Raw genomic sequence first — 57671 nt, 5'->3', positions numbered from 1 at the left:
ACCACCGCGCGCAGCAGCTCCATCACGGCGAGCCCGGTCTCGGCGTCGAGCTGGCCGGTGGGCTCGTCGGCGATCAGGAGCGCGGGCCGGTTGGCGAGTGCCCGGGCGATGGCGACGCGCTGCTGCTGCCCGCCGGAGAGCTCTCCGGGCCGCTGCTCGGCGTGGTCGGCGAGCCCGACCAGGGCGAGGAGCAGCTCCACGCGCGCGTCGCGCTCGCTCGGGTCGGCCTTGCGCAGCCGCAGCGGGACGCCGACGTTCTCGGCGGCCGAGAGGATCGGGATCAGCCCGAAGGACTGGAAGACGAAGCCGATCCGGTCGCGGCGCAGCGCGAGCAGCCCCTCCTCCCCCAGGTCCGCCAGGTCGGTGGAGTCGACGGTGATCCTGCCGCCGTCCGGCCGGTCCAGCCCGCCGACCAGGTTGAGCAGCGTCGTCTTGCCCGATCCGGAGCGTCCCTTGAGGGCGACGAGCTCGCCGCGCGGCACCTCGAAGGACACCCCGCGCAGCGCGTGGACGGCGGCGGCGCCCTCGCCGTAACTGCGGCGCAGGTCCTCCACGCGCACCATCGGCCCGGTGCCCGGCTGCTCGGCCACGGCCGTGCCGTGACCGCTGGTGCTCTCGCTCATGCCCGCTCCCCCGTACGTCTGTTCCCCGGCCGCGCCAGTATGTGCAGCGGACACCGTGACCGGCAACGCCCACGGGCCGGAAAACGCCGACGGGCCGCGCCCCGGAGAGGGACGCGGCCCGTCGAAGGACCGGTGGGGGTCAGCGCACCTCGGTGATCTCCGGGCCGCGCTGGAGCTGGCCCATGCCGCCGGAGAAGCGCGAGCCCTCCTGCTCCTCCTGCTGGACGCCGTCGGGCATCATCTGCGCGTCGTCGGGGAGCTTCAGGACGATCGGGTCGCGCGGGGCCATCGGGCCCTCGCCGCGCACCACGACCGTGTCCTGGAAGATCTGCTCCAGGAGCCCGGCGGCCTGCGGCTGGACCGCGCCCTGGCCGGAGATGACACCGCGCAGGAACCAGCGCGGGCCGTCCACGCCCACGAAGCGGACCAGCTGGACGCCGTTGGTCCCGTCCGGGAGCTGGACCGGCACCTGGGCGCGCAGCTCCCAGCCCAGCGGACCCTCGACCTCGTCGATGATGCCGCCCTGCTGGGTGATGCCGGAGGCGATCTCCTCGCGGACCTCGCCCCAGATGCCCTCGTTCTTGGGGGCCGCGAAGGCCTGGAGCTGTACGGCGCTGTCGCGCAGCACGACGGTCGCCGCGACGATCGCGTCACCCGCGACCTCGACCCGCAGCTCCATGCCCTCGACCCCGGGGACGAACAGGCCGCCCAGGTCGACCCGGCCGTCGCCGGGCTCGGAGACCTCGGAGACGTCCCAGGGACCGTCCGGCCGGGGCGCCGGCGGCAGGTTCACCCTGCGCGGCTCGTCCCCGTCACCGGCGTGGTCGGCATCGGCGTAGTCGCCGTCTTCAGCATCGATGCCGTCGACGACCTGCTCGGCCTCGCCCGCCGTCTCGTCGGCGGATCCGCTCTTCTTGCGACGTCCGAACACGTCACTGTCCTTCCCGGTCGGATACGACCGCGTATCGATTCCCACCCTGTTCACTGCCGAAGGCCCTGCCCACGGCGGCATGACCGCCGGTGGAACCGAAGCCCCCCTCGGCCCGCGCCGAGCCGGGAAGCTCCGCCACCTCGTGGAAACGGACCTTCTCGACCTGCTGGACGACAAGTTGGGCAATCCGGTCGAATCGCTCGAACCGCACGGTCTCGCGCGGGTCGAGATTGACCACGATCACCTTGATCTCCCCACGGTACCCGGCATCCACCGTCCCCGGGGCATTCACCAGGGCGACACCGCAGCGTGCGGCCAGGCCCGACCTCGGGTGCACGAAGGCCGCGTACCCGTCGGGCAGGGCGATACTCACGCCGGTGGGCAGGACGGCCCGCTCCCCGGGGGCGAGTTCGGCGGCCTCGGTGGTGACGAGGTCGGCCCCCGCGTCGCCGGGGTGCCCGTACGCCGGAATCGGCACCTGCGGATCGACTCGGCGGATGAGGACGTCTACGGGGTTACGGCTCACGGGTTCACCTCGAAGGCGCGGGTGCGCCTGACCTGGTCGGGGTCGGACATGACGGCCTGGATCTCCTGCGGGCGGCCGTTCTCGATGAAGTGGTCGACCTTCACCTCGATGAAGAGGGCGTCGGCCCGGACCGCCACCGGCCCGCCGGGACCGCCTATCCGCCCGGTCGCCGTGGAGTAGATCTTCCGGCCCTCGACGGCCGTCACCTCGGCCTCCAGGAACAGCACGGTGTCCACCGGCACGGGCCGGACGAAGTCGGTCTCCAGCCGGCCGGTCACCGCGATGGTCTGGAGCAGCCAGTTCAGCGAGCCGAGCGTCTCGTCGAGCGCCGTGGCGAGCACCCCGCCGTGCGCGAGTCCGGGCGCGCCCTGGTGGGCGGGGCGCACGGTGAACTCGGCGGTGACGGCCACGCCCTCACCGGCCCGCGCCTGAAGGTGCAGTCCGTGGGGCTGTCCGTCGCCGCAGCCGAAGCAGTGCTCGTAGTGCGCGCCGAGCAGTTCGCCCGGGGCGGGCGCGTCGGGGTGCCGGACCGGCGGCTTCGCGTCGGCCGGGGGCGTCAGGGACGCAGATCTAGCAGTCACAGCCGCTGACCTTACCCGCGGTCCGGTGCGCCGGTCGCGCCGTGCCAAGCTTGCTGTCATGCAGCCGAACGCCCCTCAGTACACCGAACGCCTCACCGCCCCCCGCTCCTGGTGGCTGATCGCCGCTCTGGTCGGGGTGGCGTGCGCGCTGATGCTGCTCCCGCTGGGCGGGCTGCCGCTCCTGGCCGGCCTCATCGGCGGGACGGCGGCGGCCGCGGTTGTGGTGAGTTCGTACGGTTCGGTACGGATCCGGGTGGTGGCGGGCACGCTGGTGGCGGGCGACGCCCGCATCCCGGTGACCGCGCTCGGCGAGCCCGAGGTCCTGGACGCGGAGGAGGCCCGCGCCTGGCGGCTGCACAGGGCCGACCCGCGCGCCTTCATGCTGCTGCGCAGCTACATTCCGACGGCGGTACGGGTGGAGATCACCGATCCCGAGGACCCGACCCCGTACGCCTACCTCTCCACGAGGAACCCCGAAGCCCTCAAGGCGGCGCTGGACGGGGTGCGGGCGGGCCTCTGACGACCGCGCCCAGGGTCATGGGCGCCCCTACGGACAGGGCGCGTCAGCGCCCCAGCTCCTTGGGCGGCTCCCCGGGCCGCAGCGGGTCGGCGGGCTGCTCCAGAGGGGGGAGCGGGGGCAGCGCGTCCCACGGCACCTGGCGCTTGCGCAGGTCCGCCCGGACGTGCGCGGCCACCTTCTTCGTGTCGCGCCGGTTCATCACGGCGCCGACCGCGGCTCCGACCATGAACGGGGTGAGGTTCGGCAGGTTGCGGACCATGCGCTTCATGATCTGCTGGCGCAGCTCCCGCTTCATCTGCCCGCCGAGCGCCACGTTGAGGGTCGCCGGCTTGGTCATCTGCACACCGCGCTCCTCGGTCCAGGACGTCAGATACGCCATGGAGCGCTCTTTGAGATTGCCGGGCGGGCGCATCCCGTAGACCTCGTGGAGCTCGGCGATGAGCTTGAGTTCGATGGCGGCGACGCCGGTGACCTCGGCGGCCAGCTCGGCCGGCATGGCCGGCGGGACGGGGAGCATCGCGGCGGCGCCGACGCCCGCGCCCACCGTGGAGGTGGCGTTCGCCGCGCCCGCGATCAGTTTGTCCGCGATCTCCTCCGGGCCGAGACCGGGGAACTGCCGGCGCAGGGTCGCCAGGTCGCGCACGGGAACACGCGGGGCGATGTCGATGACGCGGTCGGCGAGGTGGCCGATTCCGGCCCAGGCGCTCGCGCCGCTCTTGCGGATCCCCTTCGTGAGGGCCGGTACGCCCTTGGTGGTGGCGGTGCGCAGGGCGCCCAGGCGTCGGGCCCCGGCCGCGGGCCCCGCCTGGCCGTCCCGCGCCGCTTCGAGCGAGGCCGGTCGGCCCCGCTCGTCCTCGTTGCCGTCTGTGGCAGAGCCCACCGCGGGGAGAGCGGGGGGCTCGGCGGGCGTCTGGACGCCCTCTGCCGGGCCTGTGCCGCTCTGGGACGCCTCGGGCGAACCCGGGGCACCCTTTCGCCGGAACGGTCGCTTCCGGGGCGGTTCGGCGCCTGCCCTGCCTTTCACGGGCTGCCCGATCAGTCGCAGTCGCGGCAGATCGGCTGACCGTTCTTCTCGCGGGCCAGCTGGCTGCGGTGGTGCACGAGGAAACAGCTCATGCAGGTGAACTCGTCGGCCTGCTTGGGCAGGACCCGGACGGCGAGTTCCTCGTTGGAGAGGTCCGCGCCGGGCAGTTCCATGCCCTCCGCGGCCTCGAAGTCGTCCACGTCGACGGCCGAGGCGGACTTGTCGTTCCGCCGGGCCTTCAGTTCTTCAAGACTGTCGGAATCGACGTCGTCGTCGGTCTTGCGTGGGGTGTCGTAGTCCGTTGCCATGTCGCTCTCCCCCTCTGGGTGGTTGCGGTGTCTCCAGCGCACGTAACGCGTGAGAGGCCGGACTTGTGCCCGACCCGAGGCGGAGATTTTGCCTCACATCAAGGTCTGTTACTCAATCGACACCCAGCCGCACTCCTCAAGAGTGATCGTCCTGGATGGCGATCCGGACCGTACACGGTCCGAATGTCGCACTTCACGGGCGTCACCCCGTGTACTTCCCGTGATCTCACCCCCCGGAAACCCGGACTTTTCCCGGTTTTACGGGGGAAGCCTTGATCACGGAGAGTAGATGGCCGGAAATTTGTCCCTGTGATTGATCACACACGGATAACTTCGGAACAGGTCCCGAAAATTCCGCTCAAAGCGAACTTCTCGACGGTGTCGAAAAGCATCTCAGGCAGGCAGGGTGACACGCATCACGAGCCCGCCTCCCTCACGGGGCTCCGCGATGATACGGCCTCCGTGGGCCCGCGCGACCGACCGGGCGATGGACAGGCCGAGTCCGACGCCCTTGTCGCTCCCGGTCCGCTCGGTCCGCAGCCGCCGGAACGGCTCGAAGAGGTTGTCGATCTCGTACGCGGGAACCACCGGCCCCGTGTTCGAGACCACCAGGACCGCCTGGCCGTCCTTGAGCTCGGTGGTGACCGAGACCCAGCCGTCGTCGGGCACGTTGTAGCGCACGGCGTTCTGCACCAGGTTCAGGGCGATCCGCTCCAGGAGCACGCCGTTGCCCTGGACCACCGCGGGCGCCCGCTCGCCGCGGATCTCCACCCCCTTGGCCTGGGCCTCGCCGCGGGCCTGGTCGAGGGCGCGGGTGGCGACCTCGGCCAGGTCGACCGGCTTGCGGTCGACGATCTCGTTCTCGCTGCGGGCGAGCAGCAGCAGACCTTCCACCAGCTGCTCGCTGCGCTCGTTGGTGGCCAGCAGCGTCTTGCCGAGCTGGTGGAGCTCCATGGGCGCACCGGGGTCGGAGAGGTGGACCTCCAGGAGCGTGCGGTTGATCGCCAGCGGGGTCCGCAGCTCGTGGGAGGCGTTGGCGACGAACCGCTGCTGGGCGGTGAAGGCCCGCTCCAGGCGGTCCAGCATGTCGTCGAAGGTGTCCGCGAGCTCCTTGAGCTCGTCGTCCGGGCCGTCCAGCTCGATCCGCCGGGTCAGGTCGGTCCCGGCGACGCGGCGGGCGGTGCGGGTGATCCGGCCCAGCGGCGACAGGACACGGCCGGCCATCGCGTAACCGAAGGCGAAGGCGATGACGCTGAGGCCGACCAGCGCCATCAGGGAGCGGGTCAGCAGGTCGTCCAGGGCGCGCTGGCGCTGCTGCGTCATACAGGCGCTGATGGCGTCGTTGAACTCCGTGATGTTGCCCGGTGTGGTCGGGAGCTGGCAGCTCCCGCTCGTCACCGTGACGTTCTGCCCGCCGACGATCTTGAACGGCTGGTTCCCGCCGGTGTGCAGCGCGGAGGCCGCCAGCAGATAGATGATCGACAGCAGCAGGATGCCCGCGATCATGAACATGCCGCCGTACAGCAGCGTCAGCCTTATGCGGATGGTCGGGCGCACCCAGGGGAAGGGCGGTTCGGCGCCCCGGGGGTCCCAGGTGGGCTTCGGTGGCGCCGTGGGTGGCGCCGGCGTCGTCGCCATCGCCGTCAGATCCGGTATCCCGAGCCGGGCACGGTGACGATGACGGGCGGCTCACCGAGCTTGCGGCGCAGGGTCATGACCGTCACGCGCACCACGTTGGTGAACGGGTCCGTGTTCTCGTCCCAGGCCTTCTCCAGGAGCTGCTCGGCCGAGACCACCGCGCCCTCGCTGCGCATCAGCACCTCCAGGACGGCGAACTCCTTCGGGGCCAGCTGGATCTCCTTGCCGTCGCGGAAGACCTCTCGGCGGTTGGGGTCGAGCTTGATCCCCGCGCGCTCCAGGATGGGCGGCAGCGGCACGGTCGTGCGCCGGCCCAGCGCCCGCACCCGGGCGGTCAGCTCGCTGAAGGCGAACGGCTTGGGCAGATAGTCGTCGGCGCCGATCTCCAGGCCCTCCACCCGGTCGCTGACGTCGCCGGAGGCGGTCAGCATCAGGACCCGGGTGGGCATGCCGAGCTCGACGATCCTGCGGCAGACGTCGTCCCCGTGGACCAGGGGCAGGTCCCGGTCGAGCACGACCACGTCGTAGTCGTTGACCCCGATGCGCTCCAGGGCCGCGGCGCCGTCGTACACGACGTCGACCGCCATGGCCTCCCGGCGCAGTCCGGTGGCCACCGCATCGGCGAGCAGCTGCTCGTCCTCGACGACGAGTACGCGCACGGCGCTTTTCCTTCCCTAGTGAGCCCTCGCGGGCCTGCTGATGCCCCGTGGCGCCGGTGGGCCCGCGCGGGCGTTCCTGGGCCCGTACGGGCCGTTCCGTGGGCACGGTGGCAGTGACTGTGCGCTTCCATCCTGCCCCTTACGGCCATAAACCGGCGGTAAGACGGTGCTGCGCCCCGGTGCCGCCCGACCAGCGGATTCCCGGGCCGCCCGGGAATTGCGGGGATTGCCGCGCGAGTTGAGGTTTCTCGTACACCGGGCCGGGGGAGGACGTCTGCACACCCGCGATCACGCCCTGTATGGGGTTTGCCACTGCCTGCTGCTCGTGATCGTGACCGTGTTCCACCGTCGGCACACCCCCGTGCCACCCGCCACCGACCCACGACGAGGGGGCGCACCATGGACGCATTCACCGCAGGACTCCTGCAGCGCATCAGGGCCACGGAGACGGACCTCACGCGGGCCCGCGAGACCGGCGACGACTTCCTCGCGGAGGTCGAGCAGGCCGAGCTGGACGATCTCCACCGCCTCGCCGCCGAGCACGGCGTCGAGGTCGCGGCCGCCGCGTACTGACGCGACACGGCGAGGACCCCCGGCACGGGGAGGACGGTGCCGGGGGTCTCCGCTTGCCCGGATCCGGGGGCCGGGCGGCGGCTCAGTCGTGCCAGGCGCCGTACTCCTCCAGGAGGGCCTGGAGGGGGCCGAAGAGCTCCGGGGTCGCGGCGATGGTCAGCTCCCCGGAGGCCGCCTCGCCCGGGCGTCCGCCGGTCACGGCGCCCGCCTCGCGCGCGATGAGGTCGCCCGCCGCCAGGTCCCAGGGGTTGAGGCCGCGCTCGTAGTACGCGTCCAGGCGTCCTGCGGCCACGTCGCACAGGTCGATCGCCGCCGAACCGCCGCGCCGGATGTCCCGGAACCGCGGGATCAGCCGCGCCACGACGGCCGCCTGGTGGGCCCGGACCGCCTGGACGTAGGCGAAGCCGGTGCCGAGCAGGGACTGCTCCGGCGGGGCCGGCGGACGGCAGCGCAGCCGCCGCTCCCCGCAGAACGCGCCGCCGCCGAGCACCGCGTGGTACGTCTCGCCGCGCATCGGGGCCTCGACGACGCCCGCGACCCGTACGCCGTCGCGCTCGGCGGCGATGGAGACCGCCCAAGTCGGCAGTCCGTACAGGTAGTTGACGGTGCCGTCCAGCGGGTCGATGACCCAGCGGACGCCGCTGGTGCCCTCGCTGGAGGCGCCCTCCTCACCGAGGAAGCCGTCGGCGGGGCGGCGCTCGGAGAGGAAGCCGGTGATCAGCTTCTCGGCGGCGATGTCCATCTCGGTGACGACGTCGATGGAGCTCGACTTGGTGGCGGCCACGCCCAGGTCGTCCGGGCGCCCGTCGCGCAGCAGCGCGCCGGCCCGGTGGGCGGCCTCCAGGGCCAGGGCGAGCAGCTCCCGGTTCTCCTCGTGCCCGGCCTGCCGGGTGTCGGACTCGGTCATGGTGGCTCCTTACGCGTACGGGCTGTCGGCGCCGGCCGCGGCGGGCCGGGGGGTGCGGGCCGGGCAGCAGCCGACCGGGCAGAGGTCGTGCGAGGGGCCCAGGGCGCCCAGGGCGCAGCGCTCGACGCGCTCGCCGCGCTCGGCCGCCGCCCGCTCCAGGACGAGTTCGCGCACGGCGGCGGCGAACCGGGGGTCGGCGCCGACGGTGGCCGAGCGCACCACGGGCAGTCCCAGCTCGGCGGCCTTGGCGGTGGCCTCCGTGTCCAGGTCGTACAGGACCTCCATGTGGTCCGAGACGAAGCCGATGGGCACCATCACGGCCGCGGGCGCGCCCTTGCCGTGCAGCGTCTCCAGGTGGTCGCAGATGTCCGGCTCCAGCCAGGGGATGTGCGGGGCGCCGGAGCGCGACTGGTAGACCAGCTCCCAGGGCCGCTCGGCCCCGGTCTCCTCGCGCACGGCGTCGGCGATGAGCCGGGCCACGTCCAGGTGCTCGCGCACATAGGCGCCGCCCTTCCCGTGCTCCTCGGCCGGGCCGGAGGTGTCGGCGGAGGCGTCGGGGATGGAGTGCGTGGTGAACGCGAGGTGGGCGCCGGCGCGGACCTCCGCGGGCAGCCGCTCCAGCGCGGCGAGGACGCCGTCGACCATCGGGCGCACGAAGCCGGGGTGGTTGAAGTAGTGCCGCAGCTTGTCCACGCGCGGCGGCTCGATGCCCTCGGCGGCGAGCGCCGCCAGCGCGTCCGCCAGGTTCTCCCGGTACTGGCGGCAGCCCGAGTACGACGCGTAGGCGCTGGTGGTGAGCACGGCGATACGGCGGTGGCCCGCCAGGGCCATCTCGCGCAGGGCGTCCGTCAGGTAGGGCGCCCAGTTCCGGTTGCCCCAGTGGACCGGGAGGTCCAGGCCGGCCTGCGCGAAGTCCTCGCGCAGGGCGTCCAGCAGGGCGCGGTTCTGGTCGTTGATGGGGCTGACCCCGCCGAACAGGAAGTAGTGCTGCCCCACCTCCTTGAGCCGCTCCTTGGGGATGCCCCGGCCGCGCGTCACGTTCTCCAGGAACGGGACCACGTCGTCCGGGCCCTCGGGGCCGCCGAAGGAGAGCAGCAGCAGGGCGTCGTACGGAGCCGCTTCGCCGGCCGCTCCAGGAGCTTGATCGCGCAGATCGGACATGGCACCGATCCTGCCATCCGCCACCGACAGGCGCGGAACCGGCCGGAGCGGGATGGTCGGGTTCGGTACGTGCGGGGCGGACGGGAAAAGCGGGTGCGCCGGGGCACCGGACACCGTAAGTTCAACACCGTAAGCTTTAGGTATTAAGTAAACGCCTCAGCCGTACGGCTGAGCCGGCAGCCGGAGCGCCCATGCCCAGTCCCTACCGCGCGATCTTCACCGCACCCGGCACCAAGCGGTTCTCCGCGGCCGGGCTGCTCGGCCGGATGCCGCTGTCCATGATGGGCATCGGCATCGTCACGATGGTCTCCCAGCTCACCGGCCGCTACGGCCTGGCCGGGGCACTGTCGGCGACGCTCGCCATGTCGGCCGCCGTGCTCGGCCCGTACATCTCGCGCCTGGTCGACCGGCACGGCCAGCGGCGGGTGCTGCGGCCCGCGACGCTCGCCGCGGTGGCCGCCGTGGCCGGGCTGCTCGTCTGCGCCCAGCAGGGCGCGCCCGACTGGTCGCTGTTCGTCTTCGCCGCGGGCGCGGGCTGTGTGCCGAGCGTGGGTTCGATGGTCCGCGCCCGCTGGGCCGACCTCTACCGGGGCGACGGGCAGAGCCTGCACGCGGCGTACTCGTGGGAGTCGATCGTCGACGAGCTCTGCTTCATCGTCGGGCCGATCCTCTCCATCGGGCTCTCCACCGCCTGGTTCCCGGAGGCGGGGCCGCTGATCGCGGCCGGCTTCCTGGTCGCCGGCGTCTTCTGGCTGACCGCCCAGCGCGCCACCGAGCCCGTGCCGCACCCGCGCGAGCACCACACCGGCGGCGCCGCCCTGCGCTCCCCCGGACTCCAGGTCCTGGTCGCCACGTTCGTCGCCACCGGCGCGATCTTCGGCGCGGTGGACGTGGTCACCGTGGCCTTCGCGGACGAGCGCGGCCACAAGGCGGCGGCCAGTCTGGTGCTCGCCGTCTACGCGCTGGGCTCCTGCCTCGCGGGAGCGGTCTTCGGGCTGCTGCGCCTCAAGGGGGCCCCTGCCACGAGGTGGCTGGTGGGCGTGTGTGCGATGGCGGTGAGTATGATCCCGCTCCAACTGGCCGGGAGCCTGCCGTTCCTGGCCGTGGCGCTCTTTGTCGCGGGCCTGTCCATCGCACCGACGATGGTGACGACGATGGCCCTCGTCGAACAGCATGTACCGCGCAGCAAGCTCACCGAGGGCATGACCTGGACGAGTACCGGGCTGGCGGTCGGTGTGGCGCTCGGGTCGTCGGCCGCCGGCTGGGTGGTGGACGCGGCGGGCGCGCGCTCGGGGTATCTGGTGCCCGTCGTGTCGGGAGCGCTCGCGGCCGCGGTGGCGTTCCTGGGGTACCGCCGGCTGCGCAGGCCGGCGCCGCAACGGGAGGGGCTCGGAGCAGATGAGCGGAGCGACCAGCAGCACATGGCGTAACTGGGCGGGGAACGTCACGGCCCGGCCGGTGCGGGAGGCCTCCCCCGCCTCGGCGGACGAACTGGCCGAGGTGGTGCGCCGGGCCGCCGAGGACGGTCTGAAGGTGAAGGCGGTCGGCACCGGCCACTCCTTCACCACGGCCGCCGCCACCGACGGCGTGCTCATACGCCCGGACCTGCTCACCGGGATCCGGCAGATCGACCGTACGGCCATGACGGTGACCGTCGAGGCGGGCACGCCCCTGAAGCGGCTGAACGCCGTCCTCACGCGCGAGGGCCTCTCGCTCACCAACATGGGCGACATCATGGAGCAGACGGTGGCCGGGGCCACCTCCACCGGCACCCACGGCACCGGCCGCGACTCGGCCTCGATCGCCGCGCAGATCACCGGCCTCGAACTGATCACGGCCGACGGCTCGTCGCTGACCTGCTCGGCGAAGGAGAACCCGGAGGTCTTCGCGGCGGCCCGGATCGGCCTCGGGGCGCTCGGCGTCGTCTCGGCGATCACCTTCGCCGTGGAGCCCGAGTTCCTGCTCACCGCGCGCGAGGAGCCGATGACCTTCGACAAGGTCACGTCGGAGTTCGACGCGCTGTACGCCGAGAACGAGCACTTCGAGTTCTACTGGTTCCCGCACACCGGCAACTGCAACACCAAGCGCAACAACCGCAGCGCGGGCCCCGCCGCCCCGCCCGGCCGGGTGAGCGGCTGGATCGAGGACGAGTTCATGTCGAACGGCCTCTTCCAGGTCGTCTGTTCGCTGGGCCGGGCCGTCCCCGCGACGATCCCCGCGATCGCCAAGGTTTCCAGCCGCGCCCTCTCCGCCCGTACGTACACCGACATTCCGTACAAGGTCTTCACAAGTCCCCGCCGGGTGCGGTTCGTCGAGATGGAGTACGCCCTGCCGCGCGAGGCCGTCGTGGAGGCGCTGCGCGAAGTGCGGGCGCTGGTCGACCGGTCGAGGCTGCGGGTGAGCTTCCCGGTGGAGGTGCGCACCGCCCCGGCCGACGACATCGCGCTCTCCACGGCGTCGGGGCGCGACACCGCGTACATCGCCGTGCACATGTACCGGGGCACGCCGTACCAGGCGTACTTCACCGCCGTGGAGCGGATCATGACCGCGCACGCGGGCCGTCCGCACTGGGGCAAGGTGCACAGCCGCGACGCCGAGTACTTCGCCGAGGTCTACCCCCGCTTCGGCGAGTTCACCGCCCTGCGCGACCGGCTCGACCCCGACCGGCTCTTCGGCAACGCCTATCTGCGCCGGGTGCTCGGGGACTGACGGGCCGGCGGAGACCTGCGCCCTACGACGACGGGACGGCGTCCGCGCCCGCTCCGCCGTCCGTGCCGGGCGGCGCGGGGTCCGGGGCCGGGGGCTTCCCGTCCGTGGGGGCGGAGGGTGACGACGGGGCCGGGGCCGGGGTGCTGCCCGACGAGGTGCCGCCCGAGGAGCCCGTACCTCCGGTGGAGGCGCCGCCGGACCCGGTGGAGGGGGTCGGGGAAGGGCTGGGGGACGTCGGGGCCGAGGTGCCCGGGCTGGGCGCGCTGCCGGTTCCCCCGCCGGGGTCCGGCGTGGCGGAGGTGCCCCCTTCGCCGCCGGTGCCGGGCGCGGGCGAGGCGGGACGCTCGGGGCGGGAGTCCTTGTCCGGCCCGGCCGCCCCGTCTCCGCTCCCCCGGACGACCGAGCCGACGGTGGTGCCGCCCCCGCCGCCGCCCAGCTCCGCGCCGGACGCCAGTTCGTACGCCGTGATGCCGCCCATCGCGACCGCGAAGACGACGGCCGCGCCGAGCGACGAGCGCTTCCAGCCGCGCAGCCGGGTGCCGTGCACGGTGGCCGCGCCGAACTCGCCCGCGCGGGTGCCCTCGTACGCGGGGCGGGCCGGATCGCGGCGGGCCCGGGGCAGGGACTGGGCGGTGACGTCGCGCAGTTGTTCCGCGGTACGCCGGAACAGGTGCTGGAAGACCGTGCCGCCGCAGGTGGCGACGACGCTCACCACGCCCGCGCCGACGATCGTCCCGTAGACACCGAGCCGGGAGGCGAGCACGGCCGCCGCGACGGCCGCGAGCGCGCTGCCCGCGACCTGGGGCACACTCAGATCGAGGCGCTTCTCGTCCAGTTTCGTCCCGGTATCCGGCTTCTCACCCATTAAAACCCTCTGTTCGCCCTTCTCCGTCCGCTTGTACGTAGGAGGGACCTATGGGCGAAGCGATTAGTTCCGTTTCTGGCGATTCTGTGAAGCACGCCACGTATGAAGTGCGTATTCGTCCGGCGCGCGGCGTCCAACTCCCGCCCCCAGGGAGAACTTCGGCGGCGCGGCGGTCCACCCCCGTGGCCCGAATGGAGTACTGTGGCGAGCCCTGGGCCTGGTCTCCCTCTCGGGTTTCCGGGCACTGCGGGAGGGGGCCGAAAGCGGCACTCGAACCGGCGGCGCCGCGGCACCGCACGGACGCCTGCTGTCCAGAGCGACCACTTCGGTCACTCTGCGTCGCGAACAGGTAACCGTGCCATAACGGCGTTCCAGGGCCCATGCCCGACACGCCGGGCAACTCGGCAAGGTTGTGGCAGGCTGCACCCGGGCAGGCCACACTCGACTAGCGGAAGCAGCGACGCAGGTGACGTCGGCAGGCACCACCCGGGAGGTCCCCATGCCCGAACTGCGTGTCGTGGCCGTCTCCAACGACGGCACACGACTGGTGCTCAAGGCTGCGGACAGCACGGAATACACGCTTCCGATCGATGAGCGGCTGCGCGCCGCCGTGCGCAACGACCGCGCCCGGCTCGGGCAGATCGAGATCGAGGTCGAGAGCCACCTCCGCCCGCGCGACATCCAGGCGCGTATACGGGCGGGTGCCTCGGCCGAGGAGGTCGCCCAGCTCGCCGGGATTCCCGTGGACCGGGTCCGGCGCTTCGAGGGCCCCGTGCTCGCGGAGCGTGCCTTCATGGCCGAGCGGGCGCGCAAGACCCCCGTGCGGCGTCCGGGCGAGAACACCGGCCCCCAGCTCGGCGAGGCCGTCCAGGAGCGGCTGCTGCTGCGCGGCGCCGACAAGGACAGTGTCCAGTGGGACTCCTGGCGCCGCGACGACGGCACCTGGGAGGTCCTGCTCGTCTACCGGGTGGCCACCGAGCCGCACGCCGCCAGCTGGACCTACGACCCGCCGCGCCGGCTCGTCCAGGCCGTCGACGACGAGGCCCGGTCGCTGATCGGCGAGACCGACGACACCCCCGAGCCGAGCTTCCCGTTCGTGCCCAGAATCGCCAGGCTGCCCCGGGACAGGCCGCTGGACCGCGCCCTGGACCGGCAGTTGGAGCGGCCCCTGGAGCGCCCGACCGCGCCCGTGGCGCCCGAGCCCGTGGCCGCCTCGGACGAGAGCGACTCGCTGACCAGCCTCCTGGAGGCCGTACCGAGCTTCCGCGGCGACATGGTGGTGCCCGAGCGGCCCGCCCCGCCCGTGGAACCCCCGGCGGGCGAACCGGAGGCGGAGCCCGAGATCGAGGAGCCGCCCGCACCGGCGGCGTCGGCGGGCGCCGGCGCGGCGTACGCGGACGTCCTGATGCCCCGTTCGGTCACCGGCCACCGCGACCGCCTCACCGGCACCACCGACCGCCAGGCCGAGGCGGACGGCGTCCGGCCCGGGCGGCGGGCAGCCGTGCCGAGCTGGGACGAGATCGTCTTCGGGACCCGGCGCAAGAAGCAGGAGTAGGAGCAGGGCGGCCCGTACGTCCGCCGCGTGCGTCCGCGTACGGCCGCGTACGGTGCGTATGACTGCGAAACCCGAGGGGCCCGCGTCCGGCGCGGGCCCCTCGGCGCGCTACTGCGGGTCGGGCCCGGTCGCCACCGGGCGCGACTCGTCCGAGGACCACTGCGACCAGGACCCCGCGTAGAGCGCGGCCGGAATGCCCGCGACCGCCAGGGCCAGCACCTCGTGCGCGCCGGAGACCCCCGAACCGCAGTACACCCCGACCTCGTTGCCCGAGGCCCCCAGGGACTTGAAGCGGTCGGCGAGGGCCTCGGGAGGCAGGAAGCACCCGTCGGGGCCCACGTTCTCGGTGGTCGGGGCGGAGACCGCGCCCGGGATGTGGCCGCCCACCCGGTCGATGGGCTCGACCTCGCCCCGGTACCGCTCCCCCGCCCGGGCGTCCAGCAGCAGCCCGGACCGCGCGAGCGCCGCCGCCCCGTCCGCGTCGAGCAGGCCGACCGCGCCGGGCTCGGGCACGAAGTCGCCCTCGGCGGGCGCCGGGACCTCGCTCGACAGGGGGCCGGTCCAGGCGGCGAGGCCGCCGTCGAGGACCCGGACGTCCTGGTGACCCGTCCAGCGCAGCAGCCACCAGGCGCGGGCTGCGGCCCAGCCCTGGCCGCCGTCGTAGACGACGACAGGCCTGCCGCCCGACACGCCCGCGCGGCGCATCACGGCGCCGAACTCCGCGACGTCGGGCAGCGGGTGGCGTCCGCCGTCGCCGGGCGGTCCCGCCAGCTCCCCGTCGAGGTCGACGAAGACCGCGCCCGGCAGATGCCCGGCCTCGTACGCGGCCCGGCCGTCGAAGGGGGCGGCGCCGCCCGCCTTCGCCACACTGAGCTGCCAGCGGATGTCCAGGAGGACCGGGGGACGCTCCCCGGCCAGCTCGTCCGCCAGTTCGGATGCGCTGATGATGGCGTTCATGAGGCCATCCTTCCGCAGCGCGCGGCACCGCGTAACGGCCCCGAAACGGATGAGAAATGCCAAAGCGGGCATCCTCCTTCGGGAACGCGCCAAAAGCGGCGCGGCCGGGGCGCGCTTGGCCGTCGGTGGTGCAAGCATCTGCGGGAAGGCGGGCGTCGGCGTGGCCCGGCCGCCCGTCTCTTCAGGGCGCGATCCCCCAGCGATGGTCCGAGGAGAGAGTCACGATGTCCCAGGCAGAGACCCGGCGCACGCCCGGCACACCCTGCTGGGTGAGCCTCATGGTGCATGCCCTGGCTCCCACCCAGGAGTTCTACGCGGCGCTGTTCGGCTGGGAGTTCCGGCCGGGGCCCGCCTCGCTCGGCCCCTATGTGCGGGCCCTGCTCGACGGCGCGGAGGTGGCGGGCATCGGGCAGCTCCCGCCCGACCAGCACCTGCCGATCGCCTGGACCACGTATCTGGCCACCGACGACGCCGACGCCACGGCCGAGACGATCCGGCACTGCGGCGGCACGGTCGGCGTCGGTCCGCTGGAGGCGGGCGACGCGGGACGGCTGGTGATCGCCTCGGACCCGGAGGGCGCCGTCTTCGGCGCCTGGCAGGCGCAGGCGCACGTGGGCACGGCGGTGGCCGGCGCCCCGGGCACCCCGGTCTGGAACGAACTGGTCACCCGTGAGACCGCCGCGGTCGGCAAGTTCTACGAGTCGGTGTTCGGCTACGAGAGGGAGACGGCGGAGTCGGCCGACCTCGACCGGGTGACGCTGCGCATCGAGGGCCGCCCCGTCTGCTCCCTGCACGGCGTGGGCCAGGCGCTGCCGCGCGACAAGGGCGCGCACTGGATGACGTACTTCGAGGTCGCGGACACCGACGAGGCGGCCCAGCGGGTCACGGAGCTGGGGGGCCACGTCCTCCAGCCGCCCCGCGACTCGGCGAGCGGCCGGGTGGCGACGGTGACGGACCCGGAGGGAGCGGTGTTCACGCTGGTGCGGTCGACGGCCTGATCCCCGCCCGCGCGAGCCCCCACCGGCCCGCGGACGGAGCACGGCGGCCGCGGCGCCTACGCGTCGATGGGCAGGACGTCCGGCGACAGGGCGGCCGCCCGCGCCGCGGCGGCCGTCATCCGGCGCCGGTGGTGGCGCCGGCACAGCACCTCGTACCCGATCTCGTCCTCGGAGTGGTTCACGTCGCCGACGACGACCTGCGCGCCCTCGACCACCATCTCCCCGCCCCGCGTACGCGCGTTGTGCGTGGCGCGCGCCCCGCACCAGCAGAGCGCCTCGACCTGGAGGACCTCGACGCGGTCCGCCAGCTCGACCAGCCGCTGCGAGCCGGGGAAGAGCTTGGAGCGGAAGTCGGTGGTGATGCCGAAGGCGAAGACGTCCAGGTCGAGGTCGTCGACGACCCGGGCGAGCTGGTCGATCTGGTCGGGCGCGAGGAACTGCGCCTCGTCGGCGATCACGTAGTCGCAGCGGCCGCCCTTGGAGAGGTGGGCGACCAGGTACGCGTAGAAGTCGAAGCCCTCGGCCGCTTCGACCGCGTCCGTCACCAGCCCGAGCCGGGAGGACAGCTTGCCCTCGCCCGCGCGGTCGTCCCGGGTGAAGATCATGCCCTGGAGGCCGCGCGCGGAGCGGTTGTGCTCGATCTGCAGAGCGAGGGTGCTCTTTCCGCAGTCCATCGTTCCGGAGAAGAACACCAACTCGGGCATGGGAGGGTGACGGCCTTTCGGATCTGCGCACGCGTCCGCGTACAGGAGACGGAGGAGAGGGGGAGGTGCGGGAGGGAGACTACGAGCGTACTTCGAGGAGCGGCACGAGCTGCTCGACGGGGGTCATCGAGCCGTGCATGCCGACCATCGCGGACTCGTGCGGCTCGTTCCGCGAGGCGATGATCACCACATCGGCGTGGGCGGCCGCGACGACGTCGCCGATCCGCCCGTACACCCGCTCGTCGCAGGCGCCCGGCTGCCCGAACCAGCCCGCCGCGATGGCCTCGTCCCGGCTCGCCACCCAGAACTGCTCGCCCAGCACCTCGCGCCAGACGGTGAGCACGTCGGACTCGGCGCCGGGGACGGCGTACACATGGCGGGCCCGGCCCTCGCCGCCGAGCAGGGCCACTCCCGCGCGCAGCTCCCAGTCCTCGTCGAAGTCGATGCGCGACTCCTCGTCGAAGGGGATGTCGATCATGCCGTGGTCGGCGGTGACATAGAGCGCGGAGCGCGGCGGCAGCTGCTCGGCGAGCCGCTGGACCAGCCGGTCGACGTACATCAGCTGGCCCCGCCAGGCGTCCGAGTCCACGCCGAAGCGGTGGCCCTTGCCGTCGACCTCGCTGTAGTACGTGTAGACGAGCGAGCGGTCCCCGGCGGCCAGTTGGGCGGCGGCCAGGTCCATGCGGTCCTCGCCGGTCAGCCTGCCGTGAAACGTTCCGCCACTGAGCGCGACCTTGGTGAGCGGGGTGTGCTCGAAGGTCGGCGAGGACACCTGGGCGGTGTGCACGCCCGCCGCGTCGGCCAGCTGGAAGACCGTGGGGTAGGGCTGCCAGGCGTGCGGATCGGTCCACGGCTTCCAGCGGAGCTGGTTCATCAGCTCGCCGGTCCGCGGGTCGCGCGCGGTGTAGCCGGGCAGGCCGTGCGCGGAGGGCGGCAGGCCGGTGCCGACGGAGGCGAGGGAGGTGGCGGTGGTGGCCGGGAACCCGGCCGTGATCGGCCGGCCGGTGCCGCCGCGCGAGCCCGCGAGCAGCCCGTGCAGATAGGGCGCCTCGTCCGGGTGTGCCTTGATCTGTTCCCAGCCGAGCCCGTCGATCAGGAACACGCAGTTCCGGTCGGCCGGGGTCAGCTCCGCGATGGCGGCGGTCGTCCCGGGCACGCCCATGCCCGCCGCGAGGGTGGGCAGCAGGTCGGCGAGCGAACCGCTGCCGTACTCGGGCAGGGGGGCGGTGTCGAGGGCGAGGGGCTCGGGGTCCTGCCAGGTGGGCTGGACCATCAGCGGGAGGTCGCCGCGGTGGCCTCGGAGAGCGCCTGGGCGAAGCCGAGGGTCTGGCGCACGGTGTCCGGCCCGTCCCCGGCCTCGCTGACGCGCAGGCTCAGGTCGTCGGCGGTGGAGCTGCCGGTGTAGCCGTGGTCGGCGTCGCAGTTCGGGTCGCCGCAGGCGGCGGGCTCCAGGTCGATCCGGGAGACCGCGCCCCAGCCGATGGTCAGGACGACCTCGCGGGGCAGGGTGCCCGGGGTGTACGACTCGGGGTTGGCCACCACGCGGCTCACGACCACGGACGAGATCCGGTCGAGCTTCACGGACTCGGTGGAGGTCGTGGCGTACGGCGTCGGGGAGCTGGTGTCCGCGTTCTGCTCGTCGGTGTGGCTGACGATGAAACGGTTGTCCGTCAGGACCAGGACCGTCACATGGCGGCGGACCTCGTTGGCGTCGAAGGTGGTCTCCTGGTGGACCAGGTACGACGCGATGGGCTCACCACCGACGGCGGCCTCCACCGCCTCGGCCACAAGGGCCGGGTAGTAGCCGCTGCGCTCGATCGCCGCGCGCAGCCCCTGGGTCATCGTGCCGGTCTTCGCCATGGACTCCATCCTACGGGGCCCCGGGGCCCGATCGTTTCAGTAGCTGGGCAGGCGGCGCGGGCCGAGGTCGGAGCGGGGCGGCGGGGGTGCGAGGCGCAGGCTCGCGCCGAGTACGGACAGGCCGTGCTGGGCGACGACGACCGGTTCCAGGGAGACGGCGACGACCTCGGGGTGGTCGTCGACCAGCCGCGAGACCCGCAGCAGCAGCTCTTCGAGAGCCGCCGTGTCCACCGGGGCGGAGCCGCGCCAGCCGAAGAGGAGGGGGGCTGTCCGGATCGACCGGACCAGCTCGGCGGCGTCCCGGTCGGTGGCGGGGACCAGGCGGTGGCCGGTGTCGCCGAGCAGCTCGGAGGCGGCTCCGGCCAGGCCGAAGGAGAGGACGGCGCCGACGGCCGGGTCGATGGCGGCGCGCACTACGGTGTCCACGCCGCGCGGGGCCATCGCCTGGACGACCGGCTGGAGCTCCTCGGGCTTGCCCAGGGCCTGCGTCAACTCCGTGTACGCGCGGCGCAGTTGCTCCTCGTCCGCGAGTTCGAGACGGACGCCGCCGAGGTCGGGGCGGTGGCGCAGGTGCGGGGCGGTGGTCTTCAGGGCGACGGGGTAGCCGAGGCGGGCGGCGGCCGCGACGGCGGCGTCGGGGTGGGGGGCGGGCAGGGCGGGGCGTACGGGGATGCCGTACCGGGCGAGGAGGGCGGCGGCCGCCTCGGCGGGCAGGGTGGTGCCCCGGGGGTCGGCGTCCCCGAGCAGCCGCTCGATGTCGGCCGCCGCGCCCGTCTCGTCGATGTCGTCGTACTGCGGGACGCGGCCCTGCTCGGCGGCCTGGCGTCGCCACTGGCCGTAGCGGACGGCTTCGGCGAGGGCGCGGACCGCGCGTTCCGCGGCGGGGTAGGCGGGGATGCGGTGGGGGGTGGTGGGGGGCGCGTGTTCGGGTGCGGGTGCGTCGTGGCCGGGGGGTTGTCCCCCACCCCGCCCCTTCCCGAAACCCTCCGGGGGTGGGGGTGGGCTGAGGAGGGAGGATGTCCCCGGGGGCTGCGCCCCCGGACCCCCCGCGGGGCTACGCCCCTGCACCCCTGCGGGGCTCCGCCCCGGGAGGCCGGTGGGGGCGTGCCCTTGTGCCCCGTCGGCGCTGGGCGCCGCGCCGGTGGGGGCGTGCCCCTGCGCCTCGTCGGCGCTGGGCCCTGGGGCGCCGGTGCGGGTGTGGCCTTGCAGCTCGTCGGGGCTGTGCCCCGGACTGTTCGCGGGGCTCCGCTCCTGCACCCCTGCGGGGCTCCGCCCCGGGAGGGCGGTGGGGGCGTGCCCTTGTGCCCCTTCGCGGGTGGGGGTGGGTCGGGCGGGCTGGGTGCGGGGGGCTGTGCTTGCTGCGGCTGCCAGGGCTTCCGCCAGCCCGCCCAGTTCCACGTGCACCACCGCCACCGGCTTCCCGGGGGCCGTCGTCGTGGCCTGGTGCAGGGCCGCGGCCAGGGCCTCGTCGGGGTAGCCGGGCTCGCCCACCCAGGGGATCGCCGTGACCACCACCGCGTCGCAGAACTCGTCCGCCAGGGCCCGGGCCAGGGCGTCGCGGAAGTCCTCGGGGGCGGCCGCCGTCGTCAGGTCGACCGGCGGGTGCGGGCGCAGGCCCTCCGTGAGACAGGCGTCGTACGTGAGCAGGCCGAGGGACTCCGAGTTGCCGAGGATGGCGACGCGCGGCCCGGCCGGGAGCGGCTGGCCCGCGAGCAGGACGCCCGCGTCGACCAGCTCGGTCACCGTGTCCACCCGGATCACGCCCGCCTGGCGCAGCAGCGCCGAGACCGCCGCGTCCGGGACCCGGGTCACCGGGACGGCGTGGCCCGGCGGGGTCGAGCCGCTGTGGCGGGCGCCCTTCACCGCGACCACCGGCTTCACCGCCGCCGTCCGCCGCGCGAGCCGGGTGAACTTCCGCGGGTTGCCGATGGACTCCAGGTACAGCAGGACCACGTCCGTGTCCGCGTCCTCGTACCAGTACTGGAGGATGTCGTTGCCCGAGACGTCCGCCCGGTTGCCCGACGAGATGAACGCCGACAGGCCCGCGCCCCGCCGGTGCAGTCCCGACAGGAGCGCGATGCCGATCGCGCCCGACTGGGTGAACAGGCCGATGCGGCCCCGCCGCGGCGGCTCGGGCGCGAGCGAGGCGTTCAGGCGCGTCCCGGGCGCGGTGTTGATGACGCCGAACGCGTTGGGCCCGATCAGCCGCATCCCGTACGACCGCACCTGCCGCAGCAGTTCGCGCTGGCGCTCGCGTCCGGCCGCGCCGCTCTCGGCGTACCCGGCGGACAGCACGACCAGCCCCTGCACCCCGTGCTCGCCGCACTCCGCGACCGCCTCCGGCACCCGTTCGGCCGGGACCGCGACGACCGCGAGGTCGACCGGCTCCCCGATCTCGCCGAGCGAGCGGACCGCCCGGACGCCCTCGATCTCGGAACCGCCTTCCGGCAGGGCCCGGTTGACCGCGTACACCCGTCCGGTGAAGCCCGCGCCCAGGAGGTTGCGCAGCACCGTGCGGCCCACGCCGCCCGGCGCGCGGCCGGCGCCGATCACGGCCACCGAGCCGGGGGCGAGCAGCCGCTGCACCGAGCGGGCCTCGGCGCGCTGCTCACGCGCGCGCTGCACGGCCAGCGACTCGGCGGTCGGCTCCAGATCCAGCGTGAGATGGACCGAGCCGTCCTCGAAGGAACGCTTCTGCTGGTAGCCGGCGTCCGTGAACACCTTGATCATCTTGTTGTTGGCGGGCAGCACCTCCGCCGCGAACCGCCTGATCCCCCGCTCGCGCGCGACCTCCGCGATGTGTTCGAGGAGCGCGGAGGCGACCCCGCGCCCCTGGTGGGCGTCCTGGACCAGGAACGCCACCTCGGCCTCGTCGGCGGGCGCCGAGGCGGGCCGGCCCTGGGCGTCGATCCGGTCGTAGCGGACGGTCGCGATGAACTCGCCGCCGACCGTCGCCGCGAGTCCCACCCGGTCCACGTAGTCGTGATGGGTGAAGCGGTGCACGTCCTTGGCGGAGAGCCGGGGGTAGGGCGCGAAGAAGCGGTAGTACTTGGACTCGTCCGAGACCTGCTCGTAGAACGAGACGAGCCGCTCCGCGTCCTCGGTGGTGATGGGCCTGATCCGGGCGGTCCCCCCGTCGCGCAGCACGACATCGGCCTCCCAGTGGGCCGGGTACGCGGGGTCCTGCGTCTTCTCCTGCGGAGCCTGCATACCGGCAGCCTACGGGTCGCGGGGCCGGTTGGGTCGGGTCAAGGTAGGGGGCAAGGTGGAGAGGGCACCCCGGGCCGAGGGGCCGCCGGATCCGGGACCGACGTCGGCACGAGCACCGCGCAGGACATGAGAGACTGGTCTAGACAACCGTGAGAGATCTCGAAGGGCATCACCATGGCTGAGCGCCGCGTCAATGTCGGCTGGGCCGAGGGCCTGCACGCCCGCCCCGCTTCCCTTTTCGTCCGCGCCGCCACGGCCTCCGGCGTCCCCGTGACGATCGCCAAGGCCGACGGCAACCCGGTCAACGCCGCCTCCATGCTCGCGGTGCTCGGCCTGGGCGCGCAGGGCGGCGAGGAGATCGTGCTGGCGTCCGAGGCGGAGGGCGCCGAGGCGGCCCTGGACCGTCTGGCGAAGCTGGTCGAGGAAGGTCTTGAGGAGCTCCCCGAGACCGTCTGACCCGCCCGACCTGTCCGCCCGGTCCGGCTGACCCGGCCCACCGCCGACCGACCCGGCTGACCCGGCCCGGCGGGCGCGACCTCGCCGACAGCGTCCGGTCGGCCGGGACCCGGCGCCGCGCCGCCGTCCCGGCGCGGCCGCGCGTCACCGCACTTCGCGATCGGAGCCGCGGACCCGAATTCCGGGTCCGCGGCTCCTTTCCATTTCCCCGTAGGTGCGCCTCCGGCTTATGCACCCGGTAACGCGGACCGGCCGGCCCCGCCCCCGCATTCCGTGCCGCTTTCGGGCAGCACGAATCCGCCCCGCCGAATCACCCCTTTGTATACGGCGACCCTGTTAAGCACGGACGCTCGCGGTGTTTACGGCATGTTGCGGGATCCTCACGTCCGCCGGGCGCCGCAGCCGATAGGCGGAAAACGCGCGTTCGGCGTGGCGGGCGGTCAGCGCCCGGGCCCGCTCGGCGTCCCCGCGGGCCAGCGCGTCCACGATCGCCCCGTGCTCCGCCCAGCACTCGGCGGGCAGCGCGGGCTGCCCCACCTCGTACATCCACGTGATCTTGTGCCGCAGCTGGGTGAGCAGCGCGATGAGGCCGGGGCTTCCCGAGGCCTGGGCGAGCGTCTCGTGGAACCAGACGCCCAGCGAGCGCAGATCCTCGCCCTGGCCCCGCCGGACGCGGTCCTGGCCGAGCCTGACCAGGCCGCGCAGCACCTTCAGATGGGCCTCGGTGCGCCGGGCGGCGGCGCGCGAGGCGGCCAGCGGCTCCAGCAGGGTGCGCAGTTCGAGCAGATCGGCCGCCTCCTGCTCGGTCGGCTCCGCGACACAGGCCCCGGCGTGCCGGCGCGTGGTGACGAACCCCTCGGACTCCAGCGTGCGCAGCGCCTCGCGGACCGGGACGCGGGAGACGCCGTACCGGCGTGCGAGCACTTCCTCGGTGAGCCGGCTGCCGCGTGCGAAGAGCCCCGCGACGATGTCGTCGCGGATTGCCGTGCATACCGATTGCGCGGGAATGCGCATGACCGAACCTCCGCCTTAATCCCCGCGAAACGCGGTCGATCGACGCCTGTTCGGCGACTCTATTCCAGCGTCTGTTAATTCCCGGTGACGTGCCGTGGGCCATGCATATCTTTTGGCCACGGGCGGGTGTGCGCGCCGGACGGCATGCCGAAGCCCCCGGCGCGATACGCCGGGGGCTTGCGGTTTCGGATGCGGGGGCGTCCGGGTCAGACTTTGACGCCGTGCGAGCGCAGATACGCGATCGGGTCGATGTCCGAGCCGTACGACTCGCCGGTGCGGGCCTCGAAGTGGAGGTGCGGGCCGGTGGTGTTGCCGGTGTTGCCGGAGAGGGCGATCTGCTGGCCCGGCTCGACGCGCTGGCCGACGTACACCCCGATGGACGAGAGGTGGCCGTACTGCGTGTACGTGCCGTCGTTCATCCGGATCACGATGTTGTTGCCGTAGGCGCCGCCCCAGCCCGCCTCGACGACGGTGCCCAGGCCGACCGCGTGCACCGGGGTGCCCTCGCCCGCGTGGAAGTCGATGCCGGTATGGCTGCCGGAGGACCAGATCGAACCGCCGGTCTTGTAGCCGGTGGAGACGTACCCGCCGTCGATCGGGGCGACGAAGGAGTTGAGGCGCTTGCGCTCGGCCTCGCGGGCGGCGCGCTCCCTGGCCTCGCGCTCCTCCTTGGCCTTCGCCTCGGCCTTGCGCTTCGCCTCGGCGGCGGCGCGGGCCTTGTCGGCGGCGTGCTGCTGGGCGGCGGCCTGGGCGTCGATCCGCTCGGCGAGGGAGTCACCGATCACGATGGCCTGGGTGATGCCGGTGTCCTCGACCGAGGCGGCGGCGGGCGCCGAGCTGTCGGCGGCCATGGCCGGGGAGGCGAGGGTGCCCACGACTCCGGCGGTGGCGAGGGTGGCGATGCCCGCTATGTTCGCGCTCTTGCGCGACACGGCGCTGGGCCGACGGTGCTTCCCGGTGGCACGGGTGAACGCCATGGAGAGGCGGGTTCCTTTCCTTCCATCTCGCCTACCGGGTTAGCTGACGGGTTCGGAGCTGGAAGGTCTCCTACGGGCCCCTCCGCGGGCGGAGGCGTCCGATTCACCCCAGGGACTGAGTGGGTCCCCGGCTCCCCTGGCTCGCACCAGTTGGGGACTCGGCGATGGCTGTCCGGTGCCGCGGCTGCGACGGGTGGTGACGGACAGCCGGACTGACGCTAGACGGCTGATCTTTCAATCACCAAACAGACGCGTCTTTTTGTAGCGCACGCCACATGACAGACAGGCAACCTCCCCAACAAAACGGACATACAGGGGGACCCCGGCGGCTCTCGGCCACCGGGGTCCTCACCCGTCCCGTCCGCCCGTCTTCGGCGGACGGCCCAATCAGCCCGCCACTACGGTGACTTCGCCGATTCCCAGGGCCTTGACGGGCTCCGCGATCTGTGCCGCGTCCCCGACGAGGACCGTCACCAGGCGGTCCACCGGGAAGGCGCTGACGACCGCCGCCGTGGCCTCCACGGTGCCGGTGTCGGCCAGGCGCGCGTACAACTGCGCCTGGTAGTCGTCCGGGAGGTGCTGCTCGACCTGGTCGGCCAGCGTCCCGGCGACGGCGGCGGCCGTCTCGTACTTCAGCGGGGCCACGCCCACCAGGTTCTGCACGGCCGTCTCGCGCTCGGCGTCGTTGAGCCCCTCGGCGGCCAGCTTGCGCAGCACCGTCCACAGGTCGTCCAGGGCCGGGCCGGTGTTGGGCGTGTCCACCGAGCCGCTGATGGCGAGCATGGCGGCGCCGGTGCCCTCCGGGCCCGAGCGCAGCACCTGGCCGTACGAGCGCACTCCGTAGGTGTAGCCCTTCTCCTCGCGCAGGACGCGGTCCAGGCGGGAGGTGAGCGTGCCGCCCAGGCAGTACGTCCCGAGGACCTGGGCGGGCCAGACGCGGTCGTGGCGGTCCGGGCCGATCCGGCCGATCAGGAGCTGCGTCTGGACGGCGCCGGGCCGGTCCACGATGACCACGCGGCCGGTGTCGTCGGCGGTGACCGGGGGCATCGGGCGCTCCTCGGCCGGATGGCCGGTCCAGGCGCCCAGGGTGTCCGCCAGGACCGCGTCCAGGTCGGTGGCGCCCAGGTCGCCCACGACCACGGCGGTGGCCGCGGCGGGCCGTACGTACGCCTCGTAGAAGGCCCGTACCGCCGCCGCGTCGATCCGCGCCACGGTCTCCTCGGTGCCCTGGCGCGGGCGCGACATGCGCGCACTGGCCGGGAAGAGCTCGCGGGAGAGCTGCTGGGCGGCGCGGCGCGCCGGGTTGGCCAGCTCGTGCGGGATCTCGTCGAGGCGGTTGCGCACCAGGCGGTCGACCTCGGCGTCGGCGAAGGCGGGGGCCCGCAGCGCCTCCGCGAGGAGCCCGAGCGCCTTGGGGAGCCGGGAGACCGGCACCTCCAGGGAGACCCGCACGCCCGGGTGGTCCGCGTGCGCGTCCAGGGTGGCGCCGCAGCGCTCCAGGTCGGCGGCGAACTCCTCGGCGGAGCGCTTGTCGGTGCCCTCGGAGAACGCGCGCGCCATGATCGTGGCGACGCCGTCCAGGCCCGCCGGCTCGGCGTCCAGCGGGGCGGCGAGGAAGATCTCGACAGCCACGACCTGCTGGCCGGGGCGGTCGCAGCGCAGCACGGTCAGCCCGTTGGGCAGGGTGGAGCGGCCGGGGGCGGGGAAGGCCCAGGGGCGCGCGGTGCCGGCGGCGGGCCGGGGGTGGAACTGCATGGTCACGCCGGTGTCGCTCACTGCTCTGCTCCCTCTGCGTCGGCGTCGGCCGCCGCGTCTGCCTCTGCGGTGGTCGGCTCGTAGACCAGCACCGCCCTGTTGTCCGGGCGCAGGGTGGCCCGCGCCACGTCCCGCACCTCCTCGGCCGTGATGTCGAGGACCCGGTCGACGGCGGTCAGCGCGAGCTGGGGGTCGCCGAACAGCACCGCGTACCGGCAGAGTTCGTCGGCGCGGCCCGCGACCGTGCCGAGCCGGTCCAGCCACTCGCGCTCCAGCTGGGCCTGGGCGCGCTCCATCTCCTCGGCCGTGGGGCCCTCTTCGGCGAACCGGGCGAGCTCCTCGTCCACGGCCGACTCGATGTCGGGGACGTCGACGCCGCCGGACGTCTTCACGTCCAGCCAGCCGAGCGAGGGGGCGCCGGCCAGGCGCAGCAGGCCGAATCCGGCCGCGACCGCGCTCTGGTCGCGGCGGACCAGGCGGTTGTGGAGGCGGGAGGACTCGCCGCCGCCGAGGACGGTGAGCGCCAGGTCCGCCGCGTCGCACTCGCGGGTGCCGTCGTGCGGCAGCCGGTAGGCGGCCATCAGGGCGCGCGCGGGCACGTCCTCGTGGACGACCTCGCGCAGCTGCTCGCCGATCACGCCGGGCAGCGTGCCGTCGCGCGGCGGCTGCTTGCCGTCGTGGGAGGGGATGGAGCCGAAGTACTTCTCGATCCAGGCGAGCGTCCGCTCGGGGTCGATGTCGCCGACGACGGAGAGGACCGCGTTGTTCGGCGCGTAGTACGTACGGAAGAAGGCGCGCGCGTCCTCCAGGGTCGCCGCGTCCAGGTCGGCCATGGAGCCGATCGGCGTGTGGTGGTAGGGGTGGCCCTCCGGGTAGGCCAGCGCGGTGAGCTTCTCGAACGCCGTGCCGTAGGGCACGTTGTCGTACCGCTGGCGGCGCTCGTTCTTGACGACGTCGCGCTGGTTCTCCATGGACTCCTCGTCCAGGGCGGAGAGCAGCGAGCCCATGCGGTCGGCCTCCAGCCAGAGCGCGAGCTCCAGCTGGTGGGTGGGCATGGTCTCGAAGTAGTTGGTGCGCTCGAAGCTGGTGGTGCCGTTGAGCGAGCCGCCGGCTCCCTGCACCAGTTCGAAGTGGCCGTTTCCGTGGACCTGGTGCGAGCCCTGGAACATCAGGTGCTCGAAGAGGTGAGCCAGGCCCGTGCGGCCCTTGACCTCGTGGCGTGAGCCCACGTCGTACCAGAGGCAGACCGCGGCGACCGGGGTCAGGTGGTCCTCGGAGAGCACCACGCGCAGGCCGTTGGCCAGCCGGTGCTCGGTCGCTGTCAGGCCGCCGGAGCCGGCCTGGGCGGTGGCCGTGTGACCCATGGGCATGTACGTCCCTTCGATCGCGGTGAAGAAGTCCTGCCACTGTATGCAAGCGCACCGACACCTGGCGAAGTTCCCGGGTCGCGGTCGGCGTTGTCAGTGGGACGGTCCACAATGGTCGGCGTCAGCAGCAGACCTTGTTGGTGGTCGCTAAGAAGAACACGTTGGTGAAGGAGCCGCAGCCGCGATGGCCCGCCGCAGCACGAAGACCCCGCCGCCGGACGATTTCGAGGAGAAGATCCTCGACATCGACGTCGTGGACGAAATGCAGGGCTCCTTTCTCGAGTACGCCTACTCGGTGATCTACTCGCGGGCCCTGCCGGACGCCCGCGACGGCATGAAGCCGGTCCACCGCCGCATCGTCTACCAGATGAACGAGATGGGGCTGCGCCCCGAGCGCGGCTATGTGAAGTGCGCGCGCGTGGTCGGCGAGGTCATGGGCAAGCTCCACCCGCACGGCGACGCGTCGATCTACGACGCGCTGGTGCGGATGGCGCAGCCGTTCTCCATGCGCCTGCCGCTCGTCGACGGCCACGGCAACTTCGGCTCGCTCGGCAACGACGACCCGCCGGCCGCGATGCGGTACACCGAGTGCAAGATGGCCGACGCCACCCAGCTGATGACCGAGTCGATCGACGAGGACACCGTCGACTTCTCGCCGAACTACGACGGCCAGGAGCAGGAGCCGGTCGCCCTGCCCGCCGCGTTCCCGAACCTGCTGGTCAACGGCGCGACCGGGATCGCGGTCGGCATGGCGACCAACATGCCGCCGCACAACCTGGGCGAGGTCATCGCGGCCGCCCGCCATCTGATCCGCCACCCCAACGCGGACCTGGAAGCGCTGATGCGCTTCGTCCCCGGTCCCGACCTGCCCACCGGCGGCCGGATCGTGGGCCTGTCCGGCATCAAGGACGCGTACGAGTCGGGCCGCGGCACCTTCAAGATCCGCGCCAAGGCGTCCGTGGAGAACGTGACCGCGCGCCGCAAGGGCCTGGTCGTCACGGAACTGCCGTTCACGGTCGGCCCGGAGAAGGTGATTGCCAAGATCAAGGACCTGGTCGGCTCCAAGAAGCTCCAGGGCATCGCCGACGTCAAGGACCTCACCGACCGCTCGCACGGGCTGCGCCTGGTCATCGAGATCAAGAACGGCTTCGTCCCCGAGGCCGTCCTGGAGCAGCTCTACAAGCTGACGCCGATGGAGGAGTCCTTCGGCATCAACAACGTGGCGCTGGTGGACGGCCAGCCGCTCACCATGGGCCTCAAGGAGCTGCTGGAGGTCTACCTCGACCACCGCTTCGAGGTCGTGCGCCGGCGCAGCGAGTTCCGCCGCACCAAGCGCCGCGACCGGCTGCACCTGGTGGAGGGCCTGCTCGTCGCGCTCCTCGACATCGACGAGGTCATCCGTCTCATCCGGTCGAGTGACAACTCGGCGCAGGCCAAGCAGCGCCTGATCGAGCACTTCTCGCTCAGCGAGATCCAGACGCAGTACATCCTGGACACCCCGCTGCGCCGCCTCACCAAGTTCGACCGCATCGAGCTGGAGAGCGAGCGCGACCGGCTCACCGGCGAGATCGACGAGCTGACCGGCATCCTGGAGTCCGACAGCGAGCTGCGCAAGCTGGTCTCGTCCGAACTGGCCGCGGTGGCCAAGAAGTTCGGCACCGAGCGGCGTACGGTCCTCCTCGAGTCGGCGGGCGCGCCGGTCGCGGCCGTGCCGCTGGAGGTCGCGGACGACCCGTGCCGGGTGCTGCTCTCCTCCACGGGCCTGCTGGCACGCACCGCGAACGCGGAGCCGCTCGCGGAGGCCGAGCGCCGCACCAAGCACGACGTGATCGTCTCCGCTGTGCCGGCGACCCAGCGCGGCGACATCGGCGCCGTCACCTCGGCCGGGCGGCTGCTGCGGCTCGCCGTGATCGACCTGCCGCAGCTGCCGGACACGGCCGCGGCGCCCAACCTCTCGGGCGGCGCCCCGGTCTCGGAGTTCCTCTCGCTGGAGGCCGACGAGACGCTGGTGTGCCTGACGACGCTGGACGAGTCGTCGCCGGGGCTGGCGATCGGCACCGAGCAGGGCGTGGTCAAGCGCGTGGTGCCGGACTATCCGGCCAACAAGGACGAGCTGGAGGTCATCTCCCTCAAGGACGGCGACCGGATCGTCGGCGCGGTCGAGCTGCGCACCGGCGAGGAGGACCTGGTCTTCATCACGGACGACGCGCAGCTGCTGCGCTACCAGGCCTCGCAGGTGCGCCCGCAGGGCCGGCCGGCGGGCGGTATGGCGGGCATCAAGGTCGCCGACGGCGCCAAGGTGATCTCGTTCACCGCGGTCGACCCGGCACAGGACGCGGTGGTGTTCACGGTGGCGGGCTCGCGCGGCACGCTGCTCGGGGACTCGGCGGCGACGGTCAAGCTGACGCCGTTCGACCAGTATCCGCGCAAGGGCCGGGCCACCGGCGGCGTGCGCTGCCAGCGGTTCCTCAAGGGCGAGGACATGCTGGTCCTGGCCTGGGCGGGCGCGGCCCCGGCGAAGGCGGCGCAGGCCAACGGCACCCCGGTCGAGCTCCCGGAGCCCGACCCGCGCCGCGACGGCTCGGGCACACCGCTGGGCCACACGGTGACGGTGCTGGCGGGTCCCCCGCTGTAGCCGGCGCGGACCGGCGGAGCGCGGCGGGGCCGCGGGCGGGGGCTACTCCTCGCCCGGGGCCCCGCCGTCCTCTTCGGCGGTCTCCGCCGCGTAGACCTCCTCCGCCCCGGGCGCCGCGTCCGCCGGATCGGCTTCCTCCGCCTCGTCCCTGCGGACGTAGCGCAGGACGCCCCACATGGCGGCCTCGTCCGGGGTGTCCCGCGGCCGCTCCGCCACGGCCGCGTCCAGGGCCGTGCGCAGTCCTCCGGTGTCGATGCCTGAGCCGATGAGGACGAGCTGGGTCAGCCGCTCCTCGCCGGGCGGCCACGGCTCCGGGTAGAAGCGCAGGAACCGCCCGACGGCGTGGACGCCGTACCGGTTGAGCCGGTCGGCCGGGCCGAAGTCGACGAACCCCTTGATGCGGTAGAGGCCCTCGGGGCGGCTGTCGAGGAAGGCCATCAGCCGGCGCGGGTCCATGGGCACGGCCGAGGTGAAGCCGACGGACTCGTATCCGGTGTGCAGATGGGCGGTGTGGCCGCACCCGGGCCCGCAGGCCCGCCCGTGCTCCCCCTCGGGCGCCTCCTCCTCGTCCAGCAGGTCCTCGAAGGCGAGCTGGCCGACCCGCTCGGTGCTGGGCCTGCGGTCGAAGAACAGCTCGGGGTCGACCCGCCCGTACACGGACTCGACCACCGGCGCGCCCCCGTCCAGGGACGCCCGCAGCCGGTCGAGCTCCGCCCTCGCCACCCGGTCGGTCTTGTTGAGCACCACCAGGTCCGCGACCGCGAGATGACGGTCGATCTCGGGGTGGCGCGCGCGGGTCGCGTCGTACTCGGCCGCGTCGACGACCTCGACCAGGCCGCCGTAGACGACCCGGGGGTTCTCGCTGGCCAGCACCATCCGCACCAGCTCCTGCGGCTCCGCGAGCCCGCTCGCCTCGATGACGAGGACGTCGAGCCGGGCGGCGGGCCGGGTCAGCTTCTCCAGGTACACGTCGAGTTCGCTCGCGTCGACGGCGCAGCACAGACAGCCGTTGCCGAGCGAGAGCGTGGAGTCGCCGAGCTGTCCGGCCACGGTCATCGCGTCGATCTCGATGGATCCGAAGTCGTTGACGATGGCCCCGATCCGGGTGCCCCGGCCGGCCCGCAGCAGATGGTTGAGCAGGGTGGTCTTGCCCGAGCCGAGGAAGCCCGCGAGGACCACGACGGGGATCTGCTGGGTCGGACCGGTCGCACTCACGGGGAAGACCTTTCTGGGGCGGCGCGTACGGGTGGGGCGCGGGGCGTTCCCGGGGCGCGGGGCCCCCGGGGTGGGGGTCACCGGGATGGGGGTCCCCGAGGTGGGGGTCCCCGAGGTGGGGGAAGATCCCGCGGCGCGCTCCAGGATATGGGCGCCCCCGTTCCAGCCGTCCGGACGCCCCGCGCACCCCGGGGCGGCTCCCACGCCCGGCCGGAACGCGCGTGCCCTCCTTCCGGCCGCGCGTCGTCCGGGGAGGAGGCGGGCAGATTGAGTGCCGCCGCGACCTGCGGCGCGCCCACACCCGGGAGGTCCCGTGACAGCCACGACAGCCCCGCCCACCTGGCTCCGCCGCACCGCGAAGTTCGCCCTCTGGACGGCCGCCACCCTCGCCGGGACCGCACTGGTGAGCGCTGCCGCCGTCCTGGTGAGCGGCTGGCTCATCGACACCGTGCAGCGGCGCGAGGGCGGTCTGGACCGCGCCGGGGGCCGCAGCCAGATCGGCAACTATTTCAGCGCGGCGAGCGCGGTCTTCTCGGGCCTGGCTTTCCTCATACTGGTGGTGGCGCTGCTGTTCCAATACCAGGAACTGCGCATGCAGCGGCGCGAACTCGCGGACCAGCGCGAGGAACTGACCCAGTCCCGCCAGGAACTGCACCGCAGTGCCGAGGCGAATATGCGGTCGCTGCACGTGCAGCTGACCCGGATGGCCATGGAGGATCCGTCGCTCGCGGCAGTGTGGAACGGCTTTCCGGGTATCCCTCACGAGGAGGCACGACAGTATCTGTTCGCCAACCTGACGTTCGGGCACTTGTTGCTCGCCCGCCAGTGGGGCAGCTATTCGGACGAGGAACTGCGCGTACACGCGCGGTCATTACGGAGCAGCGAACCCTATCGGCGGTACTGGGCGCTCTCCAGGGACCTGAAATTCGCTCTCCCCAGGGACAGCCACGAAAGGAAATTGGCAGAGCTGATCGATGAGGAGATCGGCGCCACCCAGGGGCCGCCCACCGCCCCGCAGTAGTCACAGTCGTACGGGAGAAGAGACATGACCAGCCAGCACAGAAACGGACAGCACGGCGGCACGGCGACGACGGCGGCGCTCGCGGCGGGTGCCGTGGCGCTGGCCGCCGCCCTCAGCCTGGCGCTCGGCGCGGGGTTCCACGCGCTCGCCCCGGCGGCCGGCGCGGCCTCCGCGGGTGGCGTCTTCGCCGGGCTCGCGATCGCCGCGGGCGCCGCCGGGCTCGCCCTCCAGAACCGGCTGCTGGCCCGCCGGCTCACCCTCACCCACCAGCACCGGCTCCACTTCGACCTGCTCAGCAAGGCCATCGACGACCCCGAGCTGGCAGCCGTCCTGGACACGTTCGAGGAGGAGGTGCCCCCGGTGAAACAGCGGCAGTTCCTCTACGCGAACGCCCTCTACAGCAATGTGCTGCACGCCTACCGCACGGGTTCGACGAGCGAGAGCGAGATCGGCGGACATCTGCACGTCATCTGCCGCAGTCCTATTTTCCGCGAATACTGGGAGTTCACGCGCCGGCACCGGGCCGTACTCCAGGAAGGCTCGCAGGAGGCACGCCTGGGACGGCGTGTCGACGAGATCGTGCAAAACATCAGCCAGTTGAGGTAATCCTCACCAATTGCCAGGAGGCCTACCGCGACCTGCGCGAGTCTGGTTGTCTGTCCTACGTCCCAGACTCCTCCGAGCCATTGGAACGGTCCCTGGTGAATATCGTGCGCAGGGTCGGTGCCTCCCCACGAGAACGCGGCAGCCTGTCGGGGCAGACATGCCCCGACATCTTCGAACTCAGCGACGGCAGCTTCGCCATCATCGGCATCGACATGACCGAGATCCTGGACGGCAAGCTGCCCTATGACGCCGCCCGTGCCGATTACGAGCGGATCGTCGTCATCACCCGCGACACGCTGGTGCGTGCCAAGGCGGACATCCCCGAGGTGTGAGGAAGGGACGTAAGGAACGGATAAGGAATCAATAGCGGCGCAGAGGAAACACACCGGAAATTCATGCCCGCAGCCACACGGCCGTGTCGCGCGGCAGCCGTCCGTCGGCGTCAAGGTCACCGCTGGCGAGCAGCAGCGCGGTGTGCGGCGGCAGTACGGCCGGCGCCTCGGCCAGGTTGACCAGGCAGCGCAGACCGTGCGGACGGGCGAAGGCGAGGACCCCGGGCGGCGCGTCCAGCCAGGTCAGCGGACCGTCCCCGAAGCCGGGCACGGTCCGGCGCAGCCGCAGGGCCCGGCGGTGGAGGGTGAGCATGGAGTCCGGGTCCCGGGCCTGGCGGTCCGCCGCGTACGCCTCCCACCCGGGCGGCTGCGGCAGCCACGGCGTCGCCCAGGGCTCGGCGGTCCACGGCAGCGGCACCCGGCAGCCGTCGCGGCCCGGGTCGGTGCCGCCGGAGCGGAAGTGCATCGGGTCCTGGATGCGCTCGCGCGGGACGTCGGCCTCGGGCAGCCCGAGCTCCTCGCCCTGGTAGAGGTAGACCGAGCCGGGCAGGGCGAGCGAGAGCAGGGCGGCGGCCCGGGCCCGGCGGGTGCCGAGCGCCAGGTCGGCCGGGGTGCCGAAGCGCTTGGCGGCGAAGTCGAAGCCGGTGTCCGCGCGCCCGTACCGGGTCACCGTGCGCGTCACGTCGTGGTTGCACAGCACCCAGGTGGCGGGGGCGCCGACCGGGGCGTGTTCGGCGAGGGTGTCGTCCACGGCGCCGCGCAGCCGGTCCGCGTCCCAGGGGCAGGTGAGGAAGGCGAAGTTGAAGGCGGTGTGCAGCTCGTCGGGGCGCAGATAGCGGGCGAAGCGCTCGCTGTCGGGCAGCCACACCTCCCCGACGAAGATCCCCCCGTACGCGTCGGCCACCGCGCGCCACGAGCGGTAGACGTCGTGGATGCCGTCGACGTCGACGTACGGGTGCGGGTCGGCGCCCTCGGTGAAGTCGGGCAGCGCCGGGTCCTTGACGAGCAGGGCCGCGGAGTCGACGCGGACGCCCGCGACCCCGCGCTCGAACCAGAACCGCAGGACGTCCTCGTGCTCCCGGCGGACCGCCGGATGCGCCCAGTTGAGGTCGGGCTGCTGGGGGGTGAAGAGATGGAGGTACCACTCGCCGTCCGCGACCCGGGTCCACGGCGGCTCGCCCGCGAACTGCGAGGGCCAGTCGTTGGGCGGCAGCTCCCCGTGCTCCCCGCGCCCGGGGCGGAAGTGGAACAGCGCGCGCTCGGGGCTGCCGGGGCCGGCCGCGAGGGCGGCCCGGAACCAGGGGTGGCGGTCCGAGACGTGGTTGGGCACGATGTCGACGATCGTGCGCATGCCCAGCTCACGGGCCTCCGCGATCAGCTTCTCGGCCTCGGCCAGGGTGCCGAAGGCCGGGTCGATGGTGCGGTAGTCGGCCACGTCGTAGCCGCCGTCGGCGAGCGGCGAGAGGTACCAGGGGGTGAACCACAGGGCGTCGACGCCGAGCCCCGCGAGGTAGGGCAGCTTCGCCCGGACCCCCGCGAGGTCCCCGGTGCCGTCGCCGTCGCCGTCGGCGAAGCTGCGGACGTACACCTGGTAGATGACGGCCGAGCGCCACCAGTCTTGCCGATCGAGGACGGCCACGGAACGGTCCTTTCGGGCAGGGAGGATTCCGCCGCCGGCCCGGAGGACGGGGCCCGGAGGGCGGAGCCTGGACGGGAGGGCCGGCGGCGGAGCGGGAGGGCGGCGGCGCCGGTCAGCCCTTGAGGCCGCCCGCGGTCAGACCGCTCATGATGTTGCGCTGGAAGATCAGGAAGATGACGAGGGTCGGCAGGGAGGCCATCGCGAGCGCGGCCGTCAGCCAGTTCTCGGGGACACCCTGGGCGAGGGAGTAGATGCCGACGTTCAGGGTCTGCCTGGAGGGGTCGGGCAGGGTGAGCATCGGCCAGAGGAAGTCCTTCCAGACGCCGACCACCGCGAAGATGGAGACGACGCCGAGGATCGGCCGGGAGATCGGCAGCACCACCGACCGCAGGGTCCGCAGCGGCGACGCCCCGTCGACGGCGGCGGCGTCCAGCAGTTCGCGCGGGATGGAGTCGAAGAAGCGCTTCAGCAGGAAGATGTTGAAGGCGTTGGTGACCGACGGCAGCCAGATCACCCAGGGCGTGTTGAGGAGGTTGCGCCGGAAGACCGGCACGTCCAGGACGGTCAGATACTGCGGTACGACCAGGACGGCGGCCGGGATCATCAGCGTGGCCAGCATCATCCCCAGGATGGCCCTGCCGAACAGCGGGCGGAGGCGCGAGAGCGAGTAGGCGGCGGCGACGTCCAGGACCAGTTGGAGGACGAGCGCGCCGAACGCGTACCAGAGGGTGTTCCTCAGCAGCCGCGCCAGGTCCATCATCTGCCAGGCGTGGCGGTAGTTGTCGGTGTGCACGCCGTGCGGGACCAGGGTGGGCGGGATCCGGGTGAACTCGTCGGTGGACTTCAGCCCGTTGACGGCCATCCAGTAGAGCGGTCCGACGAAGACGAGGGTGAAGAGGGCCGTCACCAGGACGAAGGCGGTCCAGTAGAGGACCTTGCCCCGGGTCCGGCCGAGGGTGGCCGGTGAGATGAGGGTGCGTGTCGACACGGGTGTGCCACCGTCCGTCCTGGTCTCGGTGCTGGCGCTGGTGCTGGTGCCGGCTGGTCCTAGCCGTGGTCGTCGGCGGTGCGGCTCAGGCGTACGTACAGCGCCGAGAAGCCCGCCAGGAGCACGAGCAGGCACAGGCCGAGTGCGGCCGCGCCGCCGTAGTTGTTGAAGTTGAAGGCGTACTGGTAGATCAGATAGACCACGGTCGTGGTGGAGCCCTCCGGGCCCGCGCCGTTGGTCAGCAGGAAAGGTTCGGTGAACACCTGCGTCGTCGCGATGATCTGCATGAGGAACATCAGCGAGAGGATCAGCCGGGTCTGCGGGACGGTGACGTGCCAGATCTTGCGCAGCAGCCCGGCCCCGTCCAGCTCCGCCGCCTCGTACAGCTCCCCCGGTATCCCCTGGAGCGCCGCCAGGTAGATCAGCGTCGCGCCGCCCATGTTCATCCAGGTCGCGGCGATCACCACGGAGATCATCGCGGTGTCGGTGGACTGGAGCCACTGCTGCGCGGGCAGGTGCACCAGTTCGAGAATCCGGTTGAAGAGGCCGTAGCCCGGGTCGTAGAAGTACTTGAAGAGCAGCACCGAGGCGACCGGCGGCAGCATCACCGGCAGGTAGACCAGCAGCCGCAGATACCCCTGACCGTGCCGGAACTCGTTGAGCAGGACGGCGACCAGGAACGGGACGGCGAAGCCGAGCACCAGCGCGAGTCCGGTGAACAGCAGCGTGTTGCGCCAGGCCTGCCAGAACGCCGGGTCGTGGAAGACGTACGTGAGGTTGGACCAGCCGGCCCAGGTGGTCCGCCCGTCCTTCGTCTTCTGGAAGGCCAGGACGAACTCGCGGGCCATCGGGTACCAGGAGAAGAAGGCGAAGCAGAGGACGGCGCCGATCAGGAAGCCGTGTGCGGTCAGCTGGCGCCTGAGCAGCCCCGGCCCGGCCGTTCTCGTCATCGGTTCGCCAGGACCTGGTCGACCTGGGAGGCGGCGGTGGACAGCAGCTTGTCGGCGTCCGCGTCCTTGTTGGTGAGGACCCCGGACATCACGTTGTCGAGGACCTTGTAGATCTCCTGCGCCTTGGGGGGTTCGGCCTTTGCGGGGACCGGGTTGTCCGTGTAGGCCCTGAAGTTGGCGACCGGCATGGTGGCGTTGGCGGCGCGCGCCCTGTCGTCGGCGGTTTTGGCGGGGCCGAGGAAGAAGTTCGGCTGGGGGACGCCGACCGGCAGCCCGTCCGCCTTGGTGCGGGCCCAGTCGAACTGACCCCTGCCCGGGGAGAGCGTCTTGAGGTTGAGCCAGGCGACGGCCGCCTTGATCTTGTCGGGCGAGCTGCCCTTCTTGATCATGTAGCCGTTGCCGCCGCCGAGGGTGGCCCTGCCGCCGGGGATGGGGCCCATGCCGAAGTTCTCGTAGCGGGCGCCGAGTTGCTGGACCATGTACGCGATGTCGTCGGGCGCCGCGAGGAACATGCCGAGCTTGTCGGCGGTGATCTGCTTCTGGAGGTCGCCCCACTTGAGCAGTTGCGTCTTGCTCATGCTCGCGTCCGTCCAGCGCATCTCGTGCAGGTTGCGCACGACCTGGCGGCCGAGGTCGGTGTCGAAGGCGGCCTTGGTGCCGTCGGCGGAGACCACGTCGCCGCCGAGGCCGTAGAGCGCGGCGGTGAAGTGCCAGCCGCCGGTGTTCTCGGCGCTGTAGTCGCCGTAGCCGTGGACGCCGCCGCCCAGGGCGGCGATGGCCTTGGCGGCGGTGCGGACCTCGGCCCAGGTGGCGGGCGGCTTGTCGGGATCGAGCCCGGCGCGCCGGAAGAGCCCCCGGTTGATGAGCAGGCCCATACGGTAGTTGCTGGTCGGCAGGCCGTAGAGCTTGCCGTCCTTCTTCAGTACGCCGAGGACGCCCGGGTCGATGTCGGCGAGCGCGGGGACGGACTTCTGGGTGACGTACGCGGAGATGTCGGCGGCGCCGTCGTTGTCGAGGACCTGCTGGAGGTCGGTGAAGTACGTGTAGAACACGTCGGGCTGGGACTTGGCCTTGAGCATCGCGGTGAACCGGGCGGGTTCCTCGCACTGGCCGGGCGTCGACCTCCCGACGATCCTCACGTTCGGATACGTCTTGTTGAAGGTGGCGACGTCCTCCTTCCACTCCTTCAGCTCGGCCGCCTTGGCGGCGGGCGGCATGCAGTCGATGGTCAGCGTGACCCTGGTCCGCGGGTCGAGCGGGGCCGCCGGGTCGGACGCGCCCGCGTTGCCGGAGCCGTCAGGGGTGCCGCCCCCGCCGCTGCTGGTGCCGCAGGCGGCCAGGACGGTGAGGGCGGCCGTGCAGAGCAGGGCCGGGGCCGGGGTACGGCGCGGTATGCGGGCGGGGCGGAGCCGGGTGCGTCTCATCGGTGGTCCCCTTCGGGCTCAGCGTGGAGGGCCCCCGGCCGACGGGCTCCCGGGGCGCGGCACACTCAACCACCGACCCCACTCGGACGCAATATCCGGCGCAGAATTCGCAAATGATTGACAGCCGTGTGACGGCGTTCTGCACACACGAACGCGCCGGGCGAAGTCGCCCGGCGCGTCGAGGAGTTGGGGGGAGGCTACGGCCGGCGCGGCACCTGCGCCGTGGAGCCCCGCACCACCAGCTCGGGCTCGAAGAGCAGCTCGCCCGGCGGCACCACACCGCCGCCGATCTGCGCGGACAGCAGCTCCACCGCGGCCCGTCCCATCGCCTCGATGGGCTGGCGCACGGTGGTGAGCGGCGGCTCGGTGCAGTTCATGAAGGCGGAGTCGTCGTACCCCACCACCGAGACGTCGCGCGGCACGTCCAGGCCCCGGCGGCGGGCCGCCCGGACGGCGCCGAGCGCCAGCGGGTCGCTGGCGCAGACGATCCCGGTGACGCCCCGCTCCAGCAGGCGCGAGGCGGCGGCCTGGCCGCCCTCCAGGGAGAACATCGCCCGCTCCACGCACTCCTCGGGCAGCGCCTCGCCGGCCGCCTCGGCCAGCGCGCGGGCGGCGGCGAGCTTGCGCCGGGACGGCACGTGGTCGGGCGGTCCGAGCACCAGGCCGATGCGCCGGTGGCCGAGCGAGACCAGATGGCGCCAGGCCTGCTCCACCGCCACCGCGTCGTCACAGGCCACACAGGGGAAGTCGAGGTGCTCTATGGAGGCGTTGATCAGGACGACGGGCACCTTGCGGTCGGCGAGCTGCTGGTAGTGCCCGTGCGGGGCGTCCATCTGCGCGAAGAGGCCGCCCGCGAAGACCACACCGGAGACCTGCTGCTGGAGCAGCAGCTCCACGTAGTCGGCCTCGGAGACGCCGCCCTTGGTCTGGGTGCAGAGCACCGGGGTGAGCCCCTGCTGGGCGAGCGCGCCGCCGATGACCTCGGCGAACGCCGGGAAGATCGGGTTCTGGAGCTCCGGCAGGACCAGCCCGACGAGCCGGGCGCGCTCGCCGCGCAGCTGGGTGGGCCGCTCGTAGCCGAGGACGTCGAGGGCGGTGAGCACGGCCTGCCGGGTGGACTCGGAGACCCCCGGCTTGCCGTTGAGCACCCGGCTGACCGTGGCCTCGCTGACCCCGACCTTCTTGGCCACCTGAGCAAGTCGTCGCGTCATGCGCGCAAGACTAGCGCAAGCGGTGCAAGCCGCTTGCGTAGAGCGGGATGCCGCCCCGAAGGGAGCTCGGGGCGGCATCCGACGGCGTGACCCGGCCCCCCTACGGGTTGATGTTGATCTTGAAGGTGGACGTGGTGTTCCTGATGTCCTGCGCGTTGTCCGCGAACCTCAGCCCGTTGAACGTGACCTCGCCGACCGCCGGGCCCTGGCCCGCTTCCGGCATCTCGTTCGCCCACAGGCCGAACCCGGACTTGGCGTCGTAGACGTCACCGCTGCGGTGCGCCCCGGTGATGCTGATGTCGCTCAGGACGGTGTCCTTGATCGGGAACTGCGGCTGCCCTCCCACGTAGTTGGTCTGGAACATCACCCCGCTGTACGTCGGCGAGACGATGTCGACATGGTTGATCCGGATCCCCTGGAACACCTTGGAGGCGGAGAAGAGCCAGATCGCGGGGAACGTCTGCGCTCCCCAGAAGTGGCCCCCGGCCCGCTCGATCGTGACGCCGTCGACGGTCGTCGGCCCGGTCCCGAAGCCGTTCATCGGGTAGCCGAAGTCCAGTGAACTGACGGTGATCCCGGCGTAGACCAGCGTGTCCGCGATCCGGATGTTGCGGAAGGTGTTGTCGTACCCGCCGTAGACGGCCACTCCCGCGGCCCGCCAGGTCAGCAGCGAGGTCAGGTTCTCGTAGACGTTGTTCTTCTCGTCCGCGCCGCCCGCGTCGATCGCCGAGAACAGCGCGAAGCTGTCGTCGCCGGTGGCCCGGGCCTCGTTGTTGACCACGTGGTTGTCCGTGGACCCGTTGGTCATGTTGACGCCGTCGGCGAAGGTGTCGCGGATCCGGGTGTTCCTGATGGTGATCCGGTCGGTGTTGGCCCCCCAGTACAGGCACACCTGGTGCTCGGCCCAGATGTCGTCGATGGTCATGTCCGCGACGTTGGAGAAGTCGAAGACCTTCCCCGGCCCGTCGATGCGCGAGGTGTAGTTGCCGAAGTACGCGAAGCCGGTGAACACCGAGCCGTTGGCGGTGTTCTCGGCCCGGAAGCCGATGTCGGTGTTCTCCTGCCCCGCCGGCGCGTGGAACCGGGTGAACCAGGGTCCGGCCCCGACCACCTTCACCGCCTTGCCGTACACCTGGAACTTGCTCGACGTCTGGTAGTCGCCGGGCGGCAGATAGACGCCGACCAGCTTGCCGGTGGTGTCCATCCGCACCTTGTCCAGCGCGTTCTGCACGTCCTGGTGGCCGAACCCGGCGGGCACGGTGTACGTCGCCGGGTCCGGGTCGGCGACCGGGGACGCCTGCTCCAGGCTGATGAAGTCGATCGCGTACGAGGAGGTGTTCGCGGCGTCCTTCTGCAACCGGATGGTCGCGCCCTTGGGCACGGTGTCGCCCAGCAGCACGTTCGCCTCGTCGTAGACGTGGCGCGGCGCGCCCGAGCCCGGGGAGTTGCCGGGCCCCGCCTCGGCGCCGTACAGCCAGGCGTACCTGGACGTCAGGTCGACGGCCTTGCGGAAGGTGCCGTTCACATAGACGTCCAGCGTGGAGTCGATGCCCCCGCCGCCCGGCGCGTCCGGGATCGAGAACCGGGTGACCAGGGTGTTGGTGGGCGCCCTGGTCGTGAACTCCACATAGCTGCCCGTGCTGTCGAGGGTCACGGCCCTGCGGCCGGAGGCCTCGCCCGCGAGGTCGCCGACGGTCCGGTTGGGCCCGACGACCCTGGCCCCGCCGCCCGTCACCCCGTCCTCCGCCTCGTACGTGTCGTACGGCATGTTGGCGCCGCGTCCCACGAAGAGCGGCTGTGTGCTGGTGTTGTTGCCGCGCTTCACCGGTAGTTCGTTGCCGTCGTCCGCGATCACCACCTTCACCGTGTATCTGCCGTTGGCCGCCGTCCAGCCGCCGAGGTCCACCGCGGGGGAGCTCGCGCCCGCCGCGATTGTTCCGCTGTAGGCGCCGGTGAGGGTCTTCACCGGGGTGCCCGCCGCGTCCAGGAGGGTGAGCGTCACGGCGTGGGAGCCACCGGCGGACGCCACCGTGCCCTGGTTCTTCACGGTCACCGAGAAGGACACCGACTGGCCTGCCGAGGGGGCGCTCGGGGACCAGCCCACTGCGGAGGCGACCAGGTCGGAGGAGGCCACCGGTTTGATCACCAGGGGGGAGCCGGTGATGCTGTTGTTGGAGTCGTTCTGCTCGATGACGCTGTTGTCCGGATCAACGGACGCGCCCAGCGCATAAGTTCCCGCGTCCCGCGATCCGATGTTCGCCGTCACCGTCCGGGAGGCTCCGGCGGCCAGCGCGCCGACGCTCGCGGTGCCCGCCGTGGCCCCGCCGAGCCGGAAGGCCACCGTGGTGGCGGCCGAGGCCGAGCTCCCCCGGTTGTGCACGGTCGCGGAGAGCGCGACGGCGTCCGACTCCACCGGGGTGGCGGGCGCGGCGCTCAGGGCCGTGATCTCCAGGTCCGGGTTGGGCGCGGGCACTCCGATGACCTGGAACTCCGCGACCTGCCCGGCCGTGGCACCCGAGTTGGCGGTGAACCTCAGCTGCACGTCCGCGACCCGCGCGGCGACCGGGATCGTCACCGTGTTCCCGCTGGACGGGCTGAAGGTGTAGTCCTTGGCGGCGACCAGAGCGGTGTACCCGGTCGCGCTCTGCTCGCGGCCGAGGACCTGGATGTTCTGTGTCCGGGTGCCCCAGCTGCTGTCGGGGTTGAGCTTGAGCACCACCGAGCCGGTGTCGGCGTTGGCGCCCAGCTTCACGGTGAGCGTGTTCGGATAGCTGGCGGCGGCGCCCTCCCAGTACGTGGTCAGGCTGTTGTCGTCGGCGTTCTCCGCGACGAAGCTCTGGATCACCGAGGACGCCGTGATCGGCTTGCCCACCGCGAGGTTGGAGCCGTCGCCGCCGGAACTCCCGTTGCGGGTCACGGTGTTGCTGGCCCCGGACCGGTTCCCGGCCGCGTCCCTGGCCCGTACGTAGTACGAGACGGTCAGGCTCGCGGGCTGGGTGTCGGTGTAGGTGGTGACGTTCCCGGCCACGCTCGTGACCAGGGTCTGGTTGGCATAGACCTCATAGGCGGTGACGCCTACGTTGTCGGCCGAGGCCTGCCAGGTCAGGGCGATCCGGCCGCTCGACGGCTCGGTGAAGGCGAGGCCCGCGGGCGCGGTGGGTGCCTGGGTATCGCCGGTGTCGGCCTTGCGCGTGACGGTGTTGCTGTTGGCGGACTGGTTCCCCGCCGCGTCCCTCGCGCGTACGTAGTACGCGACGGTCACGCCGGTGGGCTGGGTGTCGGTGTACGCGGTGGTGTTCCCGGCCACGCTGGTGCGCAGCTCCCCGTTGGCGTACACGTCGTATCCGCTCACGGCCCTGTCGTCGGTCGAGGCGTCCCAGGTGAGGCGGATCTGGCCGGTGGCGGGCTCGGTGTACGCGAGGTTCCGCGGGGCCGTGGGCGGCTCGGTGTCGCCGGTGGCGGGGCCGTAGACCTCCAGCTCCGAGAGCTGGCCGGCCTGCTGCCCGGTGTTGGCGCTGACCAGGACCCGTACGTACCGGGTGGTGACCGCGTCGAGGGCAAGGGTGGCGGAGTGGCCGGTGGCCGCGCTGAACTCGTACCCCCGGGAGGCGGTCAGATCGGTGAAGTCGGTGCCGTTGGCCGAGCCCTGGATCTTCAGGGTCTGGGTGCGGGCGCCCCAGCCGTCCGGCAGCCGCAGCACCACCCGGTCGATCCGGACGGAGGCGCCGAGGTCCGCCTGGATCCACTGCGGCAGCGCGCCGTTGGCGCTCTCCCAGTAACTGGCCCGGTCGCCGTCGCCTGCGTTGCCCGGCACATACGTCTGCGTGTGACCGGAGGCGGTCAGCGTCCTGCCGAGTGCGAGGTTGCCGCTCGTGTCGCCCGCCGCGTGCACCTCCAGCTCGGCGAGCTGGGCCGCGGGCCAGCCGGTGTTCGCCCGGATGTCGATCCGGACGAACCGTGTGGATGCGGCGGGGAAACCTATCGTCACGGTGTTGCCCGACCCCGGGCTGAAGCTGTACGCGGCGGCGCCCACCAGGGTGGTGAAGCCGGTCCCGTCCGCGCTGCCCTGCACCGCGAGGGTCTGCTGCCGGGCCTCCCACCCGGCCGGGAGCCTGAGGACGACCTCGTCCACGCGCGCGGAGGCGCCGAGATCGGCCTGCACCCACTGCGGGAAGGCGCTGCCGGAGCTCTCCCAGTAGGTCGAGGCGTTGCCGTCGGTGATGGTGGCGGCGGTGTGGGGGGTGTTGGCGCTGGAGGCGGCGGCCGGCCGGCCCGCCGCGAGATCGGGGCCGCCGGCCGCCGAGGCGGAGAGCGACGGCCAACCGACCATCATCAGACTGGTGGCGATCACGGCGGCGAAGAGCGCCCGTATCCGTGCCCGCCCTCTCCAGTGGTGGATTCTCATGAGTCCCCGATCCGTACGGGTAGGGTTCCGCACCGAAGTTTCTGCACCGAAGTTTCTGCGCGATGAAAGAAGACTTTTGCGTTGATCGGTCAGAGAGTTGCAGAGATGTGCCACGTCGTCCATGGCTCTCACCACCTGAACCGGCCACTCCCCGCACCTCCCCCACCGACCGGAACGCTCGCTTTCGCACGCATCAGCGGCGGGCCCTGCGGGTTTCCAGGGCGACTGCCGGATGGCCGCAAGTTCACCGCAAACCATGCAAGTCACTTACGTAGCACGTGCGGCGAAACGACGACTGTCACCCACGGGTCCCACGGACCGAACAGATTTCGGAATGCGCCGATCCGCCGTCTACCGTGCATAGGCATGAGTGCCGTCCCCAGCACGCCCCCACCCGGACGGCGGCGGTTCGGCCGGCCCCGGCGCGTCTTCTCCCAGGTGCTGCTGATGCAGCTGGCCATCGCCGCCGGTGTCACCGTGCTCGCGACCGGCCTGTTCCTCGCCCCGCTCAGCCACCAGCTCGACGACCAGGCGATGCGCCGGGCGCTGGCCATCGCCCAGTCCACGGCCGCGCAGCCGCGGCTCGCGGCCGACCTCCTCGCGTCCCGGCCCGCCGCCGACGGCCCCGTGCAGCGCGAGGCCGAACGGATCCGCCGGGCCACCGGCGCCGAGTACGTGGTGGTCATGGACCGGCGCGGGGTGCGCTGGTCGCACCCGGACGGCCGGCAGCTCGGCAGGGTCGTCTCCACCGACCCCAGCGACGCGCTGGCGGGCGAGGACGTGATGGAGATCGACAGCGGCACGCTGGGCCGCTCCGCGCGCGGCAAGGTGCCGCTGCGGGACGCCGGCGGGGCCATCGTCGGGGCGGTGTCGGTCGGGATCGAGTACGACAGCGTGCGCGCCCGGCTCCTCGCCGCCATCCCCGGGCTGCTCGCCTACGCGGGCGGTGCCCTCGCGGCCGGTGCGCTCGCCGCCTACCTGATCTCCCGCCGGATCCAGAAGCAGACCCGTGACCTGGCCTTCTCGGACATCTCGGCGTTGCTGGCGGAGCGCGAGGCGATGCTGCACTCGATCCGCGAGGGTGTGGTGGCACTCGACCGCAGCGGCCGCGTCCGGCTGCTCAACGACGAGGCCCAGCGGCTGCTCGGCGTCGGCCCCGAGGCCGCCGGCCGCCCGCTGGACGAGGTGCTGGGCGCCGGGCGGACGACCGACGTCCTCACCGGGCGCGTCCGGGGCACCGACCTGCTGACCGTACGCGGCCACCGCGTCCTGGTCGCCAACCGAATGCCGACCGACGACGGCGGGGCCGTCGCGACCCTGCGCGACCGCACCGAGCTGGAACGCCTGGGGCGCGAGCTGGACTCCACCCACGGTCTCATCGACGCGCTGCGCGCCCAGGACCACGAGCACGCCAACCGTCTGCACACCCTGCTCGGTCTGCTGGAGCTGGAGATGCACCAGGAGGCGGTCGAGTACGTCACCGAGGTCGTCGGGGTGCACCGGACCACGGCCGAGCAGGTCACCGAGAAGGTCCACGACCCGCTGCTCGCGGCGATGCTGGTCGGCAAGGCCACCGTGGCGGCCGAGCGCGCGGTCGCCCTGCGCATCACTGCGGACACCCTGCTCCCGGACCGGCTGGTCGACCCGCGCGGCCTCGTCACCGTCGTCGGGAACCTCGTGGACAACGCCCTGGACGCGGCCGCCGGCACCGCGGACGCCTCGGTCGGGGTGACCCTGCGCGCCGAGGGACGTACGGCCGTGCTGCGGGTCGTCGACAGCGGCCCCGGCGTCCCCGAAGGCCACCGCGAACTGATCTTCACCGAGGGCTGGTCCACCAAGGAGCTGCCGTCCCACGGCAAGCGGGGCCTGGGGCTCGCCCTCGTCCGCCGGTTCGCCGAGCGGCAGGGCGGCCACGCGCGCGTGGCGACGGCGCCGGGCGGCGGGGCGGAGTTCACCGTCGTCCTGCCGGAGGCGCTCAGCGAGGCCCTGGGGTGTGAGGCGCTGGGTGAGTCGGTGAGCGAGGCGGTGGGGGGCGTCGTGGTGGACGATCCCGTACGGGGTCATGCCCCGGACAGGACCGCACCGGGCGACGGCCCGCACGGGACCTTCCCGCAGGAGGAGGCGCGATGATCGACGTTCTCGTCGTGGACGACGACCGGCGGGTCGCCGACATCAATGCCGCGTACACCGCGAAAGTTCCCGGTTTCCGGGTGGTGGGGACGGCGCATTCGGCCGCGGAGGCGCTCGCGCTCATCGCCGGGCGCCCGGTCGATCTGGTCCTGCTGGACCACTACCTGCCGGACGAGAACGGTCTCGCCGTCGTACGCGAGCTGCGCCGCCTCGGCCTGCACACCGACGTGATCATGGTGACGGCCGCCCGTGACGTGGCCACCGTCCAGGCCGCGATGCGTCAGGGCGCACTCCAGTACCTCGTCAAACCGTTCACCTTCGCGGGACTGCGCACCAAACTGGAGGCGTACGCCGCGCTGCGCCGCACCCTGGACGGTGGTGGCGAGGCCGAACAGGCCCAGGTGGACCGGATCTTCGGCGCCCTCTCGGTCCCCGCCGAGCCCGACCTGCCCAAGGGGCACTCCCCCACCACCGCCGAACTGCTGCGCCAGGTGCTGCTCGCGGCCGAGGGCCCGCTCTCGGCGCAGGAGATCGCCGAGCGGACGGGGGTGAGCCGGCAGACCGCCCAGCGCTATCTGAAGCTCCTGGAGCGGACCGGCCGGGTGCGGCTCGGTCTGCGCTACGGCGAGACCGGCCGCCCCGAGCACCGCTACACGTGGGCGACCGGCCGCTGACCCGCGTGGCCCGTGCCCTTCGCCGACCGGCTCACGAACACGGCCGTACCGGTACGCCCGTGCGACGCGCCCGGCGGGGACGGCCGGGCACCTGAGCACGGGCGGATCGATCCTGCCCCTGACCACGGGCGGATCGATCCTGCCCGGCCGCTACACCGCGCCCGCCCCGGTGAGCGACCGCACCTCCGTCTCGGCGTGGCGCGCCGCGTCCGGCGGTTCGGCCGAGGTGACCGTGCCCATCCAGCCGGCGAGGAAGCCCAGGGGGATGGAGACCAGGCCCGGGTTCTCCAGCGGGAAGAACTGGAAGTCCACCCCGGGGAACAGCGCGTTCGGGCCGCCCGAGACGACCGGCGAGAGCACCACCAGGACCAGCGCGGGGATCAGCCCTCCGTAGACCGACCAGACGGCGCCCCGGGTGGTGAAGTTCCGCCAGAACAGCGAGTAGAGCAGCACGGGCAGATTGGCCGAGGCGGCGACCGCGAAGGCCAGCCCGACCAGGAACGCCACGTTCAGGTCCCGGGCCAGCAGCCCCAGACCGATGGCGACCGCCCCGATCCCGGCGGCGGCGATCCGGGCCACCGTCACCTCGCTGTGCTGCCTGGCGTGGCGCCGCCGCAGCGAGGCGTACAGGTCGTGGGCGACGGAGGCGGAGGAGGCGAGCGTGATCCCGGCGACGACGGCCAGGATGGTGGCGAAGGCGACCGCGGCCACGACCGCGAAGAGAACCGTTCCGCCTGTGGAGCCCGCTCCACCGCCCAGATTGAGCGCCAGCAGCGGTACGGCCGTGTTCCCGGCGGCGTTCGCGGACTTGACCTCCGCGGAGCCGACCACGGCGGCCGCGCCGAAGCCCAGCACGATGGTCATCAGATAGAAGCCGCCGATGAGGCCGATCGCCCAGACGACCGAGCGGCGCGCGGCCCGCGCGGTCGGCACGGTGTAGAAGCGGGAGAGGATGTGCGGCAGCCCCGCCGTACCGAGCACCAGGGCCAGGCCCAGGCTGATGAAGTCGAGCCGCGCGGTCCAGCCGCCGCCGTATCGCAGCCCGGGGGCGAGGAACTCCTTTCCGTGCCCGCTCCGCTCGGCCGCCGTGTTGAGCAGCAGGTTGATGTTCCCGTGGAAGCGCATCAGCACCAGCACGGTGAGCGTGACCGCGCCCGCCATCAGCAGGACGGCCTTCACGATCTGGATCCAGGTGGTCGCCCGCATCCCGCCGAGCGACACGTAGATCACCATCAGCGCGCCCACGCCGATGACGGTCCACGCGCGGGCCGCGCCGCTGGAGCCGCCGAGCAGCAGCGCCACCAGGCTGCCCGCGCCGACCATCTGCGCCACCAGATAGAGAACGGACACGGTGACCGAGGACGTTCCCGCCGCGATCCGGACCGGGCGCTCGCTCATCCGGGCGGCGATCACATCGGCGAGGGTGAAGCGCCCGCAGTTGCGCACCAGCTCCGCCACCAGCAGCAGCACCACCAGCCAGGCCACCAGGAAGCCGACGGAGTAGAGCATCCCGTCGTACCCGAAGAGCGCGATCAGCCCGGAGATGCCCAGGAAGGAGGCGGCCGACATGTAGTCGCCCGCGATGGCGAAACCGTTCTCCATGGGGGAGAAGAGCCGTCCGCCCGCGTAGAACTCCTCCGCCGAGCCGTGCCGGTCGCGGCTCACCCAGGTGGTGATCGCCAGCGTGGCCGCCACGAAGGCGCTGAACAGCAGCAGCGCCAGCGCCTGATGATCCCTGCCGACGCTCACCTCGCCATCCCCCGTGTCATCTCCTGGGTGTCCCAGCGCAGTTCGAGCGCGGCCCGGTCCCGGCGCAGCCGCGCATGACGGGCGTACGCCCAGGTCAGCAGGAAGGTGGAGAGGAACTGGCCGAGTCCCGCGACCATGGCGACGTTGACCGCGCCCGCGACCTGACGGTCCATCAGGCCAGGTGCTGTGGTCGCGGCGACGACGTACGCGACGTACCAGGCGAGGAACGCCAGCGCGGCCGGGACCACGAACCGGCGGTAGCGGGCGCGCACCTCCTGGAAGGCGGCACTGCGCTGCACCTCCAGATAGATGTCCGCCGCGCTGCGCCCGGGCGCCGCCTCGGCCGCCCGCTGCCGCAGCGGGGCGAACGCGGGCACCGTGCCGTCCAGTTCGCCCCAGCCCGAGGCGAGCGCGTCGTACCAGGGGTCGTCGATCCGTGCCGTCGCCGGGTCGTGCCGTTCCCGTTTCTCCACCGAACAACACTCCTTAGTCCACGGCCTTGTTCGGCCGCGTGCCCAAGGATGGGCAGGAGGGGACGCCCCCGCACTCTTCAACGCCCCCTCTTCACCCCATTAGGTGATGGCCGGACCCGGTGGGCGCGTGAGGCCGTGCTGATAGGCATACCGCACGGCCTGGGCCCGGTCCCTGGCTCCCGTCTTGGCGAAGATGTTGTTGATGTGGGTCTTCACCGTCGCCGTGGAGATGTGCAGCGCGCGGGAGATCTCGGGGTTGGACAGGCCCTCCGCGACGAGGCCGAGCACCTCCCCCTCACGGCCGGTGAGCCCGTCGGGCAGCACCGCCGGACCGGCCGCCGGCACCGGCGCCGTCACCCGTTCGAGCAGCCTCCGCTGCACCGAGGGTGCCAGGCCCGCCTGTCCTGCCAGTACGTCCTGTATCGCCTTGACGATCTCGTCGCCGCCCGCGTCCTTGGTGAGGTACCCGCGCGCCCCGGCCCGCAGCGCCGGGAAGAGCGAGTCGTCGTCGGCGTATGTCGTCAGGATCACCACCTGGGTGCCCGGATACTCGGCGCGGATACGGCGGGTGGCCTCGGCCCCGTCGCAGCGCGGCATCCGCAGATCCATCAGGACCACGTCCGGCGCCACTTCGGCGACCAGCGCGACCGCCTCCTCGCCGTCCCTGGCCGCTCCCACGACCTCGACCCCGGGCAGCAGCCCGAGGAGCATCACGATCCCCTCGCGCACCACCGACTGGTCGTCCGCCACCACCACGCGGATCGCACGTCCCCCGGCTTTCGCACCGTCCCCGGCCCCCGCGCCTCCTGCCCTCACACCGCCCCCTTCACCGGTCATGCCGGCACCCGCAGCCGCACCACGAAGCCCTCCTCCTCCGGTCCCGCCTCCAGAGTCCCGCCGAGCAGTTCGGCGCGCTCCCTCATCCCCAGCAGACCGTATCCGGAACCGCTCGGTCCCCAATCATCGGCAACATCGCCGCCCCCCGAATCCCTTACCTCCAGGACCACTTCGTCCGGCAGATACTCCAGCCGGACGGCGACGGCCGCGCCCGGTGCGTGCTTGCGTACGTTCGTCAGGGCCTCCTGTGCCACGCGCCGCACCGCCTGTGACGCCTCGGCCGTCAACGGCCGCCGCTCCCCCGCCACTTCGACCCCCGCCGGGCCGCCGGGTCCACCGCCTTCGACCAGCGTGTGCAGGAAGTCCTCGACCGGTGTGATCTCCCCGCGCAGCGCGGAGAGCGCCTGCCGGGTCTCGGCCAGTCCCTCCCGGGCCATCGACCGGGCCGCGACCACCCGCTCCAGGATCCGGTCCCGGAAGTCCCCCACGGGCTCGCGCTCGATCATCAGCCGGGCCGCCTCCAGGTGCACCAGCTGTGCGGAGAGGCTGTGCGCCAGCACGTCGTGGATCTCGCGGGCGATCCTGGCCCGCTCGGCGAGCGCGGCCGACTCGGCCTCGGCGGCCCGGGCGGCCCGCTCCTGGGCAAGCAGCCGCTGGGCGCTGCCCCGCGCCTCCGCGTCCAGCCGCAGCACATACCCGGCAAGGCCCAGGCCCGCCGTGGTGAGAGCGGTGGTCGGCCAGTCGTCGGTGTTCAGCGCGGCATACGCCCCCAGGGCCACCAGGGTGGCGGGGACTGCGGCGCCCAGCGGGAGCCGCTCCAGGGCGGAGACCGCACAGCCGCACCACGCGATGGTCGCGAAGACGCGCCAGTCGGTCTGCTGCGCGCCCAGCGCCGTCGCCATCAGGAGCGCGAGCAGCCCCAGCGAGCGCCACAGCCGGTGGGCCAGGGTCTGCTGCCAGAACGCCCGGGCCAGCACGACCATCACCGCCACCATGGCGACGCCCACGGCCCAGGACCAGTTCCGCGGGCCCTTCTCGCTGATCGCGGTCCAGAGCATCCCACCGAGCAACAGCCCGCGCACGCTCCACATGATGGCGACCCGTGCGCGGCTGAGCCCCTCACGGGAGAGCGCCTCCCGCGTGGGCCAGGTCAACCAGACGTCGGCGGTCACACGCGGTCCTTCCACAGCGGCCGGACCCGGCCGTCGGCAGCGACACCGTACGACGCGGGCAGGGAGTGGGCGCGCCACGCGAGGACGCCGCCGCGGACCAGGAGCGAGGCGGCCAGGCCCAGCAGCAGGGTGCCCGTGCCCATCCGTACCCCGGCGAGGGCGCCGATGCCGGTGAGCCCGATCCGGACGGCGATGCCGAGGCCCCAGACGGCTGCCGTCGCCCTGGTGCCCCGGGTCCACACCGAGCCGTCCGGCTCGGACCACAGCCTGTTGGTCCAGCCCCAGGCCGCGCCCATGAGGAGCCCGGTCGCGATCTCGGTGCCGAGCAGCACGACCGAGGCCAGGTGGTGGTCCGGGTCGACCAGGCCCTTCTCCCGTATCCCCAGGTAGACCAGGACCGCCGGCACGACCCACCAGCGCTTGGCGTCGGCCAGCGGCTGGGGCCGCACCTGGCGCGAGACGATCAGCGCGACGACGGCCACCGCCGCGAGCACATTCACGAACGAGGACATCTGGGCCTCCGAACCTCGACGGCGGGATTTCCCTCTGCCCTCGACGTTACGGAAACGGCCTGGTCGGACACATCGGGTCAGGGGTGGATCGTGGGTGGATCCCTCGGCTCCACCCACGGGTGGAGACACCACCCGGACGGCCCACCGCGACGGCGGTCACGGCGATGGCCGGGCCCCGCGCCGCGGTCGCGACACGGAACCCGGCCGTTGGGCCGTGCGTGGCCCTAGGCGTCGATGCGCGACCGGTCCAGCGTCGCCGCCGAGCTGGTGATGAACTCCTTGCGGGGCGCCACCTCGTTGCCCATGAGCAGGTCGAAGACGTGCTCGGACGCCTCCAGGTCGCCGATGTTGATCCGGCGCAGGGTGCGGAAGCGCGGGTCCATCGTGGTCTCCGCCAGCTGGTCCGCGTCCATCTCTCCGAGGCCCTTGTAGCGCTGGATGGTGTCCTTGTACCGGACGCCCTTGCGCTGGAACTCCAGCAGGGTCTGGCGCAGCTCGTTGTCCGAGTACGTGTACACGTACTTGTCCTGGCCCTTCTTGGGCTGGACCAGCTCGATGCGGTGGAGCGGCGGGACGGCGGCGAAGACCCGGCCCGCCTCGACCATCGGGCGCATGTAGCGCTGGAAGAGGGTCAGCAGCAGGATGCGGATGTGGGCGCCGTCGACATCGGCGTCGACGAGCAGCACGATCTTGCCGTACCGCGCCGCGTCGATGTCGAAGGTGCGGCCCGAGCCCGCTCCTATGACCTGGATGATCGCGCCGCACTCGGCGTTCTTGAGCATGTCCGAGACGGACGCCTTCTGCACGTTGAGGATCTTGCCCCGGATCGGCAGCAGCGCCTGGAACTCCGAGTTCCGGGCGAGCTTGGCGGTGCCGAGCGCGGAGTCCCCCTCGACGATGAAGAGCTCGCTGCGCTCCACGTCGTCGCTGCGGCAGTCGGCCAGCTTGGCCGGCAGCGAGGAGGACTCCAGCGCCGTCTTCCGCCGCTGCGCCTCCTTGTGCTGACGGGCCGCGATCCTGGTCCGGGCCGCCGCGACGATCTTGTCCAGTACGGCACGGGCCTGCGCCTTGGCGTCCCGCTTGGTGGAGGTCAGGAACGCCTTCAGCTCCTTGGCGACCACATTGGCGACGATCCGGTTGGCGGCCGAGGTGCCGAGGACCTCCTTGGTCTGACCCTCGAACTGGGGTTCGGCGAGCCGGACGGTGACCACCGCCGTGAGGCCCTCCAGCGCGTCGTCCTTGACGACGTCGTCCTCGGCGACGCGCAGCAGCTTCGCCGAGCGCAGCACCTCGTTGACGGTCTTGGTGACCGACCGCTCGAAGCCGGCGACGTGGGTACCGCCCTTGGGGGTGGCGATGATGTTCACGAACGACTTCAGGTTCGTCTCGTATCCCGTGCCCCAGCGCAGCGCGATGTCCACGCCGAGCTCGCGGGTGACCTCGGTGGGGGTCATGTGGCCGCGCTCGTCCAGGACCGGGACGGTCTCCTTGAAGCTGCCCTGGCCGGTGAGCCGCAGCACGTCGCAGACGCCCTTGTCCTGGGCCAGGTACTCGCAGAACTCGCTGATCCCGCCGTCAAAGCGGAACGTCTCTTCCTTCTTGCCCTCGCCGTCGATGCCGCGCTCGTCGCGGACGACGATGGTCAGACCGGGGACCAGGAAGGCCGTCTGGCGCGCCCGCTGGTGGAGCGTCTCCAGGGAGAGCTTGGCGTCCTTGAGGAAGATCTGGCGGTCCGCCCAGTAGCGGATACGGGTGCCGGTGCGGGTCTTGGGCACGCGCTTGCCCTTGAGCAGCCCGCTGGAGGGGTCGAAGGGGGCGTCGGGACCCTGCTCGGTGAACATGCCGGGCGTGCCGCGCCGGAAGCTGATCGAGTGCGTCGCGCTGTTGCGGTCGACCTCGACGTCGAGGCGGGCCGAGAGCGCGTTCACCACGGACGCGCCCACGCCGTGCAGACCGCCGGAGGCGGCGTAGGAGCCGCCGCCGAACTTTCCGCCGGCGTGCAGCTTGGTCATGACGACCTCGACGCCCGACAGACCGGTCTTGGGCTCGATGTCGACCGGGATGCCCCGGCCGTTGTCCCGCACCTCGACGGAGCCGTCGTCGTGCAGGATCACCTCGATGAAGTCGCAGAACCCGCCCAGGGCCTCGTCGACGGAGTTGTCGATGATCTCCCAGAGGCAGTGCATCAGGCCGCGGCTGTCGGTCGAGCCGATGTACATGCCCGGGCGCTTGCGGACCGCTTCGAGGCCTTCAAGGACGAGCAGGTGCCGCGCGGTGTAGTTGGAGCCGTCCCGGTCGGCGCCGGAGAGCAGCGCAGTGGACGGAACGGACGTCTCGGCGGTCACGCAGTTCGCTCCTCGCTGAATTTCAATTCGCCCCCTGGTGGGTAGGGGGCCGGCGTCGGTCGCCGGTCAGAGGGTACCGAGGCCTGGTAGAGCCGTTGTCACGCCACCCTCGGCAGATACTCATGCTAGTCCAGCGTCGTATGCATGTTCGATCCCTCGTGGGGGTGATACGGATGTCACGTTCCCATCCAGGCATGAACCATTTAGGCTCCGGGCACGTCCTCATGAACAACCGGCAACCCCGCCGGGAGGACAACCGAGACAAGCAACGCGAAACCGTAGAGCACCGCAATACGGCTCATTCGCCGCCAACCGGCAGCAGACAGCCACCTCGACCAAGAAGTTTCGAGGAAAAGGCACGAGCGGGAACGTTTTCGGCCTGGTTGGATGTTGACCCTGGTACGACAGCTCGTCGAGCTAGAGAAGAGGCGACGTGACTACTGTTCTGACCCCCGCGAGCCCCCTGACGGCCGCTGACCGTTGCGACCGCTGCGGCGCACAGGCATACCTGCGTGTCCTTCTGACCAGCGGCGGCGAACTGCTCTTCTGTGCTCACCACGGACGCAAGTTCGAGCCGGAACTGAAGAAGATCGCCGCTGAGATACAGGACGAGACGGACCGCCTCACGGCGGTGCCCGAATCCGCAGGCGAAGAGGATCGCTGAACCTCGCACTGACGACGAGCCAGGGCCGGTCCAGGACCGGCGACGGGCGGCCGCCCCCGTGTGGGGCGGCCGCCCGTTCTCTTGCTCGCGCGCCGCTACAGGGGCGCCGCGTTCCGTGACGGGCCGACGAACGCGGAGATCCGGGTGTAGACCCCGGGGCTCTCCGCCTCCCCGCAGCCGCTCCCCCAGGACACCAGGCCCACCAGCCGCCCCATGGCCACCAGCGGCCCCCCGCTGTCGCCCTGACAGGCGTCGTGGCCGCCCTTGGGATCGCCCGCGCAGACCATGGTGGCCTTCAGGTACGCGTCCCCGGTGTTCCCCGGGTAGGCGTGCTCACAGGTCTGGTCCGACAGCACCCACACCCGGGTGGAGCGCAGCGACGCGGCGTAGGTGCCCCGCCCCGTCGTGTCGCCCCAGCCGTAGACCGCCGCCGGGGTGTCCGGGGCGTACGCCGGGTCGCCCGGTCCCGCGAGCCCGATGACGTACGACTCGGGCAGCGCGCTCGCCAGGGTGAGCATCGCGATGTCACCCGAGTTGCTGACCGGGTTGTAGTCCGGGTTGACCCAGGTGTCCCGTACGGCGACCTCCTGGCCGGTGGTGCCGCGCAGTTCGGAGCGGCCCGCGATCACCTTCAGGTCGCGCATTCCGTTGGCACCGAGCACCTCCTTGCTGAGGCAGTGCGCGGCGGTGATCACCTTGGTGGGCGCGACCACCGCTCCCCCGCAGAACTGACCCGCGCGCTTTGAGCCGAACCGGGCACGACTGGAGAGCGCGACGGCGTACGGGCTGTCCTTCACGGAGGCGGGCGTGCCTCCGATGACCACACTGTCGGCGGCGGCCGGCACGGGTGCGGCCAGCGGTACGGCGGTGGCGGCGGCCGTGAGGGCCAGCGCCCCGCGCAGCGCTCGGACGGTGGGGCGTCGCATACGGTCTCCTGACTCCGGGTGACACGGGCACACACCCAGAGTCAACGAGGCATTGACGCCTCGCACCCGCTCGGACACGCGCGAGGGCCCGGCTCCCTTGCGGAAACCGGGCCCTCGGTCACATCCGATCCGTACGACAGGCGTACGAACGCGACCTAGTCGAGGTAGTCGCGCAGCACCTGCGAACGCGACGGGTGGCGCAGCTTCGACATGGTCTTCGACTCGATCTGACGGATGCGCTCACGCGTCACTCCGTAGACCTTGCCGATCTCGTCCAGGGTCTTCGGCTGGCCGTCGGTGAGGCCGAAGCGCATGGAGACCACGCCCGCCTCGCGCTCCGACAGGGTGTCGAGGACCGAGTGCAGCTGCTCCTGCAGAAGCGTGAAGCTGACCGCGTCGGCCGGGACGACGGCCTCGGAGTCCTCGATGAGGTCACCGAACTCGCTGTCGCCGTCCTCACCCAGGGGGGTGTGCAGCGAGATCGGCTCACGGCCGTACTTCTGGACCTCGATGACCTTCTCCGGGGTCATGTCGAGCTCCTTGGCCAGCTCCTCCGGGGTGGGCTCGCGGCCCAGGTCCTGGAGCATCTGGCGCTGCACGCGCGCGAGCTTGTTGATGACCTCGACCATGTGCACCGGGATACGGATGGTGCGGGCCTGGTCGGCCATCGCGCGGGTGATCGCCTGACGGATCCACCAGGTGGCGTACGTGGAGAACTTGTAGCCCTTGGTGTAGTCGAACTTCTCGACCGCGCGGATCAGACCGAGGTTGCCCTCCTGGATGAGGTCCAGGAAGAGCATGCCGCGGCCCGTGTAGCGCTTGGCCAGCGAGACCACGAGGCGGAGGTTGGCCTCCAGCAGGTGGTTCTTGGCGCGGCGGCCGTCCTCGGCGATGATCTCCAGCTCGCGCTTGAGCTTGGGAGCGAGCTTGTCGGCGGCCGACAGCTTGTCCTCGGCGAACAGACCGGCCTCGATGCGCTTGGCGAGCTCGACCTCCTGCTCGGCGTTGAGCAGCGGGACCTTGCCGATCTGCTTCAGGTAGTCCTTGACCGGGTCGGCGGTGGCGCCGGCGACGGCGACCTGCTGGGCGGGAGCGTCGTCCTCGTCGTCGTCGGAGAGGACGAAGCCCTTGTTCTCGCCCTCGGCCTCCTCTTCGTCACCCTTGCCGGGCGCGACGTCCTCGAGCAGCTCCTCGCCCTCGACGACTTCCTCGTCGCCCTTCTTGCCGGCGGTCTTCTTCGCGGCCGTCTTCTTGGCCACGGCCTTCTTGGCGACGGTCTTCTTCGCGGCCGTCTTCTTGGCGGCGGCCTTCTTGGGCGCCTCGGCGTCGTCCGCCGACGCGTCCACGGTCTCGGCCGCCGGGGCCGCGGTGGCCGCGACGGTCTTGGTCACGGTCGTCTTCGCCGCGACGGTCTTGGTGGCGGTGCGCTTCGCCGGGCTCTTCGCTGCGACGCTCTTCCGGGTGCGCTTGGGAGATTCCGCGGCACTGACCATCAGCGTCACACCCTCTTCCTCGAGGATCTGGTTGAGGCTGCGCAGAACATTCTTCCACTGGGTTGGCGGAATCTGGTCGGCTTCGAAGGCCCGACGCACGTCATCGCCGGCGATCTGCCCATCAGCCTTTCCCCGCTCGATGAGCGCCATCACAGACTCTGACTCGGCGATCTCCGGCGGGAGCGTACGGGATGTGCTGGCCGACACGAACAACCTCTCGGAACGATGGAAAACGGCTTCCGGCCCCGCCCATGATCGGGCCGGAGCCGACGACCGTCGACTGGGGATTGTGCCGACGGCGCGGGCTGAACCTCGGAGCTGCACAGCGCCGCGTTCGGCTGCTGTATTCCTTCCTCGGCTGTTACCTCTTACGTCATCGCACGGTTCCGAGG

General features: G+C 72.2%; 49 protein-coding genes and 1 riboswitch (1 of these 50 only partly in view). Of the genes, 14 read left to right on the top strand and 35 right to left on the bottom strand.

The window, feature by feature from the left end:
• The 4 genes from AC069K_RS25890 to AC069K_RS25875 form a co-directional block, all read right to left on the bottom strand.
• On the bottom strand, positions 1-623 hold the 5' portion of the coding sequence (locus tag AC069K_RS25890; protein ID WP_358835119.1) for an ABC transporter ATP-binding protein. It extends 109 nt beyond the left edge of the window; only the first 623 of its 732 coding nucleotides appear in the window; it begins with the start codon at positions 621-623; its stop codon lies beyond the left edge, outside the window.
• Between the two features lie 139 nt (positions 624-762).
• A complete protein-coding gene (locus tag AC069K_RS25885; RefSeq protein ID WP_365111339.1) occupies positions 763-1554 on the bottom strand; it encodes a DUF3710 domain-containing protein in 792 nt (263 codons plus the stop codon).
• A 1-nt stretch (position 1555) separates the two neighbouring features.
• Positions 1556-2080 (bottom strand): dUTP diphosphatase, encoded by a 525-nt coding sequence (gene dut, locus AC069K_RS25880; RefSeq protein WP_358835117.1) that lies wholly within the window; start codon positions 2078-2080, stop codon positions 1556-1558.
• A complete protein-coding gene (locus tag AC069K_RS25875; protein WP_365111343.1) occupies positions 2077-2661 on the bottom strand; it encodes a PaaI family thioesterase in 585 nt (194 codons plus the stop codon). The genes dut and AC069K_RS25875 overlap by 4 nt, the downstream gene beginning before the upstream one ends.
• Positions 2662-2719: 58 nt before the next feature.
• On the opposite strand from AC069K_RS25875, the gene AC069K_RS25870 reads away from it, so the two are divergent.
• The gene (locus tag AC069K_RS25870; RefSeq protein WP_358835115.1) at positions 2720-3181 is read left to right on the top strand and encodes a DUF3093 domain-containing protein; all 462 of its coding nucleotides are present in this window, start codon (positions 2720-2722) and stop codon (positions 3179-3181) included.
• Positions 3182-3224: 43 nt separating this feature from the next.
• On the opposite strand, the gene AC069K_RS25865 is transcribed toward AC069K_RS25870, so the two are convergent.
• The 4 genes from AC069K_RS25865 to AC069K_RS25850 form a co-directional block, all read right to left on the bottom strand.
• Positions 3225-4205: a hypothetical protein gene (locus AC069K_RS25865; protein WP_478620327.1), complete on the bottom strand. Its 981-nt coding sequence runs from the start codon at positions 4203-4205 to the stop codon at positions 3225-3227.
• 11 nt (positions 4206-4216) lie between these two features.
• Complete coding sequence (locus tag AC069K_RS25860) at positions 4217-4513, bottom strand: DUF4193 domain-containing protein (protein ID WP_067165176.1); 297 nt, start codon at positions 4511-4513, stop codon at positions 4217-4219.
• Between the two features lie 393 nt (positions 4514-4906).
• Positions 4907-6151: a sensor histidine kinase gene (locus AC069K_RS25855; RefSeq protein WP_358835113.1), complete on the bottom strand. Its 1245-nt coding sequence runs from the start codon at positions 6149-6151 to the stop codon at positions 4907-4909.
• Between the two features lie 5 nt (positions 6152-6156).
• Positions 6157-6810: a response regulator transcription factor gene (locus AC069K_RS25850; RefSeq protein WP_365111350.1), complete on the bottom strand. Its 654-nt coding sequence runs from the start codon at positions 6808-6810 to the stop codon at positions 6157-6159.
• Between the two features lie 399 nt (positions 6811-7209).
• On the opposite strand from AC069K_RS25850, the gene AC069K_RS25845 reads away from it, so the two are divergent.
• A complete protein-coding gene (locus tag AC069K_RS25845; protein ID WP_358835111.1) occupies positions 7210-7383 on the top strand; it encodes a hypothetical protein in 174 nt (57 codons plus the stop codon).
• An 82-nt stretch (positions 7384-7465) separates the two neighbouring features.
• On the opposite strand, the gene AC069K_RS25840 is transcribed toward AC069K_RS25845, so the two are convergent.
• Both AC069K_RS25840 and AC069K_RS25835 read right to left on the bottom strand, forming a co-directional pair.
• A complete protein-coding gene (locus tag AC069K_RS25840; protein WP_365111353.1) occupies positions 7466-8290 on the bottom strand; it encodes an inositol monophosphatase family protein in 825 nt (274 codons plus the stop codon).
• 9 nt (positions 8291-8299) lie between these two features.
• Positions 8300-9451 carry a ferrochelatase gene (locus tag AC069K_RS25835; protein WP_478620320.1) on the bottom strand — a complete coding sequence of 384 codons (1152 nt, stop codon included), beginning with the start codon at positions 9449-9451 and terminating at the stop codon, positions 8300-8302.
• 191 nt (positions 9452-9642) lie between these two features.
• Here AC069K_RS25835 and AC069K_RS25830 point away from each other — a divergent pair, with 191 nt between their 5' ends.
• A complete protein-coding gene (locus AC069K_RS25830) occupies positions 9643-10881 on the top strand; it encodes an MFS transporter (protein WP_365111358.1) in 1239 nt (412 codons plus the stop codon).
• Positions 10850-12160: a D-arabinono-1,4-lactone oxidase gene (locus AC069K_RS25825; RefSeq protein WP_478620316.1), complete on the top strand. Its 1311-nt coding sequence runs from the start codon at positions 10850-10852 to the stop codon at positions 12158-12160. The genes AC069K_RS25830 and AC069K_RS25825 overlap by 32 nt, the downstream gene beginning before the upstream one ends.
• Positions 12161-12182: 22 nt before the next feature.
• Here AC069K_RS25825 and AC069K_RS25820 read toward each other — a convergent pair whose 3' ends face one another.
• On the bottom strand, positions 12183-13025 hold the full coding sequence (locus tag AC069K_RS25820) for a hypothetical protein (RefSeq protein ID WP_478620313.1): 843 nt from the start codon (positions 13023-13025) through the stop codon (positions 12183-12185).
• Positions 13026-13524: 499 nt separating this feature from the next.
• On the opposite strand from AC069K_RS25820, the gene sepH reads away from it, so the two are divergent.
• Positions 13525-14580, top strand: coding sequence for a septation protein SepH (gene sepH / locus AC069K_RS25815; protein WP_365111366.1), 1056 nt, complete (start codon positions 13525-13527; stop codon positions 14578-14580).
• A 108-nt stretch (positions 14581-14688) separates the two neighbouring features.
• Here the strand turns inward: sepH and AC069K_RS25810 are convergent, their stop codons facing one another.
• The gene (locus tag AC069K_RS25810; RefSeq protein ID WP_478620310.1) at positions 14689-15537 is read right to left on the bottom strand and encodes a sulfurtransferase; all 849 of its coding nucleotides are present in this window, start codon (positions 15535-15537) and stop codon (positions 14689-14691) included.
• A gap of 224 nt (positions 15538-15761) precedes the next feature.
• On the opposite strand from AC069K_RS25810, the gene AC069K_RS25805 reads away from it, so the two are divergent.
• The gene (locus tag AC069K_RS25805; protein WP_365111372.1) at positions 15762-16535 is read left to right on the top strand and encodes a VOC family protein; all 774 of its coding nucleotides are present in this window, start codon (positions 15762-15764) and stop codon (positions 16533-16535) included.
• 56 nt (positions 16536-16591) lie between these two features.
• Here AC069K_RS25805 and AC069K_RS25800 read toward each other — a convergent pair whose 3' ends face one another.
• The 4 genes from AC069K_RS25800 to AC069K_RS25785 form a co-directional block, all read right to left on the bottom strand.
• Positions 16592-17239, bottom strand: a complete 648-nt coding sequence (locus tag AC069K_RS25800) for a thymidine kinase (protein ID WP_365111375.1) — start codon at positions 17237-17239, stop codon at positions 16592-16594.
• A gap of 79 nt (positions 17240-17318) precedes the next feature.
• Positions 17319-18512 (bottom strand): alkaline phosphatase family protein, encoded by a 1194-nt coding sequence (locus AC069K_RS25795; protein ID WP_358837374.1) that lies wholly within the window; start codon positions 18510-18512, stop codon positions 17319-17321.
• Positions 18512-19099, bottom strand: coding sequence for a DUF5998 family protein (locus AC069K_RS25790; RefSeq protein ID WP_358837375.1), 588 nt, complete (start codon positions 19097-19099; stop codon positions 18512-18514). Before AC069K_RS25790 ends, AC069K_RS25795 begins: the two co-directional genes overlap by 1 nt.
• Positions 19100-19135: 36 nt before the next feature.
• Entirely contained in the window at positions 19136-22309 is a 3174-nt protein-coding gene (locus tag AC069K_RS25785) for a bifunctional acetate--CoA ligase family protein/GNAT family N-acetyltransferase (protein ID WP_478620304.1), read from the bottom strand.
• 174 nt (positions 22310-22483) lie between these two features.
• Here AC069K_RS25785 and AC069K_RS25780 point away from each other — a divergent pair, with 174 nt between their 5' ends.
• Positions 22484-22765, top strand: a complete 282-nt coding sequence (locus tag AC069K_RS25780; protein WP_358834300.1) for an HPr family phosphocarrier protein — start codon at positions 22484-22486, stop codon at positions 22763-22765.
• A gap of 336 nt (positions 22766-23101) precedes the next feature.
• Here the strand turns inward: AC069K_RS25780 and AC069K_RS25775 are convergent, their stop codons facing one another.
• The 4 genes from AC069K_RS25775 to AC069K_RS25760 all read right to left on the bottom strand — a co-directional run bounded on the left by AC069K_RS25775 (position 23102) and on the right by AC069K_RS25760 (position 27881).
• Positions 23102-23779, bottom strand: a complete 678-nt coding sequence (locus tag AC069K_RS25775; RefSeq protein ID WP_478620301.1) for a GntR family transcriptional regulator — start codon at positions 23777-23779, stop codon at positions 23102-23104.
• A 206-nt stretch (positions 23780-23985) separates the two neighbouring features.
• Positions 23986-24756, bottom strand: coding sequence for a M23 family metallopeptidase (locus AC069K_RS25770; RefSeq protein ID WP_478620298.1), 771 nt, complete (start codon positions 24754-24756; stop codon positions 23986-23988).
• A 13-nt stretch (positions 24757-24769) separates the two neighbouring features.
• Positions 24770-24930: riboswitch (cyclic di-AMP (ydaO/yuaA leader) on the bottom strand.
• Between the two features lie 213 nt (positions 24931-25143).
• Positions 25144-26511, bottom strand: coding sequence for a M16 family metallopeptidase (locus tag AC069K_RS25765; protein ID WP_365109317.1), 1368 nt, complete (start codon positions 26509-26511; stop codon positions 25144-25146).
• A 17-nt stretch (positions 26512-26528) separates the two neighbouring features.
• Entirely contained in the window at positions 26529-27881 is a 1353-nt protein-coding gene (locus AC069K_RS25760) for a M16 family metallopeptidase (protein WP_365109232.1), read from the bottom strand.
• Between the two features lie 181 nt (positions 27882-28062).
• On the opposite strand from AC069K_RS25760, the gene AC069K_RS25755 reads away from it, so the two are divergent.
• The gene (locus tag AC069K_RS25755) at positions 28063-30513 is read left to right on the top strand and encodes a DNA gyrase/topoisomerase IV subunit A (RefSeq protein ID WP_478620294.1); all 2451 of its coding nucleotides are present in this window, start codon (positions 28063-28065) and stop codon (positions 30511-30513) included.
• A 42-nt stretch (positions 30514-30555) separates the two neighbouring features.
• Here AC069K_RS25755 and AC069K_RS25750 read toward each other — a convergent pair whose 3' ends face one another.
• Positions 30556-31728 carry a CobW family GTP-binding protein gene (locus AC069K_RS25750; protein ID WP_478620291.1) on the bottom strand — a complete coding sequence of 391 codons (1173 nt, stop codon included), beginning with the start codon at positions 31726-31728 and terminating at the stop codon, positions 30556-30558.
• A gap of 313 nt (positions 31729-32041) precedes the next feature.
• Between AC069K_RS25750 and AC069K_RS25745 the strand changes: the two genes are divergently transcribed.
• The 3 genes from AC069K_RS25745 (at position 32042) to AC069K_RS25735 (ending at position 33687) form a co-directional block, all read left to right on the top strand.
• The gene (locus AC069K_RS25745) at positions 32042-32749 is read left to right on the top strand and encodes a DUF6082 family protein (RefSeq protein ID WP_358837944.1); all 708 of its coding nucleotides are present in this window, start codon (positions 32042-32044) and stop codon (positions 32747-32749) included.
• A gap of 24 nt (positions 32750-32773) precedes the next feature.
• Positions 32774-33355: a DUF6082 family protein gene (locus AC069K_RS25740; RefSeq protein WP_365109241.1), complete on the top strand. Its 582-nt coding sequence runs from the start codon at positions 32774-32776 to the stop codon at positions 33353-33355.
• 95 nt (positions 33356-33450) lie between these two features.
• Complete coding sequence (locus tag AC069K_RS25735; protein WP_365109244.1) at positions 33451-33687, top strand: hypothetical protein; 237 nt, start codon at positions 33451-33453, stop codon at positions 33685-33687.
• Positions 33688-33748: 61 nt separating this feature from the next.
• On the opposite strand, the gene AC069K_RS25730 is transcribed toward AC069K_RS25735, so the two are convergent.
• From AC069K_RS25730 to AC069K_RS25705, 6 genes are all read right to left on the bottom strand, one after another.
• Positions 33749-35326, bottom strand: a complete 1578-nt coding sequence (locus AC069K_RS25730) for a glycoside hydrolase family 13 protein (RefSeq protein WP_478620285.1) — start codon at positions 35324-35326, stop codon at positions 33749-33751.
• Positions 35327-35438: 112 nt separating this feature from the next.
• On the bottom strand, positions 35439-36314 hold the full coding sequence (locus tag AC069K_RS25725; protein WP_478620282.1) for a carbohydrate ABC transporter permease: 876 nt from the start codon (positions 36312-36314) through the stop codon (positions 35439-35441).
• Positions 36315-36373: 59 nt separating this feature from the next.
• A complete protein-coding gene (locus AC069K_RS25720) occupies positions 36374-37264 on the bottom strand; it encodes a carbohydrate ABC transporter permease (RefSeq protein ID WP_478620279.1) in 891 nt (296 codons plus the stop codon).
• The gene (locus tag AC069K_RS25715; RefSeq protein ID WP_478620276.1) at positions 37261-38688 is read right to left on the bottom strand and encodes an ABC transporter substrate-binding protein; all 1428 of its coding nucleotides are present in this window, start codon (positions 38686-38688) and stop codon (positions 37261-37263) included. Before AC069K_RS25715 ends, AC069K_RS25720 begins: the two co-directional genes overlap by 4 nt.
• Before the next feature lie 197 nt (positions 38689-38885).
• Positions 38886-39899, bottom strand: a complete 1014-nt coding sequence (locus AC069K_RS25710; RefSeq protein WP_365109257.1) for a LacI family DNA-binding transcriptional regulator — start codon at positions 39897-39899, stop codon at positions 38886-38888.
• A 100-nt stretch (positions 39900-39999) separates the two neighbouring features.
• On the bottom strand, positions 40000-44304 hold the full coding sequence (locus AC069K_RS25705; protein WP_478620272.1) for a discoidin domain-containing protein: 4305 nt from the start codon (positions 44302-44304) through the stop codon (positions 40000-40002).
• Between the two features lie 366 nt (positions 44305-44670).
• Between AC069K_RS25705 and AC069K_RS25700 the strand changes: the two genes are divergently transcribed.
• On the top strand, positions 44671-46434 hold the full coding sequence (locus AC069K_RS25700) for a sensor histidine kinase (protein ID WP_478620269.1): 1764 nt from the start codon (positions 44671-44673) through the stop codon (positions 46432-46434).
• The gene (locus AC069K_RS25695; RefSeq protein ID WP_478620266.1) at positions 46431-47108 is read left to right on the top strand and encodes a response regulator; all 678 of its coding nucleotides are present in this window, start codon (positions 46431-46433) and stop codon (positions 47106-47108) included. Before AC069K_RS25700 ends, AC069K_RS25695 begins: the two co-directional genes overlap by 4 nt.
• Positions 47109-47258: 150 nt before the next feature.
• Here AC069K_RS25695 and AC069K_RS25690 read toward each other — a convergent pair whose 3' ends face one another.
• The 6 genes from AC069K_RS25690 to AC069K_RS25665 all read right to left on the bottom strand — a co-directional run bounded on the left by AC069K_RS25690 (position 47259) and on the right by AC069K_RS25665 (position 54196).
• Positions 47259-48857, bottom strand: a complete 1599-nt coding sequence (locus tag AC069K_RS25690; protein ID WP_365109266.1) for a solute symporter family protein — start codon at positions 48855-48857, stop codon at positions 47259-47261.
• Positions 48854-49330, bottom strand: coding sequence for a DUF485 domain-containing protein (locus tag AC069K_RS25685; RefSeq protein WP_478620262.1), 477 nt, complete (start codon positions 49328-49330; stop codon positions 48854-48856). The genes AC069K_RS25690 and AC069K_RS25685 overlap by 4 nt, the downstream gene beginning before the upstream one ends.
• A gap of 99 nt (positions 49331-49429) precedes the next feature.
• Entirely contained in the window at positions 49430-50041 is a 612-nt protein-coding gene (locus AC069K_RS25680) for a response regulator transcription factor (RefSeq protein WP_365109323.1), read from the bottom strand.
• Positions 50042-50163: 122 nt separating this feature from the next.
• Positions 50164-51339, bottom strand: coding sequence for a sensor histidine kinase (locus tag AC069K_RS25675; RefSeq protein WP_478620259.1), 1176 nt, complete (start codon positions 51337-51339; stop codon positions 50164-50166).
• The gene (locus tag AC069K_RS25670) at positions 51336-51851 is read right to left on the bottom strand and encodes a DUF1453 domain-containing protein (RefSeq protein ID WP_478620256.1); all 516 of its coding nucleotides are present in this window, start codon (positions 51849-51851) and stop codon (positions 51336-51338) included. Before AC069K_RS25670 ends, AC069K_RS25675 begins: the two co-directional genes overlap by 4 nt.
• Before the next feature lie 224 nt (positions 51852-52075).
• On the bottom strand, positions 52076-54196 hold the full coding sequence (locus AC069K_RS25665) for a DNA gyrase/topoisomerase IV subunit B (RefSeq protein WP_365109278.1): 2121 nt from the start codon (positions 54194-54196) through the stop codon (positions 52076-52078).
• Between the two features lie 433 nt (positions 54197-54629).
• Here AC069K_RS25665 and AC069K_RS25660 point away from each other — a divergent pair, with 433 nt between their 5' ends.
• Positions 54630-54860: a DUF7455 domain-containing protein gene (locus tag AC069K_RS25660; RefSeq protein WP_067165114.1), complete on the top strand. Its 231-nt coding sequence runs from the start codon at positions 54630-54632 to the stop codon at positions 54858-54860.
• 95 nt (positions 54861-54955) lie between these two features.
• On the opposite strand, the gene AC069K_RS25655 is transcribed toward AC069K_RS25660, so the two are convergent.
• Positions 54956-55786: a serine protease gene (locus AC069K_RS25655; RefSeq protein ID WP_365109281.1), complete on the bottom strand. Its 831-nt coding sequence runs from the start codon at positions 55784-55786 to the stop codon at positions 54956-54958.
• Positions 55787-55941: 155 nt separating this feature from the next.
• Positions 55942-57486: an RNA polymerase sigma factor gene (locus tag AC069K_RS25650; protein ID WP_358833993.1), complete on the bottom strand. Its 1545-nt coding sequence runs from the start codon at positions 57484-57486 to the stop codon at positions 55942-55944.
• Between the last annotated feature and the right edge of the window lie 185 nt (positions 57487-57671).

It is taken from the genome of Streptomyces sp. NPDC043908 (assembly GCF_056435525.1).
Note: the sequence above shows the minus strand (reverse complement) of the source record. Positions and strands in the feature narration are given on the sequence as shown.

Coding starts and splice junctions, on each gene's coding strand:
- AC069K_RS25870 (WP_358835115.1), top strand. CDS start 2,720: ATGCAGCCGAACGCCCCTCAGTACACCGAACGCCTCACCGCCCCCCGC.
- AC069K_RS25860 (WP_067165176.1), bottom strand. CDS start 4,513: ATGGCAACGGACTACGACACCCCACGCAAGACCGACGACGACGTCGAT.
- AC069K_RS25855 (WP_358835113.1), bottom strand. CDS start 6,151: ATGGCGACGACGCCGGCGCCACCCACGGCGCCACCGAAGCCCACCTGG.
- AC069K_RS25845 (WP_358835111.1), top strand. CDS start 7,210: ATGGACGCATTCACCGCAGGACTCCTGCAGCGCATCAGGGCCACGGAG.
- AC069K_RS25840 (WP_365111353.1), bottom strand. CDS start 8,290: ATGACCGAGTCCGACACCCGGCAGGCCGGGCACGAGGAGAACCGGGAG.
- AC069K_RS25835 (WP_478620320.1), bottom strand. CDS start 9,451: ATGTCCGATCTGCGCGATCAAGCTCCTGGAGCGGCCGGCGAAGCGGCT.
- AC069K_RS25830 (WP_365111358.1), top strand. CDS start 9,643: ATGCCCAGTCCCTACCGCGCGATCTTCACCGCACCCGGCACCAAGCGG.
- AC069K_RS25825 (WP_478620316.1), top strand. CDS start 10,850: ATGAGCGGAGCGACCAGCAGCACATGGCGTAACTGGGCGGGGAACGTC.
- AC069K_RS25820 (WP_478620313.1), bottom strand. CDS start 13,025: ATGGGTGAGAAGCCGGATACCGGGACGAAACTGGACGAGAAGCGCCTC.
- sepH (WP_365111366.1), top strand. CDS start 13,525: ATGCCCGAACTGCGTGTCGTGGCCGTCTCCAACGACGGCACACGACTG.
- AC069K_RS25810 (WP_478620310.1), bottom strand. CDS start 15,537: ATGAACGCCATCATCAGCGCATCCGAACTGGCGGACGAGCTGGCCGGG.
- AC069K_RS25805 (WP_365111372.1), top strand. CDS start 15,762: ATGTCCCAGGCAGAGACCCGGCGCACGCCCGGCACACCCTGCTGGGTG.
- AC069K_RS25800 (WP_365111375.1), bottom strand. CDS start 17,239: ATGCCCGAGTTGGTGTTCTTCTCCGGAACGATGGACTGCGGAAAGAGC.
- AC069K_RS25795 (WP_358837374.1), bottom strand. CDS start 18,512: ATGGTCCAGCCCACCTGGCAGGACCCCGAGCCCCTCGCCCTCGACACC.
- AC069K_RS25790 (WP_358837375.1), bottom strand. CDS start 19,099: ATGGCGAAGACCGGCACGATGACCCAGGGGCTGCGCGCGGCGATCGAG.
- AC069K_RS25785 (WP_478620304.1), bottom strand. CDS start 22,309: ATGCAGGCTCCGCAGGAGAAGACGCAGGACCCCGCGTACCCGGCCCAC.
- AC069K_RS25780 (WP_358834300.1), top strand. CDS start 22,484: ATGGCTGAGCGCCGCGTCAATGTCGGCTGGGCCGAGGGCCTGCACGCC.
- AC069K_RS25775 (WP_478620301.1), bottom strand. CDS start 23,779: ATGCGCATTCCCGCGCAATCGGTATGCACGGCAATCCGCGACGACATC.
- AC069K_RS25770 (WP_478620298.1), bottom strand. CDS start 24,756: ATGGCGTTCACCCGTGCCACCGGGAAGCACCGTCGGCCCAGCGCCGTG.
- AC069K_RS25765 (WP_365109317.1), bottom strand. CDS start 26,511: ATGCAGTTCCACCCCCGGCCCGCCGCCGGCACCGCGCGCCCCTGGGCC.
- AC069K_RS25760 (WP_365109232.1), bottom strand. CDS start 27,881: ATGCCCATGGGTCACACGGCCACCGCCCAGGCCGGCTCCGGCGGCCTG.
- AC069K_RS25755 (WP_478620294.1), top strand. CDS start 28,063: ATGGCCCGCCGCAGCACGAAGACCCCGCCGCCGGACGATTTCGAGGAG.
- AC069K_RS25740 (WP_365109241.1), top strand. CDS start 32,774: ATGACCAGCCAGCACAGAAACGGACAGCACGGCGGCACGGCGACGACG.
- AC069K_RS25720 (WP_478620279.1), bottom strand. CDS start 37,264: ATGACGAGAACGGCCGGGCCGGGGCTGCTCAGGCGCCAGCTGACCGCA.
- AC069K_RS25715 (WP_478620276.1), bottom strand. CDS start 38,688: ATGAGACGCACCCGGCTCCGCCCCGCCCGCATACCGCGCCGTACCCCG.
- AC069K_RS25710 (WP_365109257.1), bottom strand. CDS start 39,899: ATGACGCGACGACTTGCTCAGGTGGCCAAGAAGGTCGGGGTCAGCGAG.
- AC069K_RS25705 (WP_478620272.1), bottom strand. CDS start 44,304: ATGAGAATCCACCACTGGAGAGGGCGGGCACGGATACGGGCGCTCTTC.
- AC069K_RS25700 (WP_478620269.1), top strand. CDS start 44,671: ATGAGTGCCGTCCCCAGCACGCCCCCACCCGGACGGCGGCGGTTCGGC.
- AC069K_RS25695 (WP_478620266.1), top strand. CDS start 46,431: ATGATCGACGTTCTCGTCGTGGACGACGACCGGCGGGTCGCCGACATC.
- AC069K_RS25680 (WP_365109323.1), bottom strand. CDS start 50,041: ATGCTCCTCGGGCTGCTGCCCGGGGTCGAGGTCGTGGGAGCGGCCAGG.
- AC069K_RS25670 (WP_478620256.1), bottom strand. CDS start 51,851: ATGTCCTCGTTCGTGAATGTGCTCGCGGCGGTGGCCGTCGTCGCGCTG.
- AC069K_RS25655 (WP_365109281.1), bottom strand. CDS start 55,786: ATGCGACGCCCCACCGTCCGAGCGCTGCGCGGGGCGCTGGCCCTCACG.